At 36.6% G+C, this 57671-nt stretch carries 59 protein-coding genes (2 of these 59 only partly in view); 25 read left to right on the top strand and 34 right to left on the bottom strand.

Going from position 1 to position 57671, the window contains the following annotated elements; all coding sequences use genetic code 11:
• Nucleotides 1–294, bottom strand: partial view of a DUF1573 domain-containing protein gene (locus LB454_RS03480; RefSeq protein ID WP_224463172.1) — the 5' portion only. It extends 81 nt beyond the left edge of the window; 294 of the gene's 375 nt are visible here — the first part of the coding sequence; it begins with the start codon at nucleotides 292–294; the stop codon falls past the left edge of the window.
• A 137-nt stretch (nucleotides 295–431) separates the two neighbouring features.
• On the opposite strand from LB454_RS03480, the gene LB454_RS03475 reads away from it, so the two are divergent.
• On the top strand, nucleotides 432–3059 hold the full coding sequence (locus LB454_RS03475) for a valine--tRNA ligase (protein WP_224463171.1): 2628 nt from the start codon (nucleotides 432–434) through the stop codon (nucleotides 3057–3059).
• A gap of 59 nt (nucleotides 3060–3118) precedes the next feature.
• On the opposite strand, the gene LB454_RS03470 is transcribed toward LB454_RS03475, so the two are convergent.
• The 6 genes from LB454_RS03470 to rsfS form a co-directional block, all read right to left on the bottom strand.
• Complete coding sequence (locus LB454_RS03470) at nucleotides 3119–3424, bottom strand: acyl-CoA-binding protein (RefSeq protein ID WP_224463170.1); 306 nt, start codon at nucleotides 3422–3424, stop codon at nucleotides 3119–3121.
• A 2-nt stretch (nucleotides 3425–3426) separates the two neighbouring features.
• A complete protein-coding gene (locus LB454_RS03465; RefSeq protein ID WP_224463169.1) occupies nucleotides 3427–4080 on the bottom strand; it encodes a phosphatidylserine decarboxylase family protein in 654 nt (217 codons plus the stop codon).
• Nucleotides 4070–4870, bottom strand: a complete 801-nt coding sequence (locus LB454_RS03460; RefSeq protein WP_224463168.1) for a phosphatidate cytidylyltransferase — start codon at nucleotides 4868–4870, stop codon at nucleotides 4070–4072. Before LB454_RS03460 ends, LB454_RS03465 begins: the two co-directional genes overlap by 11 nt.
• Before the next feature lie 3 nt (nucleotides 4871–4873).
• Nucleotides 4874–5479, bottom strand: coding sequence for an LUD domain-containing protein (locus tag LB454_RS03455; RefSeq protein ID WP_224463167.1), 606 nt, complete (start codon nucleotides 5477–5479; stop codon nucleotides 4874–4876).
• A gap of 115 nt (nucleotides 5480–5594) precedes the next feature.
• Nucleotides 5595–7658 (bottom strand): ATP-dependent zinc metalloprotease FtsH, encoded by a 2064-nt coding sequence (gene ftsH / locus LB454_RS03450; RefSeq protein ID WP_224463166.1) that lies wholly within the window; start codon nucleotides 7656–7658, stop codon nucleotides 5595–5597.
• A gap of 17 nt (nucleotides 7659–7675) precedes the next feature.
• Entirely contained in the window at nucleotides 7676–8047 is a 372-nt protein-coding gene (gene rsfS, locus LB454_RS03445; RefSeq protein ID WP_224463164.1) for a ribosome silencing factor, read from the bottom strand.
• An 88-nt stretch (nucleotides 8048–8135) separates the two neighbouring features.
• On the opposite strand from rsfS, the gene LB454_RS03440 reads away from it, so the two are divergent.
• The gene (locus LB454_RS03440) at nucleotides 8136–8867 is read left to right on the top strand and encodes a biotin--[acetyl-CoA-carboxylase] ligase (RefSeq protein WP_224463161.1); all 732 of its coding nucleotides are present in this window, start codon (nucleotides 8136–8138) and stop codon (nucleotides 8865–8867) included.
• A gap of 42 nt (nucleotides 8868–8909) precedes the next feature.
• On the opposite strand, the gene LB454_RS03435 is transcribed toward LB454_RS03440, so the two are convergent.
• On the bottom strand, nucleotides 8910–10010 hold the full coding sequence (locus LB454_RS03435) for an acyloxyacyl hydrolase (RefSeq protein WP_224463159.1): 1101 nt from the start codon (nucleotides 10008–10010) through the stop codon (nucleotides 8910–8912).
• 235 nt (nucleotides 10011–10245) lie between these two features.
• Here LB454_RS03435 and rpsU point away from each other — a divergent pair, with 235 nt between their 5' ends.
• Nucleotides 10246–10440: a 30S ribosomal protein S21 gene (rpsU, locus tag LB454_RS03430; RefSeq protein WP_003436964.1), complete on the top strand. Its 195-nt coding sequence runs from the start codon at nucleotides 10246–10248 to the stop codon at nucleotides 10438–10440.
• A 57-nt stretch (nucleotides 10441–10497) separates the two neighbouring features.
• Here rpsU and LB454_RS03425 read toward each other — a convergent pair whose 3' ends face one another.
• Nucleotides 10498–11295 carry a DUF2797 domain-containing protein gene (locus tag LB454_RS03425; protein ID WP_224463157.1) on the bottom strand — a complete coding sequence of 266 codons (798 nt, stop codon included), beginning with the start codon at nucleotides 11293–11295 and terminating at the stop codon, nucleotides 10498–10500.
• A 70-nt stretch (nucleotides 11296–11365) separates the two neighbouring features.
• Here LB454_RS03425 and LB454_RS03420 point away from each other — a divergent pair, with 70 nt between their 5' ends.
• The 4 genes from LB454_RS03420 to LB454_RS03405 all read left to right on the top strand — a co-directional run bounded on the left by LB454_RS03420 (nucleotide 11366) and on the right by LB454_RS03405 (nucleotide 14670).
• Nucleotides 11366–12883: a GH3 auxin-responsive promoter family protein gene (locus LB454_RS03420; RefSeq protein ID WP_224463155.1), complete on the top strand. Its 1518-nt coding sequence runs from the start codon at nucleotides 11366–11368 to the stop codon at nucleotides 12881–12883.
• A gap of 31 nt (nucleotides 12884–12914) precedes the next feature.
• Entirely contained in the window at nucleotides 12915–13121 is a 207-nt protein-coding gene (locus LB454_RS03415; RefSeq protein WP_224463153.1) for a hypothetical protein, read from the top strand.
• Nucleotides 13111–13656, top strand: a complete 546-nt coding sequence (locus tag LB454_RS03410) for a Smr/MutS family protein (RefSeq protein ID WP_224463151.1) — start codon at nucleotides 13111–13113, stop codon at nucleotides 13654–13656. The genes LB454_RS03415 and LB454_RS03410 overlap by 11 nt, the downstream gene beginning before the upstream one ends.
• An 81-nt stretch (nucleotides 13657–13737) precedes the next feature.
• The gene (locus LB454_RS03405) at nucleotides 13738–14670 is read left to right on the top strand and encodes a peptidylprolyl isomerase (protein WP_224463149.1); all 933 of its coding nucleotides are present in this window, start codon (nucleotides 13738–13740) and stop codon (nucleotides 14668–14670) included.
• Between the two features lie 116 nt (nucleotides 14671–14786).
• On the opposite strand, the gene LB454_RS03400 is transcribed toward LB454_RS03405, so the two are convergent.
• A complete protein-coding gene (locus LB454_RS03400) occupies nucleotides 14787–16226 on the bottom strand; it encodes an L-serine ammonia-lyase (RefSeq protein WP_224463147.1) in 1440 nt (479 codons plus the stop codon).
• A 550-nt stretch (nucleotides 16227–16776) separates the two neighbouring features.
• Here LB454_RS03400 and dnaK point away from each other — a divergent pair.
• On the top strand, nucleotides 16777–18690 hold the full coding sequence (gene dnaK / locus LB454_RS03395) for a molecular chaperone DnaK (RefSeq protein ID WP_323670349.1): 1914 nt from the start codon (nucleotides 16777–16779) through the stop codon (nucleotides 18688–18690).
• 277 nt (nucleotides 18691–18967) lie between these two features.
• Here dnaK and LB454_RS03390 read toward each other — a convergent pair whose 3' ends face one another.
• The gene (locus tag LB454_RS03390; protein ID WP_224463143.1) at nucleotides 18968–20197 is read right to left on the bottom strand and encodes an Nramp family divalent metal transporter; all 1230 of its coding nucleotides are present in this window, start codon (nucleotides 20195–20197) and stop codon (nucleotides 18968–18970) included.
• Nucleotides 20198–20337: 140 nt separating this feature from the next.
• On the opposite strand from LB454_RS03390, the gene pyrR reads away from it, so the two are divergent.
• Genes pyrR through LB454_RS03350 form a run of 8 tightly spaced genes read left to right on the top strand, consistent with a single transcriptional unit; the run spans nucleotide 20338 to nucleotide 27224 of the window.
• A complete protein-coding gene (gene pyrR / locus LB454_RS03385) occupies nucleotides 20338–20877 on the top strand; it encodes a bifunctional pyr operon transcriptional regulator/uracil phosphoribosyltransferase PyrR (protein WP_224463140.1) in 540 nt (179 codons plus the stop codon).
• Nucleotides 20878–20886: 9 nt separating this feature from the next.
• Entirely contained in the window at nucleotides 20887–21825 is a 939-nt protein-coding gene (locus tag LB454_RS03380) for an aspartate carbamoyltransferase catalytic subunit (protein ID WP_224463138.1), read from the top strand.
• Nucleotides 21815–22147 carry a ribonuclease Z gene (locus LB454_RS03375; protein ID WP_224463135.1) on the top strand — a complete coding sequence of 111 codons (333 nt, stop codon included), beginning with the start codon at nucleotides 21815–21817 and terminating at the stop codon, nucleotides 22145–22147. The genes LB454_RS03380 and LB454_RS03375 overlap by 11 nt, the downstream gene beginning before the upstream one ends.
• Before the next feature lie 4 nt (nucleotides 22148–22151).
• On the top strand, nucleotides 22152–23060 hold the full coding sequence (locus tag LB454_RS03370) for a ribonuclease Z (protein WP_224463865.1): 909 nt from the start codon (nucleotides 22152–22154) through the stop codon (nucleotides 23058–23060).
• Nucleotides 23061–23117: 57 nt separating this feature from the next.
• On the top strand, nucleotides 23118–23768 hold the full coding sequence (gene pdxH, locus LB454_RS03365; protein ID WP_224463132.1) for a pyridoxamine 5'-phosphate oxidase: 651 nt from the start codon (nucleotides 23118–23120) through the stop codon (nucleotides 23766–23768).
• A 1-nt stretch (nucleotide 23769) separates the two neighbouring features.
• Nucleotides 23770–24255 carry a SixA phosphatase family protein gene (locus LB454_RS03360; RefSeq protein WP_224463129.1) on the top strand — a complete coding sequence of 162 codons (486 nt, stop codon included), beginning with the start codon at nucleotides 23770–23772 and terminating at the stop codon, nucleotides 24253–24255.
• Nucleotides 24255–26324, top strand: a complete 2070-nt coding sequence (ppk1, locus tag LB454_RS03355) for a polyphosphate kinase 1 (protein WP_224463127.1) — start codon at nucleotides 24255–24257, stop codon at nucleotides 26322–26324. Before LB454_RS03360 ends, ppk1 begins: the two co-directional genes overlap by 1 nt.
• Before the next feature lie 6 nt (nucleotides 26325–26330).
• Nucleotides 26331–27224, top strand: coding sequence for a Ppx/GppA phosphatase family protein (locus LB454_RS03350; protein WP_224463124.1), 894 nt, complete (start codon nucleotides 26331–26333; stop codon nucleotides 27222–27224).
• 37 nt (nucleotides 27225–27261) lie between these two features.
• On the opposite strand, the gene LB454_RS03345 is transcribed toward LB454_RS03350, so the two are convergent.
• The 3 genes from LB454_RS03345 to LB454_RS03335 are packed head-to-tail and all read right to left on the bottom strand — an operon-like array spanning nucleotide 27262 to nucleotide 29476.
• Nucleotides 27262–27774 (bottom strand): DUF4136 domain-containing protein, encoded by a 513-nt coding sequence (locus LB454_RS03345; protein ID WP_224463121.1) that lies wholly within the window; start codon nucleotides 27772–27774, stop codon nucleotides 27262–27264.
• Nucleotides 27775–27829: 55 nt separating this feature from the next.
• Nucleotides 27830–28309 carry a 5-(carboxyamino)imidazole ribonucleotide mutase gene (gene purE / locus LB454_RS03340; protein ID WP_224463119.1) on the bottom strand — a complete coding sequence of 160 codons (480 nt, stop codon included), beginning with the start codon at nucleotides 28307–28309 and terminating at the stop codon, nucleotides 27830–27832.
• A gap of 3 nt (nucleotides 28310–28312) precedes the next feature.
• Complete coding sequence (locus LB454_RS03335) at nucleotides 28313–29476, bottom strand: 5-(carboxyamino)imidazole ribonucleotide synthase (RefSeq protein WP_224463118.1); 1164 nt, start codon at nucleotides 29474–29476, stop codon at nucleotides 28313–28315.
• Nucleotides 29477–29593: 117 nt separating this feature from the next.
• Between LB454_RS03335 and LB454_RS03330 the strand changes: the two genes are divergently transcribed.
• Nucleotides 29594–30742, top strand: a complete 1149-nt coding sequence (locus LB454_RS03330; RefSeq protein WP_224463117.1) for a sensor histidine kinase — start codon at nucleotides 29594–29596, stop codon at nucleotides 30740–30742.
• Here the strand turns inward: LB454_RS03330 and obgE are convergent.
• The 4 genes from obgE to LB454_RS03310 all read right to left on the bottom strand — a co-directional run bounded on the left by obgE (nucleotide 30739) and on the right by LB454_RS03310 (nucleotide 34424).
• On the bottom strand, nucleotides 30739–31761 hold the full coding sequence (gene obgE / locus LB454_RS03325; protein ID WP_224463116.1) for a GTPase ObgE: 1023 nt from the start codon (nucleotides 31759–31761) through the stop codon (nucleotides 30739–30741). The two genes, LB454_RS03330 and obgE, sit on opposite strands and share 4 nt — an antisense overlap.
• A 22-nt stretch (nucleotides 31762–31783) precedes the next feature.
• Nucleotides 31784–32356 (bottom strand): adenylate kinase, encoded by a 573-nt coding sequence (locus LB454_RS03320; protein ID WP_224463115.1) that lies wholly within the window; start codon nucleotides 32354–32356, stop codon nucleotides 31784–31786.
• Nucleotides 32349–32888, bottom strand: a complete 540-nt coding sequence (gene hpt, locus LB454_RS03315) for a hypoxanthine phosphoribosyltransferase (RefSeq protein ID WP_224463864.1) — start codon at nucleotides 32886–32888, stop codon at nucleotides 32349–32351. Before hpt ends, LB454_RS03320 begins: the two co-directional genes overlap by 8 nt.
• Before the next feature lie 129 nt (nucleotides 32889–33017).
• Entirely contained in the window at nucleotides 33018–34424 is a 1407-nt protein-coding gene (locus tag LB454_RS03310) for a trypsin-like peptidase domain-containing protein (RefSeq protein ID WP_224463114.1), read from the bottom strand.
• 126 nt (nucleotides 34425–34550) lie between these two features.
• On the opposite strand from LB454_RS03310, the gene dapF reads away from it, so the two are divergent.
• From dapF to LB454_RS03290, 4 genes are all read left to right on the top strand, one after another.
• Nucleotides 34551–35342: a diaminopimelate epimerase gene (gene dapF / locus LB454_RS03305; protein ID WP_224463112.1), complete on the top strand. Its 792-nt coding sequence runs from the start codon at nucleotides 34551–34553 to the stop codon at nucleotides 35340–35342.
• Nucleotides 35329–35856 carry a GNAT family N-acetyltransferase gene (locus LB454_RS03300; protein ID WP_224463109.1) on the top strand — a complete coding sequence of 176 codons (528 nt, stop codon included), beginning with the start codon at nucleotides 35329–35331 and terminating at the stop codon, nucleotides 35854–35856. The genes dapF and LB454_RS03300 overlap by 14 nt, the downstream gene beginning before the upstream one ends.
• Complete coding sequence (mltG, locus tag LB454_RS03295; RefSeq protein WP_224463107.1) at nucleotides 35846–36889, top strand: endolytic transglycosylase MltG; 1044 nt, start codon at nucleotides 35846–35848, stop codon at nucleotides 36887–36889. The genes LB454_RS03300 and mltG overlap by 11 nt, the downstream gene beginning before the upstream one ends.
• Nucleotides 36890–37218: 329 nt before the next feature.
• Nucleotides 37219–37659 carry a hypothetical protein gene (locus tag LB454_RS03290; protein WP_224463105.1) on the top strand — a complete coding sequence of 147 codons (441 nt, stop codon included), beginning with the start codon at nucleotides 37219–37221 and terminating at the stop codon, nucleotides 37657–37659.
• A 209-nt stretch (nucleotides 37660–37868) separates the two neighbouring features.
• On the opposite strand, the gene LB454_RS03285 is transcribed toward LB454_RS03290, so the two are convergent.
• Nucleotides 37869–39500 carry an ABC-F family ATP-binding cassette domain-containing protein gene (locus LB454_RS03285; protein ID WP_224463102.1) on the bottom strand — a complete coding sequence of 544 codons (1632 nt, stop codon included), beginning with the start codon at nucleotides 39498–39500 and terminating at the stop codon, nucleotides 37869–37871.
• Nucleotides 39501–39634: 134 nt separating this feature from the next.
• Here LB454_RS03285 and LB454_RS03280 point away from each other — a divergent pair, with 134 nt between their 5' ends.
• Nucleotides 39635–41041 carry a hypothetical protein gene (locus LB454_RS03280; RefSeq protein WP_224463100.1) on the top strand — a complete coding sequence of 469 codons (1407 nt, stop codon included), beginning with the start codon at nucleotides 39635–39637 and terminating at the stop codon, nucleotides 41039–41041.
• 126 nt (nucleotides 41042–41167) lie between these two features.
• Nucleotides 41168–42964, top strand: a complete 1797-nt coding sequence (gene typA, locus LB454_RS03275) for a translational GTPase TypA (protein WP_224463098.1) — start codon at nucleotides 41168–41170, stop codon at nucleotides 42962–42964.
• 74 nt (nucleotides 42965–43038) lie between these two features.
• On the opposite strand, the gene LB454_RS03270 is transcribed toward typA, so the two are convergent.
• The 14 genes from LB454_RS03270 to LB454_RS03205 form a co-directional block, all read right to left on the bottom strand.
• The gene (locus LB454_RS03270) at nucleotides 43039–43668 is read right to left on the bottom strand and encodes a phosphoribosyl-AMP cyclohydrolase (RefSeq protein ID WP_224463096.1); all 630 of its coding nucleotides are present in this window, start codon (nucleotides 43666–43668) and stop codon (nucleotides 43039–43041) included.
• 13 nt (nucleotides 43669–43681) lie between these two features.
• Entirely contained in the window at nucleotides 43682–44371 is a 690-nt protein-coding gene (locus LB454_RS03265; protein ID WP_224463094.1) for a DUF2490 domain-containing protein, read from the bottom strand.
• A 32-nt stretch (nucleotides 44372–44403) separates the two neighbouring features.
• Complete coding sequence (locus LB454_RS03260; RefSeq protein ID WP_224463092.1) at nucleotides 44404–44667, bottom strand: hypothetical protein; 264 nt, start codon at nucleotides 44665–44667, stop codon at nucleotides 44404–44406.
• Nucleotides 44668–44788: 121 nt separating this feature from the next.
• A complete protein-coding gene (locus LB454_RS03255) occupies nucleotides 44789–45292 on the bottom strand; it encodes an NADPH-dependent FMN reductase (protein ID WP_224463090.1) in 504 nt (167 codons plus the stop codon).
• 42 nt (nucleotides 45293–45334) lie between these two features.
• Entirely contained in the window at nucleotides 45335–46084 is a 750-nt protein-coding gene (locus LB454_RS03250; RefSeq protein ID WP_224463088.1) for a LytR/AlgR family response regulator transcription factor, read from the bottom strand.
• Nucleotides 46081–47118: a sensor histidine kinase gene (locus LB454_RS03245; protein ID WP_224463085.1), complete on the bottom strand. Its 1038-nt coding sequence runs from the start codon at nucleotides 47116–47118 to the stop codon at nucleotides 46081–46083. Before LB454_RS03245 ends, LB454_RS03250 begins: the two co-directional genes overlap by 4 nt.
• A gap of 164 nt (nucleotides 47119–47282) precedes the next feature.
• A complete protein-coding gene (locus LB454_RS03240) occupies nucleotides 47283–47777 on the bottom strand; it encodes a hypothetical protein (protein WP_224463082.1) in 495 nt (164 codons plus the stop codon).
• A gap of 256 nt (nucleotides 47778–48033) precedes the next feature.
• Entirely contained in the window at nucleotides 48034–48366 is a 333-nt protein-coding gene (locus LB454_RS03235) for a hypothetical protein (RefSeq protein WP_224463080.1), read from the bottom strand.
• A gap of 243 nt (nucleotides 48367–48609) precedes the next feature.
• Nucleotides 48610–49221: a porin family protein gene (locus tag LB454_RS03230; RefSeq protein WP_224463078.1), complete on the bottom strand. Its 612-nt coding sequence runs from the start codon at nucleotides 49219–49221 to the stop codon at nucleotides 48610–48612.
• A gap of 67 nt (nucleotides 49222–49288) precedes the next feature.
• Complete coding sequence (locus LB454_RS03225) at nucleotides 49289–49597, bottom strand: hypothetical protein (protein WP_224463076.1); 309 nt, start codon at nucleotides 49595–49597, stop codon at nucleotides 49289–49291.
• A gap of 215 nt (nucleotides 49598–49812) precedes the next feature.
• Nucleotides 49813–50214 carry a nuclear transport factor 2 family protein gene (locus LB454_RS03220; RefSeq protein ID WP_224463074.1) on the bottom strand — a complete coding sequence of 134 codons (402 nt, stop codon included), beginning with the start codon at nucleotides 50212–50214 and terminating at the stop codon, nucleotides 49813–49815.
• Nucleotides 50215–50219: 5 nt separating this feature from the next.
• Entirely contained in the window at nucleotides 50220–50618 is a 399-nt protein-coding gene (locus LB454_RS03215; RefSeq protein WP_224463071.1) for a hypothetical protein, read from the bottom strand.
• Between the two features lie 219 nt (nucleotides 50619–50837).
• A complete protein-coding gene (locus LB454_RS03210; protein ID WP_224463069.1) occupies nucleotides 50838–52358 on the bottom strand; it encodes a M20/M25/M40 family metallo-hydrolase in 1521 nt (506 codons plus the stop codon).
• A gap of 357 nt (nucleotides 52359–52715) precedes the next feature.
• The gene (locus LB454_RS03205) at nucleotides 52716–54116 is read right to left on the bottom strand and encodes a glycosyltransferase (RefSeq protein WP_407692584.1); all 1401 of its coding nucleotides are present in this window, start codon (nucleotides 54114–54116) and stop codon (nucleotides 52716–52718) included.
• A gap of 244 nt (nucleotides 54117–54360) precedes the next feature.
• Here LB454_RS03205 and LB454_RS03200 point away from each other — a divergent pair, with 244 nt between their 5' ends.
• Nucleotides 54361–55425 carry a CNNM domain-containing protein gene (locus LB454_RS03200; RefSeq protein ID WP_224463066.1) on the top strand — a complete coding sequence of 355 codons (1065 nt, stop codon included), beginning with the start codon at nucleotides 54361–54363 and terminating at the stop codon, nucleotides 55423–55425.
• A 155-nt stretch (nucleotides 55426–55580) separates the two neighbouring features.
• On the opposite strand, the gene LB454_RS03195 is transcribed toward LB454_RS03200, so the two are convergent.
• Nucleotides 55581–57059, bottom strand: a complete 1479-nt coding sequence (locus LB454_RS03195) for a carboxypeptidase-like regulatory domain-containing protein (RefSeq protein WP_224463064.1) — start codon at nucleotides 57057–57059, stop codon at nucleotides 55581–55583.
• Between the two features lie 284 nt (nucleotides 57060–57343).
• Between LB454_RS03195 and LB454_RS03190 the strand changes: the two genes are divergently transcribed.
• On the top strand, nucleotides 57344–57671 hold the 5' end (the start) of the coding sequence (locus LB454_RS03190; RefSeq protein WP_224463062.1) for a SusC/RagA family TonB-linked outer membrane protein. It continues 2855 nt past the right edge of the window; only the first 328 of its 3183 coding nucleotides appear in the window; it begins with the start codon at nucleotides 57344–57346; its stop codon lies beyond the right edge, outside the window.

Raw genomic sequence — 57671 nt, 5'->3', positions numbered from 1 at the left:
AATAGGCCCTTTGCAATCAGTATCATATATGACAGTGATTATCCCTTTTTCATTGGGAGCATACATTTTAATGCTGGAGCTATCAATGTCAATGCAATGATTACCACCATGAATTTTTACAATTTCAATAGGCGTACCAGCTTCGTTGGAAAATAAAAAAGTTGCAACAGCTTCAGAATTTGAGGAAAGGTTTCCAAAGTCATAAATAGTAGATTCAAAGCTTAAACCTTCACTTTTTTGTCCAAAAAAAAGCAAGGGTAGGATTAAAAAAAATAGGAGTAAAAAGTTTTTCATAGTTGGCTAGATCAATTTCTCATTAAGTAAATATAATCAAGAATTTTTAAACATTAAATTCTGACTAGATTTCAAATCTTAATTTTTTTAGTTTACCGACTTATCAGTAATTTCGCCAATCTAAATTATTTCTAAGCATGTCGAGCAAACTAGAATACAATTCAAAAGAATCTGAACAAAAATGGTATTCGTACTGGGAGAAAAATAATTATTTTCATTCTGAAGTAGACGACCGAGAAGCCTATTCCATAGTAATTCCTCCGCCAAATGTCACAGGAGTTTTACACATGGGACATATGCTGAACAATACCATACAGGACGTGCTTGTAAGGCGTGCGAGATTGCTAGGTAAAAATGCATGTTGGGTTCCCGGAACCGATCATGCGTCTATTGCAACTGAAGCTAAAGTAGTAGCAAAACTAAAAGCTGAAGGCATTTCTAAGTCAGACTTGAGTCGCGAAGAATTTCTGTCTCATGCCTGGGAATGGACCAATGATTATGGAGGCAGAATTTTGAATCAACTCAAAAAACTCGGAGCTTCCTGCGACTGGCAGCGTACCAAATTCACCTTAGATAAAGATATGTATGAGTCTGTCATACAGTCTTTCATAGATTTGCATAACAAAGGCCTTATCTATCGAGGTTACAGAATGGTCAACTGGGATCCTGAAGCCCAAACCACTCTATCTGATGAAGAAGTGGTTTATGAAGAAAAGCAAGGTCAACTTTACTTTGTCTCCTATGCTATCGAAAATTCTGAGGATAAATTAACTATTGCGACAACAAGGCCTGAAACTATTTTCGGAGATTCTGCGATTTGTATAAACCCAAATGATGAGAGATTCCAGCATTTAAAAGGCAAGAAAGCAATTGTTCCTATTGTAGGGAGGAGTATTCCAATTATAGAAGATGACTATGTCGATATGGAGTTTGGAACAGGCTGCCTTAAGGTAACTCCAGCTCACGATGAAAATGATAAAATCCTGGGAGAAAAGCATGATCTTGAAGTTTTTGATATTTTTAATCCAGATGCTACCTTAAATAGTTTCGGTTTAAGCTATGAAGGTCAAGATCGATTTGAGGCCAGAAAAAATTTCGTCAAAGATCTTGATCAACAAGGATTTTTAATAAAAATTGAAAATTATACCAATAAAGTCGGGACTTCAGAACGGACAAAAGCAGTTATAGAACCAAGACTTTCAGATCAGTGGTTTTTAAAAATGAAAGACTTGGCTCAACCTGCTATCAAAGCTGTTTTGGAAAGTCATGACATTCAGTTGCATCCCAAAAAATTTGAGAATACCTATAAGCACTGGATGGAAAACATTAGAGATTGGAACATTTCTCGTCAGTTGTGGTGGGGGCATCAAATTCCGGCCTTCTATTTTGGAGATGGTGCAGAGGATTATGTAGTTGCGAAAACTAAAGAAGAGGCTTTAGCATTAGCTAAAGAAAAATCTGGAAAAGACTTATCCATTGCCGATCTGAAACAGGATGAAGATGTTCTGGACACCTGGTTTTCATCATGGTTGTGGCCTATGAGTGTATTTGATGGAATACGACATCCAGAAAATAAAGAATTTCAATATTATTACCCTACCAATGATTTGGTGACCGGGCCAGATATTTTGTTTTTTTGGGTGGCGCGTATGATTATGGCAGGATATGAATATACTGATAAGAAACCTTTTGAAAATGTTTATCTCACAGGTCTTGTGAGGGATAAGAAGAGACAAAAGATGTCTAAGTCTTTAGGGAATTCTCCAGATGCACTGGAACTTATAGATAATTACAGCGCAGATGGTGTGCGGGTAGGTCTGCTACTTAGTAATGCTGCAGGTAATGATCTTTTATTTGATGAATCTCTTTGCCAACAAGGAAAAGGCTTTAGTAATAAAATTTGGAATGCTTTTAAATTGATTACTTCCTGGGAGATAGACAGTAAAATAGAGCAACCAGAATCTTCAAAAAAAGCTATTGACTGGTATGGGTCTGTTTTCCAAGAGAAGTTGATAGAACTAGAAGATCATTACAGCAAGTATAGAATTTCAGATGCTTTGATGACCAGCTATAAATTGGTATGGGACGATTTCTGTTCTTGGTTTTTGGAAATTATAAAACCAGCATATGAACAACCAGTTGATAAATTAACTTTTGATGCAGCAATTTCATTTTTTGAAGATAATTTGAAAATACTGCATCCCTTCATGCCATTTATCACCGAAGAACTATGGCATCAGATCGCAGAGAGAACACCTAAAGAGGCTTTAACCATTTCGTCCTGGCCTGAGCAAAAGTCTTTTTCTAAAGAGTTGATAACTGATTTTACTTTTGCTTCAGAGGTTATTTCTGGAGTTAGAACCATCAGGAAAGGAAAGAATATTTCTTTCAAAAATCAAATTGATTTGGTCGTTATCAATAACGAAAACGCCTCAAAAGATCTGGATTCAGTTATTTTGAAATTAGGAAATATCAAGCAGCTCTCATATACGGACGAGGCTGTTGAAGGGAGTTTGACCTTTAGAGTAAAATCTAACGAATACTTTATTCCCGTAGAAGGCGCTATTGATATAGAGGCCGAAAAGGAAAAACTAAATGAAGAGCTCAAGTATTACCAGGGCTTTTTAACTTCTGTAGAGAAAAAGCTTTCAAATGAAAGGTTTGTGAATAACGCACCAGAAAAAGTTGTAAATATTGAAAAACAGAAAAAAGAAGATGCTTTAGCACAAATCCAGACCATTACTAAAAGTCTGGAAAATTTATAAACTACTTCTATGGATGATTAGTGCAACAAAAAGACCAATTCAATTGAATTGGTCTTTTTTTATTTTATCTGAAATTCATCACCCAGATGCTTTTTAGCAAGTTTGATGTATTTGATTTTTGATTCCCTTTCAGAAAATTTTTTAACTTGAAACATTGCATTTGCTTTAAATGCACTTACTAATTTTTCACCATCTATGGGGTTTTGAGTGACCCTTAAATCAGACTCATTCTTGGCGTGTTTGTAATAAGCATAAAAGTAGAGTAAAACATCTTGTGGAAACTTTTTTTGAGTTTCACTTACTTTGGTATAGGCAGTTTCGAAGAGTTCATTTAAAACTTCTTCAGAATAAGTATTCAAATCCATTTTTAAGCCATTTTTGAAATGATGGATTGACCTCCCTTCACCTTATCATTTATTTCAACAGAAATATTTGCATCAATTGGTAAAAATATATCTACTCTTGATCCGAATTTTATAAAACCAGAATCTTCACCCTGTACAGCTTTATCCGTATCTTTTGCATAGTTTACAATTCTTCTGGCTACTGCACCTGCAATTTGCCTGTAAAGAACAGTTCCAAAATTATTGGTTTCGATAACAACAGTCGTTCTTTCGTTTTCTTCACTAGACTTTGGGTGCCAGGCTACCAAAAACTTACCTGGATGGTATTTACTATAAAGTATTTTTCCTCCTATGGGATAGCGGGTAACGTGAACGTTTAATGGAGACATGAAAATTGAGACTTGCAGACGTTCTTCATTTACAAATTCTGGTTCAAAAACCTTTTCAATAGCTACAACTTTTCCGTCTACAGGAGCTAATATGTGGTTATCGTCTTTCTTAATTTTACGTTTTGGGTTTCTAAAAAATTGCGCTACCAGAATAAACATGATAAAAGTAGCCGCGAAAATCAAGGTGATAATCCACTGTTTTTCAATGAGTAAATTTGAGATGAGATTAATGATTATTAAACCAATTAAACTCGAAACAAGAATTTTATAACCTTCTTTATGAAACATAATCTATGAGTAAAATAAAAATAAAAACAAATGTACTAGAAAAAAGCATACTATCCATTCTGTCAAAGATTCCGCCGTGTCCGGGCATAATCTTACCGCTGTCCTTTACGTCTGCTTTCCTTTTGAATTTGGACTGGACAAGGTCTCCAAGTGTGCCAAAAACACTCACAATGATAGCTAAAATCACCCATGCCCACCAGGATAGTAAATCGATGTATACAAAAATCAGATAACTTACAGCAACTGCAGCTACCGCACCTCCGATAAAACCTTCTATGGTTTTCTTGGGCGAAATCCTTTCAAACAATTTATGCTTTCCAAAATTTTTACCTACCAGATATGCAAATGAATCATTTGTCCATATTAAGACGAATGTACCAACGAGAACGTACTCATAATCTTCTTTGAATACAGGAATCATGGTTAAAAAGATGATAGAAGGGACGATATAAAAAAGAGTGAGTAAATGTTTTCTCCCGTCAAAAATGGGAATATCATTAAGTGTATATAAATCTTTTAGTAAAAATATCTTGACGACTAATGTCATTGCTAAATAGGTGATGAGCAGCGGGAGATACACTTCAGTAAAGTTAAAATAGTACAACAGAACTACTAAAGACACATAAGAAATGATGTTTCGAAATTTTAAGAGGTTTTGAAATTCTTTTAAGCAGATAAAACCAACGATTGCAAAAAATAGGAGGAGAAGGTAATGACTTAAAAAAGCTGTAGATACTATTATAATGATATATAAAGCACCAGTAATGCTCCTCTTAAGAATTTCAGACATTTGCTATAAATCTTCTAATAGGAGCAAATATAAATTTTTTGGGGTACTTCCATAGCTCATGAAATCAGAATCTTTATTTTCTTCAAAAGTTTTGATGGTTGTGATATTTGTTGGAAGATTTCTATCCTGACGTCTATTGATTTGTTGCAAACCTTCACCTATAGTTTTGATGAGCTGACTTGTTTTAGCAATTATTATGAAGTTAAAAGGTAAGTCAGCTAGTTTTTTATCACCCATTTGGCATGAACTCACAAGTATAGCGCCGGTGTTCGATATCAAAAATTCACAATCTGATATAAATAAACACGCATCCAAATTTTTATTAAAATGCAATTTAGTATGGTTGAAACTTTCACAAATGCTTGGTTTGCTACAATAAGCATCGCAATCTGACCAATTGTTTTCTTTTAAAATTTCAGAGAAATTAAGTCTTAGCTCGTTCTCGTTCTCACAATATAAAAACTTTCCGCCATTTTTCTTGAAATTGATCATGAACTCCTCGTCTATAGGTACCTCTGGCTTAGGCATAAATTTGCCAAGCTCATTACCGTACTCGTCGGTTTCTTGGTGATCAGTTTCAATGCCTAACAGGCGTTTTATAAAGTTCATAAAAATTGCATGAATTTTATCCAAATATACATTAGTTTCAAATATAAAAAAAACCCGAGGTTGATTAAATCAAAATCAGGTTTTTAAAATTTAATTAATACATAAGGACTCTATTTTAAGAATCACTTTCTACTTTATCATCTTTTTTACTATCCTCCTTATTTTTAGGTTCTTCATTGGTAGGAGTAGATTCTTTTTCAGCTTTTTTTGATTTGTCGTATTTAGACTTTATCATTTCTGGCTTTTTAAAAGGACGCTCTCCAAAGACTTCAACTAAATTGTCTTTAAAAATTACTTCTTTTTCCAAAAGTAATTCTGCTAATTGTGTCAATTTATCTTTGTGTTCCTCGAGGATAGAAATAGCTCTTTGGTATTGTTCTTCAATGATTTTAGAAATTTCTTCATCAATTAGTTCCGAAGTTTTATCACTATAAGGTTTTGTAAAATTGTATTCAGATTGACCTGAGGAATCATAATAAGTAAGGTTTCCTATCTTCTCGTTCAATCCATATATTGTAACAATAGCTTTAGCTTGTTTTGTTACTTTTTCTAAATCGCTTAAAGCTCCAGTTGAGATTTTACCGAAGATAACTTTCTCTGCGGCACGCCCACCCATAGTAGCACACATCTCATCAAGAATTTGCTCTGTTCTTACAATTTGCCTTTCTTCTGGCAAGTACCATGCAGCTCCAAGGGATTGTCCACGAGGCACAATAGTAACTTTTACAAGTGGGGCAGCATATTCCAGCATCCAACTCACTGTAGCATGTCCTGCTTCGTGAAAGGCTATCGCCTTTTTCTCCTCTACAGACATGATTTTATTTTTCTTTTCCAAGCCACCAACTATTCTGTCTACAGCGTCTAGAAAGTCTTGTTTACCAACAGCTTTGCTATTATTTCTGGCAGCTATCAGTGCAGCTTCGTTACATAAATTAGCTATATCTGCTCCAGAAAAACCTGGGGTTTGCTTAGCTAAAAATTCAGTATCTAGCTCATCAGCAACTTTTTTAAGCGGTTTTAAATGAACTTCAAAAATTTCTTCACGTTCTCTTACATCTGGTAAGTCTACATAAATTTGTCTGTCAAATCGACCTGCTCTCATTAATGCCTTGTCAAGAACATCTGCACGGTTGGTTGCAGCTATTACAATGACATTGGTATTGGTTCCAAAACCATCCATTTCTGTGAGGAGTTGATTTAAGGTGTTTTCACGTTCATCGTTAGAGCCAGACATATTGCCTTTACCTCTAGATCTTCCTATGGCATCAATTTCATCTATGAAGATAATGGAAGGTGATTTTTCTTTAGCTTGCTTAAATAGGTCTCTTACACGAGAAGCTCCTACACCCACAAACATTTCAACAAAATCAGATCCTGATAAAGAGAAAAACGGTACTCCAGCTTCGCCTGCAACAGCTTTGGCCAGCAAAGTTTTACCAGTTCCCGGAGGTCCTACCAGTAAGGCACCTTTAGGAATCTTACCTCCTAAATCTGTGTATTTTGAAGGATGCTTCAAGAAGTCTACAATTTCCTGTACTTCATCTTTAGCACCTTCCAGACCCGCAACATCTTTAAAAGAAGTTTTGATGTCTTTTTTCTCGTCAAATAACTTCGCTTTAGATTTTCCAATATTGAATAATTGTCCGCCCGGGCCACCGCCACCGCCTTTACTCATTCTTCTCATAATGAATATCCAGATACCAACAATCAAAATGATAGGAAGTAAACCAATCAATATTTCACTGAAATAATTGGATCTGGTTTCGTAGTAAACACTGGTGTTGAGATTTTGCTCTTCTTTGACTTTTTCTATAGTATTTTCAAAATTCTGCAAATCACCAAATTCGAAAGAATAGTCTGGACTGCCAGAAGATGCAAAGACCTGATCTTTGTCAGCGCCTTTATGTTCTGGTTTGGCCTTAGCTTCAGTAGTTAAAAAAATTTCTGCTACTCTAGAATTTTTAATGATATTGACCTTATCTACGTCACCATTACGAAGAAATTTTTCAAATTGTGCTGGACTTGTCTTTTCGGGATCACTAAAGCCACTTCCACCAAATAACTGGACACCAAGGAAAATTACAATGATTCCAATATATATCCAATAGGAATTGAATTTAGGCTTTTTAGGATCTTTATTTACATTTTTTTTCTGCTTCTGCGTTGCTTTGTTAGCCATTATCTCTTTCTCTTAATTTAATAATTTGACTCAATAGATGTTATCTTGGCATCTCCCCACAAACTCTCTATGTCGTAATATTCGCGAATATGTTTCTGGAAAATATGTACAACAACATCTACATAATCCATAAGAACCCACTCCGAATTTTCAAGCCCTTCTACATGCCAAGGCTTATCTTGTAGGGCTTTACTCACCACTTTTCTTACTGAACTTTCTATAGCGTCTACTTGAGTATTTGAGTTCCCTGAGCATACAATGAAGTAGTCACACACTGTATTTTCAATTTCACGTAAATCTATAATCTCAATTTGATTTCCTTTTACATCTTCTATACCTTGAATTATATGCGTAATCAATTGGTCTATTTGCTCTTTTTTTGTACTCATTAAAATTTTAAATTTTAACGCAAAAATAGGTTTTTAATCCCTTTTTTTGCGCCAGTTAACAAAAGATTATTCGATATCTAACCCATTTATGAAAGTAGTCAAAGTTGATGCCACAAGTTCCACCAACAGCTTCTTAAAAGAGTATGTAAAGTCTCGTTCTGAAAAAAAAAGTTACTGTGTTGTGGCTTACCATCAGATAGAAGGCAGAGGACAACGAGGAACAGTATGGAAGACTGAAGCTGGGAAAAACCTTACTTTTAGTGTGTATTTGCCCGGTTTAAAGGCTATTCATAAAGATACTTTTAAACTTAGTGCCCTGGTTGCTCTGGCCTTAAAAAAAGTCTTAACCACTTATGACACCCCAAAGCTTTCCATCAAATGGCCAAACGACATCCTGTCACGTCATTTCAAAATAGGAGGGATTCTTATTGAAAATCTGATTACACAAAATCGCGAAGGAGCTAGCGTTGTTGGAATTGGACTTAATGTGAATCAGGTTTCTTTTCCTGATCTTCCCAAAGCTTCTTCTATGAGACTTATGACCGATACTTTTTATGATCTTAGCTCTATATTAGATGATATTTTATTTGAATTTGAAAAAATACCTACATTATTTAATACGCTAAATTATAATCAGGTCATCTCAGATTATTATGCTTCACTTTTTAAATACAATAAAGTTACTATGCTGCAATTTCCTGATGGAAGCTTGGCTCAGGGTCTTATAAGAGGAGTTGATAACAACGGAAAATTGATTGTTGAATTTGAAGAAGATAGGCTGGAATCATTTGATATCAAGGAAATACAAATTAAATATTGAAAATTGATTCAGCTTTATTGAAACTCAACAATAAATACTTTTCTAGAACGTGTAACCTATTCTCAAGTCAAAAAAATCTGCTACATGCCGATGGGCTTTCAAATTGAAACCACCGTAAATTTGTTTTGAAAAATTGTAAGAAAGTCCGTAACGTTGATAAACATCATCATTTATTCTGTAGTCATTGAAGTAGTAGACCCCTATCTGTTGACTGAAAGTTACTTTTCCAAGCCAAAATTCATGGCCAACTAAAGCCGCAGCCTGCACAAAATTGTTGTTCTGTTCATTAAGGCGAATTTGCTCTCTTCTTGAATAATCAAAAATTAATTCCGTTCCGGCGGAGATAGCACTTCGTTTTCCAATCCATTTGCTGTATTGTCCAGCAACTCCAAATACATAAAACTTATCGCGGTCTCCCACAGTTGCATTACTCCATCCAGAAAAATGTGTCAATGAAATTCTAGATAACTTATCTGGAGGTTTTCTGTTTTCAACTTTTTGAAAATCTGGAAAAACAATGGGTTCTAGGCTTTTATTGATTCTGAAACTAAGAGACGGAAAATTAATTCCCTTATTTGGAGCTTTAATTCCTCCATTGGAAGTATGGTTATATTTTGCGAGAAGTCCAATATTCCACTCATCTGTTAAGCGATAATTGATGCCAGCTCCTACCGTTATGGCAAAACTCAAATCCGTGCTGTAAGATAAGTTTTGAGGATTTTGTTCCACATCAAATGGATTGGAAAGGTAGGCTCCTCCTAAGCCTGCTCTGAAAAATAGATTAATACTTTTATGTGTTCTGAAATAAGGTTCTACAAAGCCCATAGCAAGCAAGCCGTCCCCGAGGATATCCGGATTATCCCAACTCCAGTAAGCCATCTCAACACCAACTCGAGGCAAGCAGTTGCAAAATTCCCATGCTTTTCTGGTAAGTAGCATCTTGCTCAATTCCAGACCAATCCCAACTGGAAATGCATCATCCAGTTCTCTTAAGTTTTCAGAATGTTTTAGAATGTAAGCATAGTCAAAACTCATACCTACAAGTGTTGATGTCTGGTCAATTTCCGTGTCTTGCATTTGTGACCAAAGTATCGGATTGAAGTTTGTAAAGGATAATAAGGCTACGCACAATAGCTTTTTCATTTAATTGAATAATTTTATATCCTGGTTCAATTTTCAATATTTAATAATCAACCAGTTTCTTCAATTTCCTAATTGATATTAACTGATGAAAAATTGAAATTCTAAATGTTCTAACTTTTTAAAATTAATTAAAAATAAAATCTATAAAAAAATAAAGTTGTTGGTTTATTTATAATTGAATTATCTATATTTGCAATTCGAAAATTTTAAGCAACTGTAAATAATTAATCATTATATGTTAGTAGTTAAAGTAAAAGATGGTGAAAAGATTGAAAGAGCTCTTAAGCGTTTAAAACGTAAGTTTAGAGACACTAAAGTTCTTCAAACCCTTCGTGACAAAAAGCAATTCACGAAAAAATCTGTTGAAAAAAGACAAAATCTTAAGAAAGCTCAGTACATTCAGTCTTTGAGAGAGAAGGATAACATGTAATAGCTTTTCTAGATATTATATTAACCCTGTGATAGCAATATCACAGGGTATTTTTGTTTACGCTAATATTTCAAAATCTACCACATAGCCTTCGCTATTTCTTATGTTGAAAACTATATCATTTTCAAAAATAAGGTATTGCCCTTTTATGCCTTTCAGCTTTCCTTTGAAGGTGTTGTTCTTTTCTAGATTAAGGCTTTTTAATTTTTTTGGATAATCTATCACAGGAAAATTAATGTTGAATTCCTGACTGTTCGATAAATAGTACTCCTTAGCTTCATCTGGAATAAATTCTTTTAATTTCTCGCGTTCTTCTACTAGATTCTTGTCCTCAATTTCATTTTTTAGCATAGTCCGCCAGTTGGTCTTGTCAGCTACATGTTTTTTTAGAGCCACTTCTGTAATTCCTGCCAAATATCTATTTGGCGTTTCCAAAATAGCAATGGCTTCATGCGCTCCCTGGTCAATCCATCGTGTCGGAATTTGACTTTTGCGGGTCACACCAACTTTTATATTACTGGAATTGGCTAAGTAAACAATATGAGGCTGCAATTGAACTTTCTTTTCATATTCCAAATCCCTGTCTTCTTCATCCAGATGGGCCTTGCTTAACTCTGGATGCATAATCCACTCACCTGCATTGGGAATATCCTGAAAACAATCGTAACAAAATCCCTGTCTAAATATTTTTTTGTTTTTACCACAGTTTAAACATTGGTATTCTACAAAGTAAAACGCTATCTCTTTGTCTAAAAGTTGATTAAGATGAACTACATCATCATCAAATTCCAGAAAATAATCTACCTCTTCATTATTATCAGTTTTCATTTTTCTTAAGACTCCTCTATATTGCATTTTTTATTATGTTTGATGTATTCTTGATTACATTTTTTATTGAGAATTCAGACTTAAACTTTGCTCATCTATGCCAATACCAATTGTAAATTCTATTGCTTCCTGGATTCTGAAGAAACGTATTCACCACATGGAATTGTTCAAAAAGCATCCTAATGAAGTTCAAAACGAATTACTTTTAGATTTAATTTATAAAGCCCAAAATACGGAAATTGGCCAGACCTATGGCTTCAACGAGATAAAAAATTACGATATCTTCAAAGAAAGAGTTCCTGTCCAAACTTATGAAGACCTTGAATCTACCTTCGAAAGGTGCAGACAAGGAGAAGGAAATATCATTTGGCCAACACCTATTACCATGTTTGCTAAATCCAGCGGAACCACTGGTGCAAAAAGTAAATTCATTCCAGTGAGTCAGGAATCATTGGAGGATTGTCATTATGCTGCTAGTAAAGATTTACTTTGTATGTATTTGAATAATAATCCAGATTCCAAATTGTTTACAGGTAAAAGCCTTAGACTGGGAGGTAGCAAGGAAATCTATCAAGATAAAGGGACATCTTACGGAGATTTATCTGCTCTACTCATTTACAATATGCCGTTTTGGGCGAGCTATAGCAGCACTCCTGGGAATGAAGTTTCGCTTATGAACGACTGGGAAACCAAGATGCAAGCTATCGTAGATGAGACAATTAAGGAGCGGGTCACAAGTTTGGCAGGAGTTCCCTCATGGATGCTTGTGCTTTTAAATGATGTCTTAAAGACTACAGGGAAATCTTCCATTAATGAAATATGGCCAGACCTGGAAGTCTACTTCCATGGAGGCGTAAGCTTTGAGCCTTATAAGAATCAATATGAGCATATCATTACTAGTTCTAGAATGCGTTATTACGAAATTTATAACGCTTCAGAAGGTTTTTTTGCTGCTCAAGATCAAAATGACTCCAAGGATTTACTATTGATGCTCGATTATGGTATTTTCTTTGAATTTATACCTATGGCTACTTATGGAACACCTCAAGAAAGAGTGATCAGGCTTTGCGATGTTGAAATAGGTGAAAATTATGCGATTGTTATAACGACCAATTCCGGTTTGTGGCGATATAAAATAGGAGATACCGTAAGATTTACTTCCTTAAATCCTCATAGAATTAGGGTGACAGGAAGAACCAAACACCACATCAACGCCTTTGGTGAAGAACTTATCATTGAAAATGCTGAAGCAGCTATCAAGAAAACAGCTTGCGAACTCAATTGTGAAGTGATGGAGTATACAGCGGCTCCCGTTTTTATGGATGGGAATAAAAAAGGAGCGCATGAATGGATTTTAGAATTTAAAACTCCACCAGAAAGCCTATCCGATTTCCAACTTCTTCTGGATAAAAACTTACAAGAAATCAACAGTGATTATGAGGCTAAGCGCTTTAATAATATGACACTAGATATATTAAAAATACATCAAGCTAAGCCAAAACTTTTTCAAAATTGGTTAAAACAGCATAACAAACTTGGAGGGCAGCATAAGATACCTAGGTTATCGAATAATCGAGAACACTTGGAAGAATTGTTAGCGCTAAACCGAAATTGACCCTATCTTTGCCAGTTCAAAACGCTTTTGAATGATCAATACCAAAAAACAAATCATATTCACGGCCTTCATTATCATAGGAGCTATCATGCTTATTTTTGACCTTACAGGTATGAACGATAGTGTCTATCTTAAGATTGGTGGACTACTTATTCTTATGATTGGCCTTTATAATTCTACCAAGCAGTGGGCAAAAGACAACCCAAAAGACGATAATACTACAGAAGATGAAAAATAAAAACTTTCAAGTTGGTGACAAAGTTGAACTTATCGATGATAATGTGTCTGGAATTGTCACTAAAGTTGAAAGTGATGAAGTCAGTTTTGAAACTTCTGATGGTTTTGAAATGAAAGTGCCATTTTCGCTTGTCGTAAAGACTGGTGGTCAACTCGACATCGATCTTCAGGACGATAACTTGCTTCAAAAACTAAAGTCTGATTTGAATCCAAAGCGAAAAGGACCTTCGCAAAAACCAATGCGACAGCAACCTGCTATGGAAGTTGATCTGCACATCCACAATTTGGTTGATAAAACGTCGCATTTATCCAATTTTGAAATGCTCAACACTCAACTGGAGCATAGCCGAAGAAAAATTGAATTTGCCATAGAAAAACGAATTAAGCGCGTCGTTTTTATTCACGGCGTAGGCCAGGGTGTTTTGAAAGCTGAATTACACACTCTCTTTAGACGGTATGATCAAATTGAATTTTACGATGCGGATTATCAAAAATACGGTCTTGGCGCTACCGAAATTTACATCTACGATCAGTAATTCCTACCTTTTCTTTTTTTAAACTGAATTTGACTCGACGTAAATTAGATTTAATCTTAAATTTGCATAAAAATTAAATTCATGGACAACGGATTATACGCACATTTCAATACGGCTAAAGGTAAAATCACTGTAAAATTGACTCACGATAAAACCCCAGGAACAGTTGGGAATTTTGTTGGCTTAGCTGAAGGAAAAATTGAAAATTCAGCAAAAGATTTAGGAAAACCTTATTACGATGGTTTAGTCTTTCACCGAGTGATCGACAACTTCATGGTGCAAGGAGGTGATCCTAAAGGAAACGGGACTGGAGGTCCTGGATATCAATTTGAAGATGAAATTCATCCGGACTTGAAGCACAATCGATCTGGTGTTTTATCTATGGCCAATGCTGGTCCTGGTACTAACGGCAGTCAGTTTTTTATCACCCATGAACCAACCCCATGGTTGGATGGAAAACATACTGTTTTTGGCTATGTAGTGGAAGGTCAGGATGTTGTAGATAGTATCGAAATGAAAGATAGTTTGGATTCAGTTGAAATCGAACGTGTTGGTGAAGAAGCTCAAGCCTTTGATGCAGTAAAAAGTTTTGAAAAATTCAATGCTTCCAAAGCCGAAAGAGAAGCTCAACAAAAAGCGGAAGCGGCTAAAAAACTGGATGAAGTTTCCAAAGGGTTTAAAGCAACAGAAAGTGGTTTGCGTTACCAAATCATCAATGAAGGTTCTGGGGCCAAGCCAACTAAAGGACAGAATGTGAGCGTTCACTACAAAGGGAGCTTGGTGGATGGAACTGTGTTTGACTCTTCTTACAAAAGAAAACAGCCTATCGAATTTCCAGTTGGCGCAGGCCATGTGATCGAAGGCTGGGATGAAGGACTTTTGCTGCTGAATCAAGGTACCAAAGCACAATTTGTAATTCCTCCACACTTAGCCTACGGTGATAGAGAAGTGGGTGGAGTGATTCCAGCTAATTCTATTTTGGTATTCGATTTGGAGTTGGTAGATATAAAGTAGGACTTCATATGTTTAGAATCTAAGATAAGTTAGATTCAATTTGAAAACAATAATCCTCACAGGTTTTCAAAACCTGTGAGGATTATTGTTTTTTATAGACTTGTTGCAATTATGTGTTAACAGTCACTCATATTCACTTTAATCGCAAGGCCTCCTTCAGAAGTTTCTTTGTATTTGGACGTCATGTCCTGAGCGGTATCCCACATAGTGGCGATGACTTTGTCAAGAGGAACCTTGGCTTTGGTCGCGTCGGATTCCATGGCAATTTCTGCAGCGTTGATGGCTTTGATGGCTCCCATGGCATTTCGCTCTATGCATGGTATTTGGACCAATCCAGCAATAGGATCGCAGGTCATGCCCAGGTGATGTTCCATGGCAATTTCACTTGCCATCAACACTTGTTCTGGCGTACCTCCCATGAGTTCGGTCAGAGCGCCTGCAGCCATAGCTGAAGAAACCCCGATTTCTGCCTGACAACCACCCATAGCAGCAGAAATGGTTGCTCCTTTTTTGAATAAACTGCCTATTTCACCAGCAACCAGCATAAACCGCTTCAGATCTTCAAATGTTGCATTGTGATTTTCGATCACCATATAATACATCATTACCGCGGGTAACGTGCCCGAACTTCCATTGGTAGGAGCTGTGACTACACGGCCTAATGAAGCATTGACTTCATTTACAGAAATAGCAAAACAGCTCACCCATTGCAGAATTTGTCGGAATTTAACCTCCTTGGTTCTAATGGTTTCCAGCCATTCTTGTGGATTAGCATAAGTTTCAAATCTATGTTCAAGCAGGTTTTTATTCATTTTGGCTGCTCTCCTGTTGACATTGAGGCCTCCAGGAAGCGTACCTTCAGTATGGCATCCAATATACATGGACTCCAGCATGACTTCCCAGATTTTCTCAAGTCCAGAATGGATTTCGAGTTCATTCCTAAGAGATTTTTCATTTTCTAAAACAATTTCAGAAATGATTTTTTGTTCGTTTTTACAATGCTCAATCAGTTCTAAGGCTGAATTGATTTGAAACGGAAAGCTTTTGAAATCTTCCTGTTTTTGTTTGGCGTTCTCTCGATCTTCTTTCACAACGAACCCACCACCTATGGAGTAAAAAGTCGATTCTACAGACTTTCCATTGTTCAAGAAACCAACGTAAGTGATGCCGTTGGGGTGAAATTCTTTAAAATCTTTTTTAAACACAACGTCTTTGTGAAAATCGAAATCAATAAAACGGGAATTATCAAAATTGAGTCGACCTTCGTTCTTGACCCGGTCAATTTCTGTATCGATATGTGAGATGTCCATAGTCACTGGATCGTGACCGCAGAGTCCCAAAATAGCTGCAATATCTGTAGCATGACCTTTGCCCGTCAATGATAAAGAGCCGTAAAGGTGAATTTCAATTCGTTTTACTTCATCCAAAAGCTTATCTTCTCTCAGTTCTTCAATCCAGCGCTGAGATGCGCGCCATGGTCCGAGGGTATGAGAACTTGACGGTCCTACTCCGATCTTCAACATATCAAAAACACTGATGCATTCAATTTTCTTCATTCGTTTTAAGCTTTGTTTATGGATTTACAAATATTCAAGTTTTTTTCGAGACTAAATTCATAATCTTTCAAAATACTTGGATAGCGGTTAGTTAATTATATTCTATGCGTTGTGTTCGACTAGCCAATGAGACAGCTTCGCTTTTAGAATGTAGAAAGCAGAGAGCAGAGAAAAAAGAGAATAGAACATAGAGAAAAGAGCAGAAAGAAAATGCTCAACGGAAAATACTAAACAAAAATAACAATGATCTGAATTGATCAATTTATCGCAAAGTCTTCAGTTGGGCCTTTCCATTTCAGGCGGATATTGAAAATGAACTAAAAGGTTTAGGCTTATTTGTTCGGCACTCTTGAGCTTTCGAAACCCAAAATCAGAAGAAACAATTGACAAGAACATAAATATAGCCTTTCAGCTTTTGAATTGATTAAAACAAAGTGCAACAAGCATAAATGGTTAAGTCATATTATGTGACAGTCTGTCATATGCATTTTGATGGCACAAAGATTGACTTTTGTGTTACGAATACAATAATAAGAACGCAAAATCAACAATTATGAGTAAGATTATAGGTATAGATTTAGGTACAACCAACTCTTGTGTCTCCGTAATGGAAGGTAATGAGCCAACGGTTATACCTAATGCCGAAGGAAAAAGAACTACACCATCTGTTATTGCCTTTGTAGAAGGTGGTGAAATAAAAGTAGGTGATCCTGCAAAACGTCAGGCAGTAACCAACCCAGAAAAAACTATTTCCTCTATCAAAAGATTTATGGGGAATAAATATTCTGAGTCAACAAAAGAAGTAGATAGAGTGCCTTACAAAGTGGTGAAGGGTGAAAACGATACGGCTAGAGTTGACATCGATGGAAGAATGTACACGCCTCAGGAACTTTCTGCTATGATTCTTCAGAAAATGAAGAAAACTGCTGAAGACTACTTAGGTCAGGAAGTCACTGAAGCTGTGATTACAGTTCCAGCTTACTTTAACGACTCTCAAAGACAAGCGACTAAAGAAGCTGGTGAAATCGCAGGCTTGAAAGTAAGTAGAATTATCAATGAGCCTACTGCAGCTGCTTTAGCTTATGGTTTAGATAAAAAAGATAAAGATCAAAAAATTGCAGTATTCGATTTTGGTGGTGGTACACATGATGTATCTATCTTAGAATTAGGTGATGGTGTATTTGAAGTATTAGCAACTGATGGTGATACTCACCTTGGTGGTGATGATGTGGATGAAGTGATTATCGACTGGTTAGCTGAAGAATTCATTAAAGATGAAGATATCGATCTTAGAAAAGATGCCATGGCACTTCAAAGATTGAAAGAAGCTGCTGAAAAAGCAAAAATTGAATTATCGTCTTCAAATTCAACTGAAATCAACTTGCCTTATGTTACTGCAACGCAAAGCGGACCTAAGCACTTGGTAAGAACATTTTCAAGGTCAAAATTTGAGCAACTGATTTCAAGTCTTGTCAAAAGAACAATCACTCCATGTGAAAAAGCATTGAAAGCTGCAGGATTGAGCACTAGCGATATCGACGAAGTTATTTTGGTTGGTGGATCTACTCGTATTCCAGCTGTACAAAAAGCCGTGGAAGATTTCTTCGGAAAGAAACCAAGTAAAGGTGTGAACCCTGATGAAGTTGTTGCGATTGGTGCAGGAATTCAAGGTGGTGTATTAACTGGTGATGTAAAAGATGTTTTGTTACTTGATGTGACTCCACTTTCTCTTGGTATTGAAACCATGGGCGGTGTCATGACCAAATTAATTGAGTCGAATACTACGATTCCTTCTAAAAAGTCTCAGGTATTCTCAACCGCTCAAGACAATCAGCCAAGTGTGGAGATTCATGTCTTACAAGGTGAGCGTCCAATGGCACAAGACAACAAAACTATTGGTAGATTCCACTTAGACGGTATTCCACCAGCAAAACGAGGTGTTCCTCAAATTGAAGTGACCTTTGATATTGATGCCAATGGTATCATCAAAGTAAGCGCCACTGACAAAGCAACTGGTAAGTCTCAAGACATCAGAATTGAAGCATCTTCTGGATTAACTGAGGAGGAAATCAAGAAAATGAAGCAAGAAGCTGAAGCAAATGCAGAAGCTGATAAAAAGGCTAAGGAAAAAGTAGATAAGCTCAATGAAGCGGATGCTATGATTTTCCAAACTGAAAGTCAGATGAAAGAATTTGGAGATAAAATCTCTGATGACAAGAAGAAGCCTATCGAAGATGCTTTAGAAGAATTGAAAGCGGCTTACGAAACCAAAGAGCTTGAAAAAATAACTCCAGCTTTAGACAAATTGAACGAAGCTTGGAAAACAGTTTCAGAAGAAATGTATAAAGCACAAGCCGAAGCTCAAGGAGGTGGAGGTGCACAACAGCCTGGTCCAGACGCTGAAGGTAACAGCGGAAAGGATGATGGTGACGTCGAAGACGTAGACTTCGAAGAAGTCAAGTAGCCTGTGCTGAGCGAAGTCGAAGTATAGACTTCGAAGAAGTCAAGTAAGCTTTTAAATAAGTTTAACTATCAAAAAGCTGTTCACGAAAGTGAGCAGCTTTTTTTTTGCTTATCGGAAACTGAATACTGAAAATAGAACACATAACACATAACACAGTACAAAGAACATCGAATGTAGAATGTTGAATACTGAATATAGAAGTTATTTTTTAATTTCGACTCACGACTCACGACTCACGACTCACGACTCACGACTCACGACTCCCGACTCCCGTTATTTAATTAATGATTTCATAAACTAAATACCCCAGGCCAAAACAAATCAAAAAGAACAAGCAAATTTTGGAAAACACTAGATAAGCTGGACTCAAGTGGATGGGATTGGATTTTAAAGTCATTAACTTCAGATTGAACCAGCCTAAAATAGGGGAGGCCAAAAAGGATAAACCAGCAGCAAAGTCAACTAAGACGGTGAATGAACTCTTCAGAAAAAACAGGATGCCAAGTGCAACTGCAGGAATGAGAATTAAAAATAAATGGTAGGTAGGTGTTTCTTTTTTGCTGATGCTTGTGTTTTGCAGCAATTTGGACATCACTCTAGGAAAAGCATCAGTAACCGTTAAGGTGGTGCTGAACATGGTCACAAAAGCGATAAATGCAATTAAAACCCGACTCCATTCGCCTAAAGTTTGAGTGTACATTTCAATCAGTTGTTTTGAAAAAGCTACACTGCCAGAAGCAAAACTTATGTTGCTGCCATTCATAAGAAAGAGTCCCATTGCAAAAAATAGAATACCCAGCAAGGTGGCAGAGAGGTACCCCAAGTTAAAATCAAAATAGGAGTGTTTGGAACTGGGTTGTTGAAGAGATTGTTTGGTTTTTTCCTGCGTCCAGATGGAGTGCCAAACCGATGCATCAATAGGAATGGGCATCCATCCCATTAAGGCGATGATGAATCCAATACCGCCAAGCGTCCATAATTCAGTGGATTTGTTGAAGCTTATCGCTGTAAAATCTGTTTGAAATGCCGCAATAATAACTGAAAAAAGCGTCGAAACAGTCAAAAGGCTGATCACAATTTTCATCAAGAGGTCAAGCTTTTTATACTTTCCAATGCGCAAAATCAGAACACAAAAAATCAATAAAACCAGACTCCAGGTAAAATTTGACCATCCAAATCCAAATAAATATTCGGCTAAACCAGCAGAAACTATAGTGACAGCCGCCTGGATGATAAACATAGTAGAAATGGTAATCAATCCAAAAACTATGACGTACCACTGCCCTAAACTCCTATACCCGTCGATTAAATTCTTTCCGGTTGCGGCAGCGTACCTCGACCCAAATTCCATAAAGGGGTACTTGGTGAGGCAAGCTATCAAAATTGCAAAAATTAATACCACACCATAATCTGCACCAGCTCTTGTAGCCTGAACTAAATGCGAAACGCCAATAGCAGCGCCAGCTAGCAGAAATCCAGGACCGACGTGTTTGAGTAAACTTTTCAAAAGCGATGTTTTGTAACACAATCTTATCACAATTTTTTTAAAACCCCCAAGTTTTTTTAAAACTAAACACACAAAGTGAAACTACTCTCTGCCATTAAAGCTTATTTTAATTACTTTTGTGAACCAAACGATTACGACCGATGAGCCAAAAATTGCTTCTTAGCGCGAAAGAAATCAATATTATTCTTCAACGTTTAGCTTGTCAACTGGTTGAAAACCACAAAAACTTCGAGAATTCTGCAATTATAGGTATTCAGCCGCGAGGCAGTTTTCTAGCCAATAGACTTCATGACATTTTAAAAACTGATTATGGATTGACCTCACTGGCATATGGCAAGCTCGACATTACGTTTTATCGGGATGATTTCAGACGTGGCGATAAAGTCTTGAAGGCTAATGAAACTGATATCAATTTTATTGTTGAAAATAAGCATGTTGTTTTAGTGGATGATGTTTTATTTACGGGGAGAAGTATTCGATCTGCCCTAACTGCATTGCAATCCTTTGGCAGGCCTTCCAAAATCGAATTATTGACATTAATCGATAGGCGATTCAGCAGGCATTTACCCATACAGCCAGATTATAATGGCAGAAAAGTAGACGCCATCAACAATGAACACGTGAAAGTTTGTTGGAAAGAAAATGACGGAGAAGACGCTATTTATTTATTGAAAAACTAGTAACAACCTATGAAAGAACTTAGTGTTTCAAACTTATTAGGGATCAAATACCTCACTCCAGAAGATTTACATCTCATTTTTGAAACTGCAGATCAGTTTAAAGAAGTTATCAACAGACCTATCAAAAAAGTCCCAAGTTTAAGGGATATAACCATTGCTAATCTTTTTTTTGAAAACAGTACGCGTACACGTTTGTCTTTTGAACTGGCAGAAAAGCGTCTCAGCGCCGATGTCATCAATTTTTCAGCAGCATCATCGTCTGTAACGAAGGGCGAAACTCTTGTTGACACTGTTAACAACATACTAGCCATGAAAGTGGATATGGTGGTGATGCGTCACCCAAATCCCGGCGCAGGAGTTTTTCTTTCTAAACATGTGAAGGCGAGCATCGTGAACGCTGGAGATGGTGCTCATGAGCATCCTACTCAAGCACTTTTGGATGCCTTTTCAATACGTGAAAAGTACGGAGATGTTTCTGGGAAGAAAATAGTTATTGTAGGTGATATTATGCATTCCAGAGTTGCGTTAAGCAACATATTCGCCCTTAAGAAGCTGGGAGCTGAAGTTAAAGTTTGCGGTCCTAATTCGCTTATCCCTAAGCATGTTGAAAGTCTGGGAGTGAAAGTTGAACACAATTTGATTAAAGCTTTAGAATGGTGCGATATTGCAAATATGCTGCGGGTTCAAAATGAAAGAATGGATCATTCTTATTTTCCAAGCACCAGAGAATACGTCCAGCAGTACGGGATTAATAAAACCTTGCTCGATACATTGAGTAAGCCCATCACCATTATGCATCCAGGTCCGATCAACAGAGGAGTTGAAATTACCAGTGATGTTGCAGATTCCGAGCACTCTATTATCTTGAATCAGGTAGAAAATGGAGTAGCTATACGCATGGCTGTGATTTATTTATTGGCCTCCAAAATTAAAAGTTATGAAAACTGAACATAAAGACAATTACATTATCCTACGCGATGAAAAAGAAGATGTGGAGGATTTTGCTAGCTACCTTACCAGGACTCAGGATCAATTCAAAGATCAAAATGTAGTCATTGATATTCAAAAGTATGGAGAACTCACTTTAGATCAACTTTTGAAGTTTTTGAAGCTTTCGTTCACTCACAGAAAAGGAAAAAAGTCTTTAGTGGTTGTGAATGATACTATCAACATCGATGCTGTGCCGGAGGAGATTCACGTGGTGCCTACCTTACAGGAAGCAGAAGATTTAATAGGTCTGGAAGAAATCGAAAGAGATTTGGGCTTTTAGTATGATGCAACTCACCATTTTAGGTTGTCATTCTGCCACCCCTAGAGCAAATGCACATCCCACCGCTCAGGTTCTGGATATGAACGGTGAATTGATATTGATCGATTGTGGGGAGGGAACCCAGGTGCGATTGAGAAAACACAGAGTGAAATTTTCACGCATCAAACATATTTTTATTTCTCACCTTCATGGTGATCATTATTTTGGGTTGATTGGTTTATTATCAACATTTAGTTTACTTAGCAGAACAGCAGAACTTCACATCCATGCCCCACAAGGTCTTGAGGAAATCATTAAACTTCAGCTTAAAATTAGTCACGCTTTCACTTCGTATCCACTAATTTTTCACCAGTTGGATTCCTATAAGCCACAGCTTATTTTAGAAAATGAAAAACTAACTGTGGAGACCATTCCGTTAACCCATAGAGTCTACACCAATGGATTTTTGTTTAAGGCTAAACCAGGTGATCGGAAATTGCTGATTGATAAAGTACAAAATTTAGACATTGACAAGGCATACTACAAAAGCATTGTGAAAGGTAAAGATGTTGAAACTAAAAATGGGACATTGATTAAAAATGAAGAACTGACAGAAGATCCAAAGCCAGCTCCAAGCTATGCCTTCTGTAGCGATACCGTTTTTAAGCCGGAGATTGTGCCGCAAATTTCAGGAACAACTTTACTGTATCACGAATCCACATTTTTGGAAGACCAGGAACATTTGTGTGATAAGACCAAACATTCTACCGCTAAACAAGCCGGAATCATCGCTCAAAAAGCTGGTGTCCATAAGTTGGTTTTAGGTCATTTCTCTGCACGATATAAAGATTTATCTCTTTTTGAAAAAGAGGCCAAAATCGTTTTTGAAAATGTGGAAGTTGCGGAAACCGGTAAGATTTTTAGGTACGAATAGTCTCAATCTTTTATAAATTACATTGCTTCTCAATGTATATTTTTCTAATTTGCTAACATGGAAAATAAACTACATGATTACAGAAAATCTTACGAAAAAGCTAGTCTGATTCGTGAAAATCTCAATGAAAATCCATTTCAGCAATTTAGAGAATGGTTTTATGATGTTGAGAAATCTGGTGGAGTTGATGAGGCCAATGCAATGAGTGTTTCTACTGTTGGAAAAGATGGTTTTCCTAAAAGTCGCATTGTGCTATTAAAATCCTATGATGAAAATGGCTTTGTCTTTTATACCAATTACGAAAGTGAAAAAGGAGAGGCCTTGTTGAATCACCCTAAAACCTGTTTGACATTTTTTTGGCCAAATATAGAGCGTCAGGTGATTATCAAAGGAGTAGCAGAAAAAGTACCTGAACAGGTTTCTGACAATTATTTTTCTTCCAGACCAAAAGGGAGTCAATTAGGAGCCTTGGTTTCCAACCAAAGCAGCGTCATCGAAAACAGAAAAGTACTAGAAGACGAACTGAAGTCTTTGGAAGAAAAGTATGCTGGTAAAGATATTCAAAGGCCAGATAACTGGGGAGGATTTTTAGTTCGCCCTGTATCTATTGAATTTTGGCAAGGTCGCCCAAATAGGCTTCACGATAGATTTTTATTTACGAAAACCGAAAATGATCTGGATTGGAAGATAGAACGCTTAGCCCCTTGATATGAAACGATTGATATTTGTAAGACATGGTAAATCTTCATGGGATAAACCGCTGAGTGATATCGAAAGGCCTCTTAAAGAAAGAGCTTATGATGATGCTGAACATGTGATTTCAGCTTTCAAAGCTCACCTTGACTTTCCTGTTGAGGTGTTTTCAAGTCCTGCTCAAAGAGCGAAGACTACAGCAGAATTATTCAAAACTGAGCTTAAGATTCAAGATCAAAATTTTCATATAGACCCAAGGCTCTATACCTTCAATGCTAAAGAAGTTCTGGATTTTATTCGTGAAATCAATGATGACTATGAAAATGTAATGTTATTTGGCCACAATCCAGCTTACACAGAAATGGTTAACAGACTTGGTAGTTTATCCATTGACAACTTACCAACCACAGGACTTGTAAGCATTCTTTTTGAAATTGAGTCCTGGAAACAAATCAGAAAAGGAGAAACTCAATTATACTTATTTCCCAAACACCTTCGCTAATGCGCAATAATAAATACGATAATAGAGAATTAAGTTGGTTAAAGTTCAATCAGCGGGTGCTGCAGGAAGCTGCAGACCCAAGTGTCCCTTTAATTGAAAGACTTAGATTTTTAGGGATTTTTTCTAATAATCTGGACGAATTCTTTAAAGTACGCTACGCTACAGTAAAGCGAATTGATCTTGCTGGAAAAGCTGGTAAAAAGGTTTTAGGAGGATTCAATGCAAGTCGATTATTAAAAGAAATCACTCAGATTGTGATCAAGAAGCAGGCAGAAAGTCTTGAGATTTTAGCTTCTATTCAGCAACAATTGAAAGAGCACGACATCTTTGTAATCGATGAAAATGAGGTGACTTCAGACCAGGCGAAATTTTTAAAAGAATTTTTCCTTCAGAAAGTGAGTCCAGCCCTGGTCACGATCATGTTAAATGACATAGACAAGGTGCCCAATCTTAAAGATTCCAAAGCATATTTAGCGGTAAAAATGATTCAGTTTGAGAAAGATCGACTTTCTAACCGCTACATTTTGATTGAAATACCATCCAGCGTAGAGCGTTTTGTAGAAATTCCTTCAGAAGATGGAAAAAAATACATTATCCTTCTGGATGATTTGATTCGATTTAATCTCAATGTGATTTTCAACATTTTTGATTATACCAGCATTTCTGCACATATGGTTAAAATCACAAGAGATGCAGAATTGGATCTGGAAGGGGATTTGAGTAAAAGTTACATCGAAAAGCTGATGGACAGTGTAAAGGATAGAATTGAAGGTGATCCGGTAAGATTTGTTTATGACAAAGAAATAGAACAGGATACGCTTGATTTTTTACTTAAGAAAATGCAGATTGATTCTACAGATAGTTTGATTCCCGGCGGTAAATACCACAACCGCAGGGACTATATGAATTTTCCAGACCTTGGGGCTAAGCATCTCCTATACGACAAGATTGAACCTCTTCCAATTCCTGGTTTAGAAATACAGGGGAGCTTGCTGGATCAAATCTCCAAAAAAGATTTTCTTCAGCATGTGCCTTATCAAACCTTCTCTTATACTGTAAAATTTCTTAGAGAAGCAGCTTTGGATCCCAAGGTTAAATCTATAAAGATTACGATTTATCGCTTAGCTGCAGTTTCTCACATAGCAAGTTCTTTGATTAATGCAGCCAAAAATGGCAAGCGTGTAACAGTCTCCATAGAATTACAAGCGCGTTTTGATGAAGCCAATAACATCAAGTATGCTGAAAAGATGGAACGCGAAGGGGTAAAGCTCATTTTTGGGGTTACAGGATTAAAAGTGCATTGCAAAACCTGTATCATAGAGCGACTTGAAAATCAAAAAATAAAATACTACGGTTTTATAAGTACAGGAAATTTCAATGAAAATACAGCTAAAATCTATACAGATTATACCTTATTTACTGCTCATCAAGGTATATTGAAAGATATCAATAAGGTTTTCGATTTCTTTGAAGTGAATTATAAAATCAAAAGGTATAAACACCTTATCGTATCGCCGCATTATACCAGATCAAAATTTTCAGATCTTATTGATCAGGAGATTCTGAATCAAAAAGAAGGCAAAAAGTCCGGCATTTACATAAAGATGAATAGCTTATCCGACTATGGAATGATTGATAAGCTCTATGAAGCAAGTAGGGCCGGAGTTAAAATCAAACTGATTGTTAGAGGAATCAATTGTTTGATACCACAAGTTAAAGGCATGAGCGATAATATTGAATCTATAAGTATTGTGGATAAATTTCTTGAGCATCCCAGACTTTATGTGTTCCAGAACGAAGATCATCCTAAAGTTTTTATTTCATCGGCAGATTGGATGACAAGAAATATCGATCATCGGGTGGAAGTGACCTGTCCTATCTACGACGAACATATTAAACAGGAATTAATAGAAACCTTTGACATTTGCTGGAATGATAATGTGAAAGCGAGAGATTTTTCCTTAACCCAGGAAAATGCATATAGGAAAAAGTCTGGACCAGACTTTAGAAGTCAATTTGAAACCTACACTTACTACAAAGATAAACTTAAGGCAACAGTAAAAAACTAACACTTTATGCTATCTATCAAAAAATATGCTGCCATAGATATTGGCTCAAATGCTGTTCGTCTTCTTATTTCCACAATAACAGAACCAGATCATAAACCTGTAACTTTTAAGAAGACTTCATTAGTGAGAGTACCTATAAGGCTTGGCCAGGATGTATTTACCAAGTCTTATATTTCTGATGAAAATACAGAACGGATGATTGATACCATGAAAGCATTTAGTCTGCTCATGAAATCACACCGGATAGAGGCTTACAGAGCCTGCGCAACTTCTGCCATGAGAGATGCTAAAAATGGTGTAGCTATCGCCGATAAAATTGCAAAGGAGTGCAAAATTGACATTGACATTATAGACGGGTCTGATGAAGCTGCTATGATAGCTGCTACAGATCTGCATACCCTGGTAGATAACAACAAGACTTACTTGTACGTAGACGTAGGTGGCGGAAGTACAGAATTTACTTTATTTTCTGAGGGGAAAACCATTGCATCTAAATCTTTTAAGCTGGGAACGGTAAGAATTTTGAATCATACTATTTCTGAGGAAGAATGGTTGGATGCAGAAAAATGGATAAAAGCAGTGACGAAACCTTATTCTAGAATTGAAATGGTAGGCTCTGGCGGTAACATTAATAACATTTTTAAATCGAGTAATAAGAAAATGGGTAAGCCACTGTCTTACTTTTACTTGAGCTCCTATTATCAATTATTAAACTCTTTGACTTACGAAGAGCGTATTTCTGAATTGAGTCTAAATGAAGATAGAGCAGATGTTATCATTCCCGCCACAAAAATCTATTTATCTGCTATGAAGTGGAGTCGATCCAAATCGGTTCACGTACCCAAAATTGGACTGGTAGATGGAATTATTAAATCCTTATATCAGAATTCTAAATCGTAACTGCTTATTGAAGCTATCTAAAAATCTTTTATAAATACTATTTCTCTGGTGGGTATTTTTCCAAAACTTTACCTACAAGAACTTTAAAGAATTCTTCGCGTTCTTTGCCTTTCAGGTTTTCATTGAAACGCGCTTCTACAACGCCTTGCCAAAATAGATTATTGGTTAAACCGTCAGCAAATTCAATGGTCAAGGCGATGGTGCGCTTGCTGTTCTGTGGTGAGATGCTTCCGCCTATACCACCATTGTAGCCTCCTACACCTATGCCGAAGTTGCTATTTGAAATTTGATCAAAAACCTCCGCATAAAAATTGACTTTAAAGTCTGGAATTAACTTTTCTTCAAAACCTTTAGCACTTAGCGTATCCTGTAAAGTTTCATAAATACGATCTTCATCAAGCCTGGCTAAACCAGAATTTTCTATAGAATAAAAAGCAAAACTTTCATATTTATCAAACTCTACATCAGATGCATAGTCTGTAAACACTTTAGGCGAGCTACAAGAAAAAAGAATTACCGAAATAAAAAGTACACAAAGACTAGCTTTCATTTTTATTTGAAAATTAGAAATTAGATTTAACAAACAAATCCTTTTTAGCTAAATATTAAAGGTCTTGCCTCATTTTTTCAACTTTCTTTTTGAGATCGTCCATGTACCTCAGGATACGATCTTGTATAGTTTTATCCTTGACGCCTAAAATTTGAGCAGCTAAAATCCCCGCATTTTTTGCTCCGTTTAAAGCAACGGTTGCGACAGGAACACCACCAGGCATTTGTAAAATTGAGAGAATAGAATCCCATCCGTCTATAGAATTACTTGATTTTACTGGAACTCCTATAACTGGTAGTGGTGTGATAGAAGACACCATTCCAGGTAAATGTGCGGCTCCTCCAGCACCAGCAATAATGACATCTACTCCTCGAGAGTGTGCGTTTTTACCAAAATCCATCATATATTCTGGTGTGCGGTGAGCAGATACTATATCAACTTCAGTTTCAATGTTGAACTCCTTTAGGATATCTATAGCTTCTTGCATGACAGGAAGGTCACTTTTACTTCCCATGATAATGGCAACTTTATTCATAGCTTATGATGTTTTGGAAATGACTTTAATTTTAGATTTTACTGTTTCAGCTATTGCTCTAGCCTGGTGGAGTTCGGAATGTATAATATTGACATGTCCCATTTTTCTAAACGGACGTGTCTCGCGTTTTCCATAAATATGTGGAGTTACTCCAGGCATTCCTAAAATCTCTTCAATACCTTTATACACCACTTCACCTGTATGATTTTCACCCCCAACTAAATTCACCATTACCGAGTTTGACTTGCTTTCTGTACTGCCAAGCGGTAAGTCCAGAATAGCTCTCAAATGCTGTTCAAATTGATTGGTGAAACTTCCCTCGATGCTGAAATGACCACTATTGTGGGGTCTAGGAGCAACTTCGTTAACCAAAACTTCATCAGATTTGGTGACAAACATTTCTATAGCCAAAAGGCCTACATGTTCAAATTTACTCGATACCAAATGAGCCAACTTTCTAGCTTTATTAGCGATGCTATTGCTAACCCTAGCCGGGCACAGCACATATTCCACTTGATTGGCTTCTGGATGAAATTCCATTTCTACAACAGGGTAGGTTTTGATTTCTCCAGAAACACTTCTGGAAACAATTACTGCAATTTCAGTAGCAAAATCTACAAGGCTTTCAGCGATGCATTCAACGTTTGGAAGCAGATCGAGTTGATCTACAGACTTGATAACACTCACTCCTTTTCCATCATAACCACCAGTGCTGCTTTTCCAGACAAACGGGAAGTTTATTTTTTTTTCTGAAACGGTCTCTCTCAAACTTTTTACATCTGAAAAGATCTTAAAGTCTGCTGTTGGAATATGATGCCTCTCGTAAAATGCCTTCTGAACTGCTTTATTCTGAATTTTTTGCAAGGTAGCCGCTGAGGGGTATACTTTTTTACCTAAAGCCTCCAGGTCTTCTAAAGCGTTAAGGTTGACGGATTCAATTTCAAAAGTAAGCACATCGACCTTTTTGCCAAAGGCCATCACTTTATCATAATCCATAAGGTCTCCAACCTCAAAATGATTGCTCGCAATTTTTGATGGAGCCTCTGGATTCGGATCCATGACATAGGTTTGAATATCAAATTTGCGGGTGTCGTAAAGCAGCATTTTGCCCAATTGACCACCGCCTAAAATCCCAAGTTTAAAGTCTGAAGAAAAATATTGTGTCATGACACAAAAATAATAGATTTACTTACCGTTAATCAGTATTTCTAAAATAATTTCAATTTTGAACGGTTTATAGTAGAGCACATTCGTTTTCAGTATTATTGTATAAACTTATCCTTCATGAAATTTTTTGAAAATACAGCTAATGTTAGGTTTTTTATTCTTTTCACTTCGATTATTGTCATCGGAATTGTAGTGTGGAATATTTCAGTATTTTATGAAGGTGTGAAGGACGAAGAGCGAGAAAAGATGAGAATCTGGTCTTCTGCCCAGGCTTCAATAAGCAAAGCAGGAGAGGAGCAGGACCTCAATTTGGAATTGGAGATCTTGAATACCATAGATGATATTCCAATGTTTATTGTGAATGAATCTAATGGTTTTCAAGAAGTAAATAACATTCCAGAGCCTGTAGCCAAAGACTCCACAAAACTAAGACAGTATTTTGAGTCTATACAAGATCAAAATAAGCCCATAGTTATTGACCTAGGAGACGCTGGTAAACAGTTCTTGTATTATGGAGATTCTTCTATTTTAACCAAGATCAAGTATTATCCATTTATTCTTTTATTGATAATATTTCTCTTGATTGGCCTTATTTACCTGTATTACATCACTGCCAAAAACAGTGAAAAAAATAAACTCTGGGCAGGAATGGCTAAGGAAACTGCTCATCAAATTGGGACACCATTATCATCTCTGGTAGGCTGGATGGAAATTTTGAGATCCGAAAATGTTAATGCCGAATATATTTTAGAGATAGAAAAAGATATTGAGAGGCTCAAGACAATCACTGAACGATTTTCTAAAGTGGGTTCTAAACTTGCTTTGGAAGTTTCCAGCCTCAATGATGCTGTCGAAACGTCCTTCAACTATTTAAAACACCGAAGTTCAAAACTTATCAAATTCTCTATTGATTTACCAGAGCAGGAACTTCATTGCAAATTGAATCCAACGCTATTGAGCTGGACGATAGAAAATCTCACTAAAAACGCCATCGATGCCATGAAGGGTAGAGGAGAACTAAAAATTTCACTTTTTGAAGATAAACATCACTATAAGATTCATGTAAGTGACTCTGGTAAAGGTATTCCTTCCTCCAAATTTAAGACCATATTTCAGCCTGGTTATTCTACCAAAGAACGTGGCTGGGGACTTGGACTTTCATTATCCAAACGCATAATCGAGGACTATCATTTTGGAAGAATCCGAGTACTTTCAAGCTCTGCAGATACAGGAACTGTTTTCGAAATTAAATTACCTAAAATCTAGCTGGTCACTTTGTCTTTATCTTCATTCAAGGTTTTCCAGAGCAGATCTTTAAGTGGGAGCAGACCTTGCTGTGCTATTGAGGAAATAAATACATGCGGAATATGGTCAAAAGCGTGTTCGATTTCTTCAGCCAATTCTGTTTTGAGCTCATCATCTAGTAAATCTGCTTTTGAAATGGCAATTACCCGGGATTTATCAAGCAATTCTGGATTATATCGACGCAATTCATCCAAGAGTATTTCATATTGTTCTTTTACACTTGGCGCATCCGCAGGAATCAAAAATAATAAAGTTGAATTTCTTTCAATATGCCTCAAAAAACGATAACCCAGTCCTTTGCCTTCCGCTGCCCCTTCAATAATCCCAGGAATATCAGCAACCACAAATGTTTTATAATCCCGATACTCTACAATACCTAGATTAGGCTTAAGCGTTGTAAACTCATAATTTGCAATCTTAGGCTTAGCCGCTGTAATCACCGACAATAAAGTGGACTTCCCTGCATTAGGAAAGCCTACCAGGCCTACATCTGCAAGAAGTTTCAATTCAAGGGTGATGTCCAATTCCTGGCCTGGTATACCTGGCTGGGCGAATCGCGGGGTTTGATTTGTCGAACTTTTAAAATGTGCATTTCCTTTACCACCCATGCCACCTTCTACAACAATATATTCTTCATCATGCTCAGTCATTTCTTTGATGACCTCGTTGGTATTGGTATCACGAATGACCGTGCCTAAAGGGACTTCGATATATTGGTCTTCTCCATCTGCGCCTGTACTGGTTTGCTTGCTTCCATGCTCACCATGAGTGGCCTTGATGTGTCTTTTGAATTTAAGATGAAAAAGTGTCCAGAGGTCTTTGTTAGCCTTGAAAATAATATGACCGCCACGACCACCATCTCCACCATCTGGCCCCCCTTTAGGAATATATTTTTCCCTTCTCAGGTGTGCAGAACCTTTTCCGCCATTTCCAGATTTTAAATGGAGTTTGATGTAATCTACAAAGTTTCCTTCAGTCATAATCTATAGCTAAACGCTTGTTTTATAAAGAATCAACAACTTTACTAATACGATTTGTAATTTCTGAAATAGACCCTACACCATCAACACCGTAATATTTATCTTCTTTTTTGTAAAATTCTTTGAGAACTTCTGTCTCGTTGTAATATACTTTTATTCTATTTCTGATGACTTCTTCATTAGCGTCATCTTTTCTTCCAGAGGTTTTTCCTCGCTCCAAAAGACGTTCTACCAAGACTTCGTCCGGCACTTCCAAAGCCACCATTGCATTGATTTGTGAGTCTTTAGACTCCATCAATTCATTTAAGGATTGGGCCTGAGCTTTAGTTCTCGGGAATCCATCAAAAATAAAGCCTTTGCTGTCCAGGTGTTCTTCAACTTTGGCATTCAGCATTTTTATAGTTACTTCATCTGGAACTAAAGCGCCTTTATCCATGTAGGATTTGGCGAGTTTTCCAAGTTCAGTTTCGTTTTTGATATTATATCTAAACAAATCTCCGGTAGAAATGTGTTTTAGACTGTATTTCTCTTTAAGATGTTCTGCTTGAGTTCCTTTTCCAGCTCCAGGAGGGCCAAATAGCACGATATTAATCATTGAGATTTGATTTTAGTTGATATATTTCTGAGATATTTCTTCCTAATCCATTATAGTCTAAGCCATAACCTACTATAAATTTATTCGGTATTTCCAATCCAACATAATCCAGCGAGAGCGATTTTTTGTAAGCTTCTGGTTTTAAAAATAAAGTAGCAATTTTATATGAGGCCACTCCTTCTTTTTTCAAGACACCTACAATATGTTCCAAAGTATTACCAGTGTCAACGATATCTTCTACAACGATAACATCTTTACCTTTCAAATTTCCAGCACCTAACAAAGTTGTGACTTCACCTGTGGAGGAGGTCCCTTCGTAGGAAGCTAACTTGGTGAAGCTTATTTCACAGTCACCTTCATACTGTTTCATCAAATCTGACAAAAACATAAATGCACCGTTCAAAATTCCAAGAAAAACGGGTGTTTTGGACTCGTAATCTTTTGATATACGTTCAGCTAGTTGCTTTACTGATTTTTGAAGTGTCTGTTGATCAAGATAAGGCTCAAATTCCAAATCGTGAAGCTTAACCATCATTATAATTTTAATAAGCTGCAAATATAAGGATTCAAAACCTATTAAGTCGATTCCAGAAAACTAAATAAAAAACTCCCTGTTTTCAAGAAAGAAATCAGGGAGTTTAAAATTGAGTTCTCAAATGTATTATCTAAACACGTAAGTCTTTTCCTTACCATTTGGACTCAGGAATGTGACCAACATGGGTTCGTTTGGATTTTTAGAATTAACGATGGACTTCACTTCCTCTATAGAGTTGACTTCCTTTTCATTGATTTTGGTAATCAGCAATCCTCTGAGGTCACTTTTAGTAAAACTATTTGGCAAAGTTTTATGGATAATAACTCCAGAATCTACTCCATATTTTTTGAGGTCAGATTTAGAAATTTCAGCCACTTCTACCCCTATTTCTTCAATTTGAAAAACTTTGAAAATATCTAGAGTCACATCAGTTTGACGCTCCTTATTCTTTCTAAGAAAAGTAACTGAAACAGTTTCACCGGGATTCTTTGAATTCAAATATCCAGTCATGTCAGAAAACTTTCTGATTTTGATATTATCAATAGATTTAATAATGTCACCTTCACTTAGTCCAGCTTTTGCCGCACCGCTTTCCGCGTCTACGCTTCCAACATAAAAACCCTGCGAACTTTCAATTTCCAGTTCTTTGGCTGTGGAACTATTCAGTTCTATTCCTCTCACACCCAAAATAGCTTTTCTTACACTTCCAAATTCAATTAGATTCTCGACTATTTTTCTGGCGTTATTACTTGGTATAGCAAATGAATAGCCTATAAAAGATCCGGTTTGAGATGTGATTGCAGTATTGATGCCAATAAGTTCACCTCTGGTATTCACTAAAGCACCACCGCTATTTCCAGGATTAACAGCTGCATCTGTTTGAATAAAAGATTGGAACTGATTATCCCCGCTTTCAAGATCTCTAGCCTTTGCGCTTACAATGCCTGCTGTGACCGTAGAGGTAAGATTGAATGGATTACCTACAGCCAATACCCATTCGCCAAGCTGAAGGTTATTGGAATCTCCAAATGTGAGGTAGTCCAAATCTGAAGCCTCTATTTTTAGTAAAGCAATATCGTTGTCTGAGGCGGTGCCCAGAACTTCAGCAACATAAGTTTTGTTATCATTTAATGTCACTTGGACTTCAGAAGCGCCTTTGATGACGTGGTTATTGGTGACAATCAATCCATCCGGACTTAGAATCACACCAGATCCGGCGCCTCTTATGGCTTTTTGAGGTTCACCACTTCCATAAAAATATTCAAAGGCACTTCTCGCTTGTCGAGTTGTAGTTACATTCTTGACGTGAACAACGGCATTTACCGTCTTTTCTGCAGCTTTAGTAAAATCTAAATCTGAATTTTCTTCAGCATACGAAGCTAACTGGGTGGAAACCCCTTTATTTACTTGCTGCCACGGAATTTCATATTCCTGAGTTACTGAATTTTCTTCTTCCAAAAAGAACTTATAACCGCCAATACTCAAGATGCTGGCGATGAATGCAATTGAAACTAATTGAACACTTTTTTTCATTTTTATATGATTATTTTACAATTAAAATTACTTTCAAGTTTTCTATACCAAACTGGATTTAACCGATTTTTAACCCCCTTAACTCCTTTAATATTTACCTATATTTGCAAATAATAAACCCGAGTGATGGATTTACATTTCTATAAATACCAAGGCACAGGTAACGATTTTGTTTTAATTGATAACAGGACTTCAAATTTCAAAAACGATACCAAAATTATTAAAAAGCTTTGCGACAGACGTTTTGGAGTTGGTGCAGATGGGTTAATCCTTTTGGAAAATTCCTCTTTGGACTTGTCTGACTTCAAGATGGTTTACTTCAATGCAGATGGAAACGAAAGCACAATGTGTGGCAATGGTGGCCGTTGTATTGTCGCTTTTGCCAAAAAACTTGGCGTGATAGAATCTGAAACAACTTTTGAAGCCATAGACGGATTACATTCAGCGACCATCAAGGATGGTTTTGTCAACCTCAAAATGGTAGATGTCCCTACCGTCAATCTTAGCAAAGAAGCATCTTTTCTGGATACTGGCTCTCCTCATCATGTTGCTTTTGTAGATGATGTATATGATTTTGATGTATTTACGCAGGGAAGACGCATTCGTAATCTACCGAATTATGAAGCTATAAAAGGCACCAATGTAAATTTTATACAAATTAAAGAAGGTGTTGTGCATGTAAGAACTTACGAGAGGGGAGTGGAAGACGAAACGCTTTCGTGTGGAACCGGTGTGACTGCTGCTGCCATTACTGCCAAAATGTCAAATAAAATTGAAGACCTTCCGGTGAAGGTCATTACAAAAGGAGGTACTCTTGAAGTAGATTTTGAAGTTGAAGGTCCCAACGCTGTGAAAAATATTTGGCTGAAAGGCCCGGCAACTTTTGTTTTTGAAGGTGACTACGATGATAAAACTTAAAAGTTCACATATTTTACTGAGAGCTCTCACTCCAGAAGATCTCGATTTCCTTGAGCTTGTGGAAAATGATGAGCATTTATGGTATCTAAGCGATACGCTTCAGCCTTTTTCCAGAACAGTTTTGAAAGAATACCTGGATCATTCTCATAAAGATATCTATGAGGTTAAACAAATGCGTCTGGTTATTGCACTTCACAATAAACAGCCTATCGGATTTATAGATTTGTATGACTTTGATCCCAAAAACAAACGTGCAGGCTTAGGAGTGCTCATTCTCGAGGATTACCAGTCCAAAGGTTATGGAACAGAAGCTTTGGAACTCATGCTGGATTATGCCTTTGATGTGCTGGATTTACATCAACTATTTGCATCTATCATCGAAGAAAATACCAGAAGTCTAAAACTCTTCAAAAGGTTTGGTTTTGAGGTGGTTGGTCTTAAAAAAGACTGGAGATTCAACTCAGGACGTTTTCAAAGCGAATACTTATTACAAAAAATAAAACATGTACATTAAAAAAATACTGGTTGCTGCTTCTGTTGTAGGATTAATTATTTTGGGAGGGGTAAGTATCTATATCTATAACACAATTTTTTCACCTAATACGTCTTTTGACACAAAGACAAAATCTGTTTACATCTCAACCGGGAGTTCATTACAGGAAGTTGTCAATCAATTACATCCTCACTTAAAGGATACGGAGAATTTTATTACGGTAGCCAAGAAAAAAGGGTATGGGAATAATATAAAACCTGGGCACTTTGTGTTAAAGCAAGACATGAATAACAATGAAATTGTCAATACACTGAGGTCCAGAAATATTCCAATCAAAGTGAGTTTCAATAATCAACATCGATTAGAGGATTTGGCAGGTCGCGTGGGAGAACAGATAGAAGCAGATAGTCTGGAAATCTTAACAGCAATGGTCTCCAAATCTTTCTTAGATTCAATGGAGGTGAGTCCTTTGGCAAGTATGAAGTATTATATTCCAAATACTTATGAATTGTATTGGAATACTTCTGGGGAGCAATTTCGCGATAGAATGGTCAAATACTTCAATGAATTTTGGAATAAACAACGGATGAACAAAGCCGAAAAGCTTAAGTTAACTCCACAGGAGGTGATGTCACTTGCAGCCATTGTACACAAAGAAACAGCAAAAGTTGTAGAACGCCCAAAAGTAGCTGGAGTCTATTTGAATAGACTAAGACGTGGCATGAAACTGCAGGCTGACCCTACGGTTATTTTTGCTATTCAAAATCAGAATAAGGACTTCGATACCCCTATAAAAAGAGTGCTTTACAAAGACCTTGAGCTGGATTCTCCTTACAACACCTATAAATACGCTGGCCTGCCGCCCGGACTTATCGCCATGCCAGATATTTCTTCCATAGATGCTGTCCTCAACGCTGAGTCTCACGATTACCTATATTTTGCCGCAGACACAGAAAAGCCTGGCTATCACAAATTCGCTAAAACTCTGGCTCAGCACAACCGAAATGCAAGAGCATACCAGAATTGGGTGAATAAGCAAAAGATATACAGGTAATCGAAAATTTGCACCAAAGCAGAGAGCTGCCATGTAATTTTTCTCTTTTGACTTAGTCTGTTCTAGCTTAAATAATGAAAGTGAATTAGCCTCAACGACTTCATTCACCCTAACTTTTTGGCCTCACTTAAAACTTCAACTGAAGTGTAAGTGGTTCGCTTATAAAACAGACTTGCAAAAGTCTTTAATCCTTCAGGATACTCAACTATTCTTAAGGTGTTAAATTATTTTATTAGATTTAGTCTTAATAATTTCATTTACTATCTATGATGAGAAAGCTCATTTTATTACCAATAGTTTTTATCTGTTTTTCCTTGTACTCTCAGCAAATGGATAATAGATCAACGTTTTGGGAAAATGTACGCTGGGGAGGGACAGCAGGGGCAAACTTTTCCAACACATTTACGACACTAAGCGTTTCACCTCAGGCAGTATATCCATTAAATGAATACTTTTCCACAGGTGTAGGGCTTCAGTATAGTTATTTCGAAAGGAACAACCGGTTCACTTCTCATCTTTATGGAGGTAGCCTTGTGAATTTTTTTCATCCTGTACCAAATCTTCAGATTTCAGCAGAACTGGAACAGCTGAGGGTCAACAACAGGTTCTTTGATGGGGCACGAGATGATTTCTGGAATACAGCTTTGTTTTTAGGATTAGGCTATCGACAAAGCAATATAATTGTAGGGATAAGATATAACGTGCTTTTTGATGAAAATAGAAATGTCTATCCAGAAGCCTGGCTACCTTTCGTGAGAGTGTTTTTTTAATTCTAAAAACATAAAATCTTTTTTACGATTTCAGTCAAATCTCTGCTGTAAAGCTGCATATTGAAGCGAACTCAGGCTTTGAAGCTGATTTATTCTTGAGTTTTATTGATGCGATACCCAAAATCAAAAAAAAATGCCTGCTCTGGGGCAATAAAAAAGGCCTGAGGAATGCTCTTCAGGCCTTTGATACTTATTTTATAAGAACAGGTCTAAGCTTCTACAGCATACATCTTCTCGCGTTGTTCTTTAATTTTAGGGTCTGACATATACTCATCGAAAGTGGAGAATTTGTCGATGACTCCGTTTGGCGTCAGCTCAATCACTCGATTACCAACGGTTTGCGCAAATTGATGATCGTGTGTGGTAAGTAAAATATTGCCCTTGAAGTTGTTCAGGGAATTGTTGAAAGCCGTAATGGTTTCTAAGTCCAGGTGATTGGTAGGCTCGTCTAAAATAAGCACATTGGCTCTGGTCATCATCATCCTGCTTACCATACATCTCACTTTTTCCCCTCCCGAAAGTACATCACAAGTTTTTAGAGCTTCATCTCCGCTGAATAGCATCTTTCCTAAAAAACCACGGATGTGAACTTCCTCGCGTTCTTCTTCAGTTTTGGCCCATTGCCTTAGCCAGTCTACGAGTGAAAGCTTGCTCTCAAAGTATTCGCTATTGTCATTTGGTAAATAGGACTGATTTGTGGTTACACCCCATTTGTAAGTTCCTGTATCTGCTTCAGCTTTACCATTAATAATCTCGTAAAAAGCACTCGTAGCTCTGGAGTCTTTGGAGTAAATTACCACTTTATCTCCTTTGTTGAGGTTAACGTGCACATTGGAGAAAATCTTTTCACCATCAATGCTGGCGGATAAGTTTTCAACATGAAGAATTTGATCTCCAGCTTCTCTTTCTTTTTCAAAAATAATTGCAGGATATCTTCTGTTGGAAGGTTTTATATTTTGAAAATCCAACTTATCAAGCATTTTCTTTCTAGAGGTAGCTTGTTTGGATTTGGCCACGTTGGCACTGAAGCGTTCAATGAATTGTTGCAATTCTTTTTTCTTTTCTTCAGCCTTTTTATTTTGCTGAGCTCTTTGCTTGGCTGCTAGTTGAGAAGATTCATACCAGAAAGTGTAGTTGCCACTATAATGAGTGATTTTTCCAAAATCAATATCAGAAATGTGTGTACATACCGCATCCAGGAAGTGACGGTCGTGAGAGACTACAATAACTGTGTTATCAAAATTGGCTAAAAAGTTTTCTAACCAGGAGATGGTTTCATAATCCAAATCGTTGGTAGGCTCATCCATGATAAGCACATCGGGGTTACCAAAAATAGCTTTGGCCAAAAGCACTCTTACTTTTTGTTGACCGTCAAGATCTTTCACCAGGGTGTAATGGTGTTCTGATCCTATACCAAGATTGGAAAGTAAAGCAGCTGCATTGCTTTCTGCATTCCATCCGTCCATTTCTTCAAACTCAACCTGCAACACACCAACGCGCTCTCCGTCTGCATCACTAAAATCTTCTTTGGCGTAAATTTCATCCATCTCTTTTTTAATTTTAAAGAGTGGTTCATTTCCCATCATAACGGTTTCAAGTACATTAAAGTCATCGTACATCGAGTGATCTTGCTCAAGAACAGACATCCGTTTGCCTGGCTCTAAGTGAACATGTCCAGAAGTTGGATCTATTTTTCCCGAAATGATATTTAAAAAAGTAGATTTACCAGCACCGTTGGCGCCAATAATACCATAACAATTGCCAGAGGTAAAACTGGTATTGACTTCATCAAAAAGAATACGTTTACCAAATTGAACAGAAAGGTTTGAAACTGATAGCATAATAAAGCTGAATTTTTTGCAAAAGTACTCATTTTATTACAATGCATAAAGGATTTATTATCACGCTTTTTTTAACGGTGACTTAACATGCTTTAAGAATTGGTAAAGCTAGTTTTGTAACGTTATCAACACTTATGAAGTATTACCACCTTTGTGTTATATTGATTTGCCTCGGATGCTCAAAAGAGCAAAAAAGAGATCTTACTTTTATTGGTGGGCGTATAGTAAACCCGAACTCGAGTTACGTTACCTTGGAGCATAATGATAGTGTTATAGACACAATTTCACTGGACGCTAACAACAATTTTCATTATGAATTTTCTCAGGATAAGGAATCTATATATAGTTTCAAACATTATCCTGAAAGTCAGACGCTGTATTTAAAACCTGGAGACAGTACTGTGTTGAGAGTCAATACGCTGGAGTTTGATGAATCCCTTACTTTTGGGGGGAGTTCATCAGTAGAAAACAATTTTCTGATAAACATGTTCCTTCTCAATGAACATGATAATGATTTGATTTTATCTTATTATAAAATTACCCCTCAGCGATTTGTAGAGAAAACAGATTCTATCATGGATTTGCGTTTGAAAGGTCTTGATAAACTCAAATCTGAGTCAACTTTCACGCCTTATTTCGAAAAAATTGCAGAAAGCACCATCAAATATGAACATTACGATATGAGAGAACGTTATGCATTTCTCATGAAAAAGTATGTTCCCAGCAAATTTGATGAATTCCCAGAGGATTATTTTGATTACAGGAGTGATGTGGATTTCAATGATTCAAATTTGGTATCCAACTTCAGTTATATGAGGTTTTTGGATAATTATCTCAGAAATAAATCTATTGAAGTTTGTGAAACAGAGAATAGAGATTGTTTTGATTTAAACGATCACCAAAATCTCAAACGCAGACTGAATCTGGTGCATAAGTTATTCGAAAATGACTATTTGAAATCCAATTTTTTTAATCGTTTCATAAGACGTGAAATTGTTTTTTCACAGACTGAAAAACAACTGGAGGAGACCTTATCCATGATCAAAAAATTTGATCTTACTGCTTTGGATGAAGATGAATTACATCAGTTAACAACAATACAGAGTAATTACCTTGTGGGTAAAAACATGAAGAATTTGAATTTAAAAACAACAGATTTTGATACCATTCAGCTTCATGAGATTACAGGGGATAAACCTACTGTGATGCACACCTGGTCTGCCTTATCTTTTGAAGGCAAAAAAAACAATTTGAAAAAAATTGAAGAATTAAGAGAGAAATATCCGGAACTTATTTTTTTGAGCATCAATCTTGATTTTCAAAACCCGAACTTGTGGAAAAATGCATTGTCTCAACTGGAACATAACGGTTCAACCGAATTTCAGGTTGTGTCTGTTGTCCCGGAGAACACCTATGGATTTTTCAAAAATTATTTAAACAGGGTTTACATTATCGACAAATCTTATACACTTACCAGCAATTCTTTAAGTTTGTTTGACCCAAAACTGGAAAGTCAAATTTTGGAAGTTTTAAATCGGTAATTGCTTTCAAAAGATTGATTAACAGAATTTTATTCAAAATTTTGTTCTCAATATTTTCATTTTAAGATTTCAGGCTTTTATACATAAAATAAGCCTACCTTTGCCGACTTAAAATTACGCCTTTTTATGAATATCAAGAACATCGCGATTATCGCTCACGTTGACCACGGCAAGACAACCTTGGTGGACAAAATTATGCATTACTGTAAATTGTTTCGTGACAACGAATCTACTGGAGATCTTATTTTGGACAATAATGACCTCGAGAGAGAAAGAGGGATTACAATAGTATCCAAAAACGTCTCTGTAGTTTACAAAGACACAAAAATTAATATCATTGATACTCCTGGTCACGCCGATTTTGGTGGAGAAGTAGAGCGAGTGTTGAATATGGCCGATGGGGTTTTGCTACTTGTGGATGCCTTTGAAGGACCTATGCCACAAACGCGGTTTGTATTGCAGAAAGCTCTGGACCTAGGTCTGAAGCCTTGTGTAGTTATCAACAAAGTAGATAAACCAAACTGTACTCCAGAGGAAGTGCACGAGAAAGTTTTTGACTTGATGTTCGAACTTGGTGCCGAAGAATGGCAATTGGATTTCCCAGCCGTTTACGGTTCGGCTCTAAATAACTGGATGAGTGAAAGTCCAGACGAAAAGACAGAAAATATCGAGCCTTTGCTGGATATGGTTATAGAACATATTGACTCTCCTGAAGTAAAAGAAGGAAATACGCAAATGTTGATTACTTCTTTAGACTTTTCTTCCTATACAGGAAGAATCGCTATCGGTCGTTTGCACAGAGGAGTTCTGAAAGAAAACATGCCAGTTTCTTTGGTGAAACGCGATGGCTCTGTTACCAAAACTCGTATTAAAGAACTTCACACCTTTGAAGGTGTTGGAAGACGCAGAGTTGAAGAGATTCAGGCAGGAGACATTTGCGCTATTGTTGGCCTTGAAGGTTTCGAAATTGGTGACACGGTTGCCGATATTGAAAATCCTGAAGGTTTAAAGTCTATTGCAATAGATGAACCAACCATGAGTATGTTGTTCACCATCAACGATTCTCCATTTTTTGGAAAAGACGGAAAATTTGTGACTTCAAGACACATCAAAGATCGTTTGACTAAAGAACTTGAGAAAAACTTAGCCTTAAGAGTAGAAGACACAGATTCTGCTGATAAGTTCAATGTTTTTGGACGTGGAGTTATGCACTTGTCGGTTCTCATTGAAACCATGAGAAGAGAAGGTTATGAACTTCAAATTGGACAGCCACAGGTCATCATCAAAGAAGTGGATGGTGTGAAGTGTGAACCTATTGAAGAATTGACTATCGATTTGCCTGAGCATATTTCTGGAAAATCTGTAGAAATGGTTACCATGCGTAAAGGTGAAATGTTAAGTATGGAAGGAAAAGGGGAAAGGATGACTATCCAGTTTTTAATTCCTTCTCGAGGTATCATCGGTTTAAGAAACCAATTGATGACAGCAACAGCTGGTGAAGCAATTATGGCTCACCGTTTTAAAGAATTTCAACCCCTAAAAGGTGATATTCCACAACGCCAGAACGGTTCTTTGGTCTCTATGGAAAAAGGAAAAGCAATTCCTTATTCTATTGATAAGCTTCAGGATAGAGGTAAGTTTTTTGTTGATCCAGGTGAAGAAATTTACGAAGGTCAGGTGATTGGCGAAAACTCAAGGTCGGATGATATGACTGTGAACATCACTAAAACTAAAAAGCTTTCTAACGTAAGATCTTCTGGAGCAGATGATAAAGCTAAAATTGTTCCAGCCAAGAAATTCTCTTTGGAAGAAGCTTTGGAATATATCCAAAAGGATGAGTACGTAGAAGTCACTCCAAACCACTTGAGGATACGTAAAATCTATTTGAAAGAAGTAGACCGTAAACGTTTTAAAATCATTTAAACCAGAGTTGGTTATATAAATTATAAAAGCCTGTTCAAAAGTTTTGAACAGGCTTTTATTATCAAAAAATGCAATTACTTTTTTGGTGGAACATATGGCAAAGAGGACTGGTGCGAAGCAATTCTTATTTTTCCTGTTTTATCCTTCACATAAGCAAAGGTGTATTCAACCTTTACGTCGCCGCTTCCGTCTTTTGGAGTAAAGTAATAATTACCCATAGCAATCGCCATTCTGCAATTATTATTGATGATTCCTACATTGTCCCATTTTACATTGGTGTATGGTTTTATCGCAAAACCTTCATCTTCCGGGTAAGCATCATTTCCACCCACAAAGTAAGATTTTGCTGAATCAAAACTGTTTCGGAATTGAGATACAGAAGCTAAAGTAGGCTTGAAGAGCACACTTCCAAGATCGTAGCCATACATTTCTTGTATGAATTCTGCCGCTTCAGTTTTATAGTCTCCTCCTTCAGTGTAAACTTCCCCTATCCTTACAATGCCATCTGCCCATTCCCGTTGAGCTTTTACGACTTCGTATTCTGTTATACATTCTTTAGAATATAATAGAACATCTTCGTTTAGATCTAGGGTTTTAGCTTCTTGTTCGGATTCATTTTTTGTCTTTGTTGAATTGGTGTTGCAACTTGTTATTAAGAAAATAGTTGCCAATAGGACTAGCAGGGTATTAATTTTAAGTCTCATGATATTATATTTTTTAAAAATTTAAATTTTGGTGTAAACTAAATTGTAATTGATTTTTGGTGAACGTCTCAGTTTCCTGTCTCATCCAGCCAAGTTGAAGTCGGGTACTTTCTGTTAAGACATAGCCCAACCCAAAATAGGTTCGGTTTCTGTCAAACAGTTCTACCTCAGAGGTCCCCGTATCGCGTTCTCCATTAATGAAAAGTTCATTATAAAAAGAAGCGTAAAAAGTCCTGGGAACAAGTTCTTTGGAGTTCAATCCTATATTGACAAACAGATTGTACCTGAAACGTGTTCTAAAATCCTGATCCTCCACCCACCGCTGTTCGTATCTGAATCTATGCAGAAGGTGTACTCTTTGTAGGATTTTTTGGTTAATAAGTGCTTCTTGATAAACCCTGTTTTCATTAAAGGTTGAAGAACTCTCTCCTGGGGTGCCAGTAGTGATATTTGCAAAACCTAAAGTAAATAGGATTGGTGCCTCATCTGGTCTATAAGTGACACCAGACCTTAAAAGCAATTGTTCCAAATCACCTATAGTATTCCAGTTTCTGTATTGAAAATCACCCTGAACACCAAAGTTAGATTCCTCAAAGTTGACATTATAAAAGTACATGTACCAACTTCCGAGCTTAGACTCTTCTACTTGTGCAAAAGAGTGTAGAGATAAGACTAGGCTTATCCCCAATAAAAAATTTCTCATTGAATTTATTTTAAGTTAAGTAAAGAATTCTACTAACTTAAAACGTCGGGCGGATCTATTTCCAGGTCAAGATGAACCTGATGATTGAAAAGTAAATAGGCCTTTAAGACTTTTTTTGGTGAAAAAATAGTAGCCTGATTTTCTTTAGAAGCTTTATTAGAAACGGTATATTCTTCAACTACCGAGTTATTTTCTTCAGCTTCAATAGTCATAGTATTACCAACCCAATCCATATCGTAATAATCGACCTGGCTGGACAATAATAGTAAACTAAAGGCTAAAAAAACGTACTTCATCAGTTAAGTTTATGAGGCAATATTACTATTTCATTTCAATTGATTTATATCGTATAAATTATATTTAACTAATGATTAAATATAATTAATAATCTAAAGTATTTTTTTTAAAAAGTTCTCATTACTCCAGAACATTGCTTAACATTATCTTAATGTCCTCTGGTAAAATGATAAGTTCGTCTACAAAGTTAACGTCGGTTTTGTAAAAATTAGCTTCAGAAATGATTGTGGCTTTTTGTGCTTTGAGGCTCATCTGTAGTGATTTCAGTGCATATTTACCACGAGGTTCTTTGGGCGTAAAAGTGAGTGGGAGTACTTTTTTAGCAAAAAACTCACCAGAATCTGTTAGCCATTCCAGCATATTTTTGAGCACTGCTGGAATGTTGTGATTATATTCAGGAGTTGAAATAATAACAAGGTCGGCATTTGTAATGCGGTCCCTTAATAAATTGATGGATTCAGGAATACCTTGATTGAGTCTTTCTGGCGTAAACAAAGGGAAATTGTAAAGACCTTCATAAACCTCCACAGCATGATTTATAGATAATTGCTCAGCAATGGCCTGGAGGAATTTCACATTACTGCTATTTTTTGAGGCAGAACCAGAGATACATAGAATATTCATTTTTTTGTTTAAATATAAGCATCTTCAGAGCTTAAATTGGGTTTATCCAATCCAATTTTTAAAGTCTTTTACACGATCCCTACTCACTATCGTAGACTGATCTAAACCTTTTAAATTGATTTTTATCCTACTTGAAGAATAATTGACCATATCTTGTATGGCCTGGTAATGAATAATATGACTCCTATTCACTCTAAAAAAATCTTTGGGAGAAAGCTGAGGCTCCAGCTGGTTTAAAGAGTCATCGATAACATAGTGTTTACCTTCAACGGTGACCAGGGAAGTGGCTTTGTCCGAACTTTCAAAGCAAAGAATATCATCTGTAGAAAAGGTCTTGAGCCGTTCCCCAACTTTTATTGAAAATCGGGTTTTGTAGGTTGGATTTTCCTTTGGCTGAAATAGTAAGTTCTTGAGCAATTCTGCATCGATGGTTTTTGCAGATTTTCGCTTTTCAAATTTATGGAGTGCTACAGCCAATTCACTCCGATCTATTGGCTTTAGAAGGTAGTCGATACTATTTAGTTTAAAAGCTTTCAGCGCATATTCATCGTAGGCCGTGGTGAAAATTAAATCGGCTTCTATGTGCACATCTTCAAAAATTTCAAAAGACAAGCCATCACTTAGTTGAATGTCAAGAAAAATTAAATCTATCTGAGAATTGTCTTTAAACCATTCTACCGCTTCTTCCACAGAGTGTAATTTTTTAAACACTTTATAATCAAGGTCGATAAGTAGGCGTTCAAGTCTTCTGGCTGCAGGCTTTTCATCCTCTACAATTACTATTTTACTCATGCGTATTGATTTTTGATAAGCGGAAGTTTTACTCTGAATTTTGTTGCGTCCTTTTCAATTTGAATTGGGATTTCTGTAAATGCCTCAAATCTGTTTTTGATGTTTTTGAGTCCAATGCCATTTCGATTGGATTCCTGAGCTTTCGGATTGACGTTATTTTGAACAACCAAAAAGCTTTCAGTTTTAAAAATCTCAATATGAAGTGGCTGCCTCTCAGTAACCTTATTATGTTTCACCGCATTTTCAATGAGAAGCTGAAGTGAAAGCGGAATAGTAAATGCGGTTTCGTCTGTTACATTTATGCTATAGCTTAAGCTATCTTCAAAGCGCATGGCTAGGAGGTTTAAATAGACTTTTGCAAAATCCAGTTCAGAGGATAAACTCACCACATCTTCCTGTCGCTGGTCTAAAACATAGCGGTAAACTTTAGAGAGGCTAGTGGTAAATTCTGTAGCTCTTTTGGGATCTTCTTCGATGAGCGAAGCCAAAACGCTAAGACTATTGAACAGAAAGTGTGGGTCGAGTTGATCTTGAAGAGCTTTATGTTTGGCTTTAGTATGTTCTACGATTTCCTTTTGTGCTTTCAATTCTGCATCAGCACCAAATTTATAAAAGTAATAAGCATGAAAGGCTAAACTGACAATGATGGCAATTAGAACAGCAAAGATATAACTGGTTAAGCTTTCATTATTTAAAAAATATTGAAATGTATAGCCATATATCCAAAGGCTATGAACGATTCTCGCAATAAAAAAACCTAAAACTGAAACGATGACTGTGCCAAGAATTCCCAAAACAATAAGAGTTTTTGGTTCTTCACGCCATGAAAATTTACTCTGAATAAGAGTAATAAATGTGATATTAAATATCCCGATGATAAAGGCATAAGAAAAATTAACGAGCAAATATTTATAATTGGTGAGGTAGTTTACTGTCAAACCGCTTCCCATATAATTGATCAAGTGAATGAAAACAGCAATTACAGCTGATATCCAAACGAATCTAATAAACTGTTGAAGGGGAGGTGTTTTCATGTTTTTGATTTTGAGTCAAAAGTAACTGCAAAGGAGTTTTTTGAAATCATGTTTTCGATGAACTGTCAATTTCAGCTAATAAGTCGTAAATATAAAACATCACTTCACAAAAAAGCCTCGAATTCAATCCGAGGCTTTTCAATAAATATATAGTTCTGTGAGGGTTAAAACTGGTAGCGTAACGCCAAAGCAATATCAAAATCCAGATCATTATTATAATTGCCAGACCCGATTTCCGGACGGAAATCTAAAGCAATAAGTAAAGGGATATCAAAATTATATTCGATGCCAACATTTCCAGCACCAAAAAGGAATACTTCATTGCTTCCGTCATAGTCGCCATTTCTATAGCGGTCATCGTAATTCACACTTCCCAATCCACCACCTAACCCGGCAAACCAGTTGAATCCTCCTTCAATGTTCCAAACCCATTGGTACAAACCTGTAAGTTTAAACGCATCAAAATTGTCATTATTTCTCCAACCAAGATCGACCTCAAGGCGATTGTTGTCTCCTAGTGCCCGTTGGTAGGACACTTCTGCTCCATACCCATTATTACCGCCAAACCTTAAGCCTAAAGCGTGTTCGGAAATAGATTGTGCTTCAGATTGAAAACTGAAGGCTACGATTAGACATGCTGCAATAACTAACTTTTTCATAAACTAATCTTTTATTGTTGAGATGTAAATCTAGGTGTATTCTGCTCCAACTTTACAAGGGTAAAGCTAATGTTAAGCCAATCTTCTCCTGCTGTAACCCACATCACTTAAAGTCATTATACAATGAAAATAAATCTCAGTTTTCCATACCTTTTAAGATCCTATGAATTCAATACCCTTGGTTTTTGTGTGTACGCAAAAAAAAGATCCCGAATTTTTACTTCGGGATCTCAGAACAAACTTAAACTTTAGGATATTAAACGTTTTTCATCTGGCCGTTGGGTTTAATTCGTAGGGTTCTTATTTTTTCATTTTGCAAAATGGAGATGGCATACAAAGTTTTTTCTTTTGTTTCTGATATTTTAATCGTCTCAATCATTTTTGGGTCAATGTTGAGTTCATGAAGTTTATTCTTGATGGCTCCAGGTAACTGGTTAAAAGAAATAATCGTCACATTTTCATTTTCTGAAGAAAGCATGTCCTCCACATTCAGGCTGCTATTTGTTTTCTCTTCCTTTTCCCCGTTCTTTTCTTGACTGCTTACCTGTGTGCATAGTAGTAGTAAAAAAGCAATTGCTAATGTTTTCATGTTAAGTTTTTTTGGATTCACTATAAGGTACTCCAATACTTGTCCAAACCTTTCACAATTAACATAACAAATTGACAGTCAATAAAATAACTATAATCTTTAAACTTGTTTTTATTTGATTGTGTGGTATTACTATACATACTTTGTATAATTATCTACACTTTTAACTTCTATAAAGGCATAGCATAAAAAAAGCGCACCCTTTAAGGTGCGCTTCATGTAGCAATTGATTAGGCTGGTTAATTAAAATTCAAAAGCTACATAGGCTTGAAAAGTTGAATTTCTTGCTTCTATACCAGAAAACTGTGCAAAATCATTATCAACTATGTCTTGCAATCCGTAATAATAACGAACGCCAACAACCAAGGGTCTTAAATTCACATTAGCTCCAACTGCAAGTCCGTAGTCAAAATCTTTAAAATTGCTAGTGCTAATTTCTTCTGAAAAAGAAGATCCACCACTAGATTCCCCAGAGATATTTGCGTCCAATAAATAAGATGCATATGCACCACCCTCTACATAAAATAGATCAGCTATTCCTACAGATGCAAGTATTGGAAGTTCTAAATAACCTAAGCCAATCTCTGCTTCTCCAAGGCTACCTTCAATCTTAGCACCTTTGCCAGAATATCCTAATTCTGTTTGTAGATAAAGGACTTCTGGAATTAGTGCACTTCTAGAATATACTCCAAAGTTGAGTCCTGTTCTTAGGTTTTCATCATCTACATTTTCTGTGAAAAAATTGGATAAATTTAATCCTCCTTTTACTCCAAAAACACTTTCCTGTGCTTGAGTTGTAAAAGTCATTAAGCCTAAAATTGCGGCAAAAGTAATCTGTTTCAATCTTTTGTTCATCTTGAATTAATTTTGGTTGGTTTAAATAAAAATGTGTTGAAGCCAGAGGCTTCGAGAAAAAATGGAACTATGAGTTAGTTTCACCTACGAGGGTACCATCTTTGTCAAATTTTAAGATGTCCATATCGTCATTGGTACTGAAATAACAGTTGAAGAAATATTGATCGCGAAAGCTTATCTTTTGAATTTTAGCAAAATTCTCAGGAAATTCTGAGTAAAGTCGACCGAGGTCAGAATGTTCATAATCTGAATCTAGTTCAGATAAATTTTCAACTTCGACTTGTTCTATTCCTTCGGGAGTATTAACAGATAACTGTGATGTTCCAGCACTAGTAAAATTTGCCGCGTCGTTTATTAAATCAAATGTCTCTTTCATAGTCCGAATTTTACATATTAACGACAAATTTAGTTCCCTTCGTCTATCAGAAAATTTGATTTAATTGAAATTTAAGATGAAAACACCATGTTTCTTAATTAAACTATAATAAATAGCAACTTTGGTTAACAATGTGTCAATCATAAGGCGCTTCAAGGATTTCTAAGGTTTAGATTATGGAGAATATTTCAACATACTGTTGAAATCCTGCACCTTTACTCCCTTATAAAATCACACCGAATTATTTTTCCTTTTTCTACTACATAGATGGCTATCAACAAAAGGGGTTGATCATTTCCTTCTCTTCCTGTGATGTATTCATAATCCACTACGGTGTTTCCTATTACCTGACGAGAAATAACTTCGCTATGGAGTTGTGGAGAAGAGGAGAATAGCCTTCCATAGGTTTCTTTAAAGTTTGTTTTGCCATCGATAAAAGGTTCTGCTTCTCCATAATTATAAGCTACAGCCTCTTCTGCAAATACATCCAAAAAGGCTTTCAAATCTTTTGCATTATAAGCATCTAGTTGATTTTGAACGACCTCACGTGGACTTTGAGCAAAACAAGTAAAGCATATAAGGAGCACAATGCTAGTAAAAACAGTTGTGTATTTCATAAGTTTTAATTTACGGTTATATCAACAGTTATAAATTCAGTTGGGCCAGATTTGAAGTTCAATTTATAATCCCCAGGATTTTCTGGAGTGAATCTATAAGTTGTTGACAGTGTAAGCACAGGAAGCGTACAAATACAGCCTTCAGATTTGGTTTCAATTTCAACAGTAATGACGTTATCTTCCTGGGTTTCAATAAAATTTTCAAACACTGTACAGCCGTTAAACACTTCAAAATCTACCTCAATCGGGGTTACTTCAGAAACTGTTCCTGTCTCTGGTGCATCTACCGCAGTCACAAATGCAGTTGAAAAATTGATGCAACTATCGTCGTCGTCATCTTTACAACTTAAATTTATGAGAAGCATTAAGATAGAGAGGTAGAAAAGTAAAGTTTTATTTCTCATGATGTTTTTTATAAGATGACTTCTTATTTGAAAGTTGCGTCTTTATTGAATATATATCATTGTTCTTTTCAATTCTCTCAATTATAATGTCTTAACTCCAGTTTGGATTTCAAGATGCTACCTAACTTTGTTTGAACATTTGAACAAATAATGATGGTGATAGGTGAACGGCATTATATCGGCCTTTGTTCCTTGAGAGGCAGGTTTAGAATAAAAATATCACTTTTTATACTCCTGAGTAAGTATGGCCATAAGGCTGAGGATTCCGTCTCGGTAATGTCCGAGTCTTAAATTTTCATCCGGACTGTGCTGATTGTTATCGTTATTGACCAGGGGGACTGTAACGGCAGGAACACCTAATGCGCTTACAAATGGCGAGATGGGAATGGAGCCTCCAGATGTGGGTATAAGGATGGGGGAGGTATCAAAAACACCCTCCAAAGCCCTGGTAAGCCAAACTCCAACCGGCGAATCAATATCTGTTTTGAAGGCATCGTAGGAAAACGTGTGGTTCATTTGAACGACCTTTTTCAGATTTTGTCGCTGTTCATCTGTTGGTGCTTTGTCTAAAACAGTGTAGCCCTGGTTTTCAATATGCGTTTTTACAAGTTGTATAAGGGTTGCTGGCTGAGAAGATTTAACCAGTCTGATATCGAGTTCTGCCGTTGCCATTTCTGGAACAATGGTTCTGGCCTCGTCGCCAACCCATCCAGAACGCATTCCTCTTATGTTTAGTGACGGATACTGTATAGAAGCTTTTAAAAAACTAGCGACACTGTCCTGGGTAATAAACCCTAAATCTTTCTTGAGTTGAACTTCATCATCCGGGACAGCCTTGAGCGCTTGCATTTCGGAATCTGAAATCGAAACCCCATCGTAATAACCTGGAATAGCTACACGACCGTCTTCTGTATAAAAACTAGCTAGAAGCTGAGATAACTGTCTGGCAGGATTGGTAATGTAGTTGCCATAATGACCGCTGTGTTGAGACCCTTTGGCTCCAAAAGTTGTAAGTGTGAGCGTTTGTATGCCTCTGGCTCCAAACGATAAGGTGGGCTGATTGGAAGCATGTTGAGGTCCGTCGATGATAACAAGCATATCGGCAGTGAGCTCTTTTTTATATTTTTTGACAGCATCAGGCAGATTTGGAGAGCCAAGTTCTTCTTCAAAATCAATGATGACTTTTAAATTGACTTTGGTATCTAGTTTCGATTCATCAAGTATGTCCAGAGCCGACCATAGCATCGCGATAGGTCCTTTGTCATCTGAACTAGACCTGCCATAAACGCGCCAGTCGGGATTAAAAGAGTCCTCCAAATTTGACCATGGAATGATCTCCCAGTCTCCAGACTCATTTTTCTTTTTTAATACAGGTTCGTATGGGTTAGGTTGGTTCCAACGCTCTGGCTCTACCGCTTGTCCATCGGCATGAGCATAGAGGAGGAGGGTGGGTAATTTCTTTTGGGTTGGACGCTCAGCTAGAAGCAGAGGTGTCGCATCGGTTGTTAGAATTTTGGTACCAAATCTGCGACTTTCAAACGCTTCTTTAGCGTAGTCAAGGTTATGCTGCACATGCTCTTCCTTCAATCCATTATTTGGTAAGCTTAGCCAATCCTTTAGAAGTTCAATGCTGGTGTTGAGGTGATTGTCGGTAAGCTTTTCAAGTTGAGCTTTATTTGACGATTGAGCAAAACTAAGTGTTGTGAACAGAATACTTAAAGACAGTAGACATGGTTTCATATTATCATTTTTTGTTGAACTAAAGATAAGTGTTTTAGTCAAAAGTAGAATGATCAGGTTTGGCAGGGTGGATTTTACACCAAATGCAGCCAAGAAACAAAAAACAGGACAAGAGACTTACGGCCCAAAAATCACGAGTCAAGAGCGAAGACCTTAAAAAAAAGGACTAAAAGAGCCAGAAAACTGAATGCAAGACAAATGATAAATAAATTAAGAGTCAAAATCTTAACTGTCACTTTCAGTCATAACAAAAATGCCAGGACGGGACACTTAAGTTAGACCATTGTTGAAGCTTACTGTCGATATTGCTTAAAACACTCTCTAGATAAATTCAGAAATAAATAAAAACTTAACTCCTTAAGAATTCTTTGGAAGCCCTCGAGTTAACCAGCCGCGTCGACTTGCTGTTGCGATGGCATATGGCGTGATCCAGAACAGACTAAAGGTGTAAAATAAACTATAGCAATAGATCCACAGGGACTCTCCTACATTATAAGATTTGGCATAAAATAAGGCAGGAATGCTCGAAAATACAAGAATACTCACAAGTGTAGTACTGAGGAACATCAGCGGATACATAACAATGAAAGCGAGCATCAATAATACAAACGGATAGGCGAAAATCACTTTGATCCACTGGTTGATGAGTAGAATTCTAGGGCCTATTTTGCAGCCTTCTCTATAATTTGAAAAAGCAAACTGGCTCATTTTGATGTTTTCTCTCACATTGCTTCGCTCCCAGCGTATGAACATCTTGTAAAGGTTTTTATAGCATTCCGGAATATTGGTTAAGACGACTGCATTGCTTTGGAAACGCACATTTTTACCCTGTTTTAAGATCATATTGGTCATGGCTCTGTCTTCTCCAATATCTGTTTTGGTTCCCAAAAAGGTTTGATTCATCCAATCTTCCAAACAATTAGATACCGCATCGCGTCTGTAGGCGGCCAGGGCGCCAGGTGTGCATAACACAGACCCTAGTACACTTTGAGCCGAGCGTATAAATTCGAAGCTAAAAGCAAAACTTACGTTCAACATACGGGGTATGATTGCTTTTTGATTGTTTAGGACTTTCACATTACCAGCAACTGCACCACAATTTCTATCGGTGATGAAAGGTGACACCAAATTTCTTAAGGTTTCAGTTTTTACAATAGAGTCGCTATCTACAGTAACGTAAATTTCTCCAGCTCCCATTTTGAAACCTCTGTAGAGCGCGTGGCGTTTCCCCATATTTTTGGGTTGCTGGAAAATACTAAGCTTTTCTCCAATTTCCTGTTTTGCTTTTTGCATCCAGGACCAGGTGTCATCTTTGCTGCCATCATCTATAGAAATGATTTGCAACTTATGACTTGGATAATGGCTTCCTGCCAGGCTATGCAGGGTTTTCCAAACCAATTTCCCTTCGTTGTAAGCCGGTACAATCACGGTAAGCACTGGCAGTTTTTCGTTGGAAACTGAAGCCACCGCTTTGTATCTGAGCCGAAGGAAAAAAATAAACCCTAAAAAAGCGATCTTAAAAGCCAATAGACCTATGGATACATAAATAAGGAGTTGTCCCCAAAAGGTGTTGATACGCTCAAAATGCAATTGCTCAAATGCAGGTTGTAGTTTGATGAGCATGAGTAAGGCACCCGCAAGAAGTAAAAAGGTAATTCCAAAAATACCCATGTCTCTTGTGGACAATGTTTTTAAGGAAAATAATTTTGAAAAGGTTGGAGGTCTTTTGGTTGTGGTGAGGTTGATATTAGTTTGCATGGCTTTTTTAAGTATTAGTAACCAATTCATGTACCGTTCCCGTTTTGCTGATACTACAGGTTATTTAAGGAGTTTGACTCCACAAACTCGTGGATTTTATCCTCACTGTGTAGAAGAGTGTAGTCTGTTTAGCCTTTTGTTGACATGAGTTTAACTCTCCCTTACAAAAAGCCATTTTTTATTTATAAGGATAATTTTGGGAAAATGGCTTTTTACAAAACGTATATTTGAAAAAACCTTTGAGATGTTTTTATTATTTGCCTATTTATTTTTAGCCCTTTTTGTTTCTTTTTTGTGTTCAATTATGGAATCTGTCCTTTTGTCTACCAACCGTTCATTTTTGATTGTAAAGAAAGAAAATGGTCACAAATGGGCCGATTCCTTCTTAAGATACAAGACAGAAATCGATAAGCCTTTATCTGCAATTCTATCACTGAACACTGTCGCCCATACCATAGGAGCTGCTGGTGTTGGAGCGCAGGCGGTTAAAGTTTTTGGTGAAGCTTATTTTGGTGTAGTCTCAGCTGTTTTGACTCTTTTGATTTTAGTGGTAACCGAAATTATTCCTAAAACTTTGGGCGCCAGGTATTGGAAGAGGCTCACTAAAATTTCATACCATATTCTTAGGATTATGATTTTCCTGACTTACCCACTAGTGGTAATGTCTTCTGTAATAACCAATATGCTATCCAGTAATAAAGACGAAAAATCAACGAGTAGGGAGGAAATTGCTGCTTTGGCTACTATAGGCAATAAAGAAGGCTTGTTTACTGAAAAGGAAAACAAGATGATTCAAAATATTTTAAGGCTTAAAAATATTACTGTTGAAAAAATAATGACGCCTAGAGTGGTCGTTATAACAGAAGATGAAAACACCACTTTGCAGGAGTTTTTAAAGAGTAAACAGTACAATAGATTTTCTAGAATACCAATTTATTCTGAAAGTGAGGATAATATTACTGGCTGTGTATTTAGACATGAGTTACTTGAAAAGCTAGCCGAAGATCAACACCACTTAAAACTTAAGGAGCTTAAACGTGAAATTACCGCTGTATCTGGAAAAACCCCACTTTTTACGCTATGGGAAACCTTATTGGAAAATAGAGAACAGATTGCACTCATCTTAGATGAATATGGAGGTATGGATGGAATTGTGACTATGGAAGACATTATAGAAACCATACTTGGACTCGAAATCGTAGACGAAAAAGACACTGTCACCGATATGCAGAAATACGCCAAAGAGCTTTGGAAGAAAAAAAGACTTGGTAAAAAAAATCCAGAAAGCGGAGATAATGCTAAAGCTTAGTGACTTCCTCTATTTATAACTCTTTATGATTACCTAAATTCTTTATAGCTGAATTTGTCATCGGTTACTTAGATGCTTTGCAAGATTTAAGACTTGATATCCAAAGCCATCTTCTAAAGTCTACTATCTAGCATATTTAGTCCAGTATCTAAGACCTATTCATACCTCTTTATCGCTTCTGTCGCCTCTATAATGTTATAATTTTTCCAGTAATTGGCATCGTATGTTTCAACCTCGTCTATCAAGGTATATTCTTTTGTACTTAATGAATCAATAAGGTCTGGAGTAATACTTTCGTACTGCACACCGACGTATTCACTGGTTTCTAGTAAGTTATATTCCAGTTCAAACACGAGTTTCAGTTGTTTACGCTCTTTTCGTTTTTGGTTATTTTCTTTAAAAGACAAACTTCGGTTAACGTAAGCATAACTTCCATCGGTTTGTTTGATATATTTTGGGTAATATGCTTTCTCATCAGTTCTTGAAAAAATCAAAAACCCACTGTCTACAAAAGTGTTGGCTTTGATGCCCAGCACAAATTTTAAGTTCACATTCATGGCCTTTTTACCTTCCTCTAAATCGTATTTGTAGCTTATTATCCCAAAATCCTGAGTATGGATATATAGATCTCCAACATATTTTCCTTTCCTGCGATCTGGCTTAAATTTGATATGATAACAAGGTTCTCCGTAAGCTTTAGTAACGCCTACCAATTCATAAGTGTAGTATTTTGGAGAGGTAAAAAAATCATTTTCAAATCGAGTAGCCTTTCTTTTGTAACCTTTGCTGGTCCAGGTGTTTTTATTGAAAATAGTGTCTGGAATCTTGAACTTTTCATTTTCCATATCTTCAATAACATCGTTGAGAGATAAATCTCTGTCCAGAGGAATAATTCCGGTTTTTACTTTAAAAGAATTTGGAGATTTCAAACTTTTTAAAAGTTCGTAAAACACCTGATCTTGAATGTCGTCTGTGTTGAAGGTTTTTTCCCTGTTGATCAAGTCCAGTGCTTTTTGATATTCATTGACTAAAGTATCTTCAAAAGCATAAATATCGATTAAACGCTCTCGGTAAGATTTAGATGGGTTTTCTTGAATTTTCTCACCTAAATCTTCCATGTTTTTATTCATTTCTTTTCGCTCAGACCTGCTAAGAAAAGACGCTTTTTTAACATCAATCCCAAAGGTTTCAGCTTTATATTCGTCATTATATCTGGCAAACACCTGGACTTTAGAATTCTCTAGCTGGTGGTTTTCTTTTTTATTGGCATTAAATTTTTCTAAAACTTCTTCAGCTGTAAGCGCTTTATCAAACAACAGGACTTCATCAAGCTCATAGGTAGCCGGACTTAATTCAATGACCTGATTGTTTTCAAAATCTCCTAAGGGAATTTCTATAGATTCAAATCCCATAGACGAAAATATGAGAGGAGTTTCCTCATCTGTTGCTCGACGCTGAAGAATAAAATAACCTTCATCATTAGAAATAACGCCATAATTGGTGCCAAGTTGAACAGTCACAAAAGGGATGCCTTCCTGAGTTTTGGCCTCAACCACACGACCTTGAAGGCTTTGCGCAGAAAGCTGGTAATTTCCAAAAAGAGTAAGGATAATAAGTGTAAAGCTGAATTTCATAAGATTAGTTTTTGGTAAGACGCTGGCTATCAGAGAATGTTACATAGTTTTTAATTTTTACTTCTAAAATGGTTATCAGTATCATTTAAACACGCTTTTTAACTTTTGTGCAATCAAAGTAATACTTGATTATAAGTATTTTAGAAACAAAAATTTATCTTAAAAGTCATTAATTTATATTGCATTCATTTGATAGTGAATTATTTAAAAGCCTTAAACTGAGATAAAATTTTAAATTTTTTTAAGATACTAAGGCTTTTACGAGTCTTTTCAAAATACACTAGATGAACATTGCAAACTATTCCTTCCCTCAATTAATTTTCAAAGTTATGCTTGTTGCAGTTTTGCTTTTCGCATGTGAAAGCATGTTCGCTCAAGCAGGAACTTCTCGACAGACAACTCAACAGCAAACGCTACCAGACTCAGCTTTTCCACTAAGCATTCGAGGGGTGGTTACAGATAAGTTATCGGAGCAACCTTTGCTGGGGGTTTCAATAGTAACTCTGGAAACTTCCAAAGGGACAACGACCAACTACGATGGTGAATTCGAAATTTACCTGGAACAGCCTACCTCAGGATTTGAAATTTCATACATGGGTTTCAAAACTGAAC

Origin of the sequence: Psychroflexus montanilacus, assembly GCF_020164535.1 — a bacterium.
Lineage (GTDB): Bacteria > Bacteroidota > Bacteroidia > Flavobacteriales > Flavobacteriaceae > Psychroflexus > Psychroflexus montanilacus.
This window is presented reverse-complemented; position numbering and strand designations above follow the sequence as displayed.

Bases quoted from the DNA above. Each gene is read 5' to 3' on its own strand.
- LB454_RS03370 (WP_224463865.1), top strand. From the start codon at position 22,152: ATGCAACTCACCATTTTAGGTTGTCATTCTGCCACCCCTAGAGCAAAT.
- LB454_RS03345 (WP_224463121.1), bottom strand. From the start codon at position 27,774: ATGAAAGCTAGTCTTTGTGTACTTTTTATTTCGGTAATTCTTTTTTCT.
- LB454_RS03280 (WP_224463100.1), top strand. From the start codon at position 39,635: ATGAAGTATTACCACCTTTGTGTTATATTGATTTGCCTCGGATGCTCA.
- LB454_RS03210 (WP_224463069.1), bottom strand. From the start codon at position 52,358: ATGAAACCATGTCTACTGTCTTTAAGTATTCTGTTCACAACACTTAGT.
- LB454_RS03240 (WP_224463082.1), bottom strand. From the start codon at position 47,777: ATGAAAAAGTTAGTTATTGCAGCATGTCTAATCGTAGCCTTCAGTTTT.
- LB454_RS03255 (WP_224463090.1), bottom strand. From the start codon at position 45,292: ATGAATATTCTATGTATCTCTGGTTCTGCCTCAAAAAATAGCAGTAAT.
- LB454_RS03250 (WP_224463088.1), bottom strand. From the start codon at position 46,084: ATGAGTAAAATAGTAATTGTAGAGGATGAAAAGCCTGCAGCCAGAAGA.
- rpsU (WP_003436964.1), top strand. From the start codon at position 10,246: ATGTTAGTAGTTAAAGTAAAAGATGGTGAAAAGATTGAAAGAGCTCTT.
- rsfS (WP_224463164.1), bottom strand. From the start codon at position 8,047: ATGAGTACAAAAAAAGAGCAAATAGACCAATTGATTACGCATATAATT.
- pdxH (WP_224463132.1), top strand. From the start codon at position 23,118: ATGGAAAATAAACTACATGATTACAGAAAATCTTACGAAAAAGCTAGT.
- LB454_RS03260 (WP_224463092.1), bottom strand. From the start codon at position 44,667: ATGAAGTACGTTTTTTTAGCCTTTAGTTTACTATTATTGTCCAGCCAG.
- LB454_RS03245 (WP_224463085.1), bottom strand. From the start codon at position 47,118: ATGAAAACACCTCCCCTTCAACAGTTTATTAGATTCGTTTGGATATCA.
- typA (WP_224463098.1), top strand. From the start codon at position 41,168: ATGAATATCAAGAACATCGCGATTATCGCTCACGTTGACCACGGCAAG.
- LB454_RS03205 (WP_407692584.1), bottom strand. From the start codon at position 54,116: ATGCAAACTAATATCAACCTCACCACAACCAAAAGACCTCCAACCTTT.
- LB454_RS03225 (WP_224463076.1), bottom strand. From the start codon at position 49,597: ATGAAAGAGACATTTGATTTAATAAACGACGCGGCAAATTTTACTAGT.
- LB454_RS03235 (WP_224463080.1), bottom strand. From the start codon at position 48,366: ATGAAAACATTAGCAATTGCTTTTTTACTACTACTATGCACACAGGTA.
- LB454_RS03460 (WP_224463168.1), bottom strand. From the start codon at position 4,870: ATGTCTGAAATTCTTAAGAGGAGCATTACTGGTGCTTTATATATCATT.
- LB454_RS03435 (WP_224463159.1), bottom strand. From the start codon at position 10,010: ATGAAAAAGCTATTGTGCGTAGCCTTATTATCCTTTACAAACTTCAAT.
- LB454_RS03310 (WP_224463114.1), bottom strand. From the start codon at position 34,424: ATGAAAAAAAGTGTTCAATTAGTTTCAATTGCATTCATCGCCAGCATC.
- LB454_RS03465 (WP_224463169.1), bottom strand. From the start codon at position 4,080: ATGTTTCATAAAGAAGGTTATAAAATTCTTGTTTCGAGTTTAATTGGT.
- LB454_RS03265 (WP_224463094.1), bottom strand. From the start codon at position 44,371: ATGAGAAATTTTTTATTGGGGATAAGCCTAGTCTTATCTCTACACTCT.
- ftsH (WP_224463166.1), bottom strand. From the start codon at position 7,658: ATGGCTAACAAAGCAACGCAGAAGCAGAAAAAAAATGTAAATAAAGAT.
- LB454_RS03350 (WP_224463124.1), top strand. From the start codon at position 26,331: ATGCTATCTATCAAAAAATATGCTGCCATAGATATTGGCTCAAATGCT.
- LB454_RS03455 (WP_224463167.1), bottom strand. From the start codon at position 5,479: ATGAACTTTATAAAACGCCTGTTAGGCATTGAAACTGATCACCAAGAA.
- LB454_RS03420 (WP_224463155.1), top strand. From the start codon at position 11,366: ATGCCAATACCAATTGTAAATTCTATTGCTTCCTGGATTCTGAAGAAA.
- LB454_RS03270 (WP_224463096.1), bottom strand. From the start codon at position 43,668: ATGAGACTTAAAATTAATACCCTGCTAGTCCTATTGGCAACTATTTTC.
- LB454_RS03380 (WP_224463138.1), top strand. From the start codon at position 20,887: ATGAAAGAACTTAGTGTTTCAAACTTATTAGGGATCAAATACCTCACT.
- mltG (WP_224463107.1), top strand. From the start codon at position 35,846: ATGTACATTAAAAAAATACTGGTTGCTGCTTCTGTTGTAGGATTAATT.
- LB454_RS03360 (WP_224463129.1), top strand. From the start codon at position 23,770: ATGAAACGATTGATATTTGTAAGACATGGTAAATCTTCATGGGATAAA.
- LB454_RS03410 (WP_224463151.1), top strand. From the start codon at position 13,111: ATGAAAAATAAAAACTTTCAAGTTGGTGACAAAGTTGAACTTATCGAT.
- LB454_RS03475 (WP_224463171.1), top strand. From the start codon at position 432: ATGTCGAGCAAACTAGAATACAATTCAAAAGAATCTGAACAAAAATGG.
- obgE (WP_224463116.1), bottom strand. From the start codon at position 31,761: ATGACTGAAGGAAACTTTGTAGATTACATCAAACTCCATTTAAAATCT.
- LB454_RS03375 (WP_224463135.1), top strand. From the start codon at position 21,815: ATGAAAACTGAACATAAAGACAATTACATTATCCTACGCGATGAAAAA.
- LB454_RS03335 (WP_224463118.1), bottom strand. From the start codon at position 29,476: ATGACACAATATTTTTCTTCAGACTTTAAACTTGGGATTTTAGGCGGT.
- LB454_RS03330 (WP_224463117.1), top strand. From the start codon at position 29,594: ATGAAATTTTTTGAAAATACAGCTAATGTTAGGTTTTTTATTCTTTTC.
- dapF (WP_224463112.1), top strand. From the start codon at position 34,551: ATGGATTTACATTTCTATAAATACCAAGGCACAGGTAACGATTTTGTT.
- LB454_RS03440 (WP_224463161.1), top strand. From the start codon at position 8,136: ATGAAAGTAGTCAAAGTTGATGCCACAAGTTCCACCAACAGCTTCTTA.
- LB454_RS03425 (WP_224463157.1), bottom strand. From the start codon at position 11,295: ATGCAATATAGAGGAGTCTTAAGAAAAATGAAAACTGATAATAATGAA.
- LB454_RS03220 (WP_224463074.1), bottom strand. From the start codon at position 50,214: ATGAAATACACAACTGTTTTTACTAGCATTGTGCTCCTTATATGCTTT.
- LB454_RS03320 (WP_224463115.1), bottom strand. From the start codon at position 32,356: ATGATTAATATCGTGCTATTTGGCCCTCCTGGAGCTGGAAAAGGAACT.
- LB454_RS03300 (WP_224463109.1), top strand. From the start codon at position 35,329: ATGATAAAACTTAAAAGTTCACATATTTTACTGAGAGCTCTCACTCCA.
- LB454_RS03470 (WP_224463170.1), bottom strand. From the start codon at position 3,424: ATGGATTTGAATACTTATTCTGAAGAAGTTTTAAATGAACTCTTCGAA.
- purE (WP_224463119.1), bottom strand. From the start codon at position 28,309: ATGAATAAAGTTGCCATTATCATGGGAAGTAAAAGTGACCTTCCTGTC.
- LB454_RS03290 (WP_224463105.1), top strand. From the start codon at position 37,219: ATGGATAATAGATCAACGTTTTGGGAAAATGTACGCTGGGGAGGGACA.
- LB454_RS03195 (WP_224463064.1), bottom strand. From the start codon at position 57,059: ATGAAATTCAGCTTTACACTTATTATCCTTACTCTTTTTGGAAATTAC.
- LB454_RS03415 (WP_224463153.1), top strand. From the start codon at position 12,915: ATGATCAATACCAAAAAACAAATCATATTCACGGCCTTCATTATCATA.
- LB454_RS03400 (WP_224463147.1), bottom strand. From the start codon at position 16,226: ATGAAGAAAATTGAATGCATCAGTGTTTTTGATATGTTGAAGATCGGA.
- LB454_RS03405 (WP_224463149.1), top strand. From the start codon at position 13,738: ATGGACAACGGATTATACGCACATTTCAATACGGCTAAAGGTAAAATC.
- hpt (WP_224463864.1), bottom strand. From the start codon at position 32,888: ATGGTTAAGCTTCACGATTTGGAATTTGAGCCTTATCTTGATCAACAG.
- LB454_RS03230 (WP_224463078.1), bottom strand. From the start codon at position 49,221: ATGAACAAAAGATTGAAACAGATTACTTTTGCCGCAATTTTAGGCTTA.
- LB454_RS03215 (WP_224463071.1), bottom strand. From the start codon at position 50,618: ATGAGAAATAAAACTTTACTTTTCTACCTCTCTATCTTAATGCTTCTC.
- LB454_RS03200 (WP_224463066.1), top strand. From the start codon at position 54,361: ATGTTTTTATTATTTGCCTATTTATTTTTAGCCCTTTTTGTTTCTTTT.
- ppk1 (WP_224463127.1), top strand. From the start codon at position 24,255: ATGCGCAATAATAAATACGATAATAGAGAATTAAGTTGGTTAAAGTTC.
- LB454_RS03285 (WP_224463102.1), bottom strand. From the start codon at position 39,500: ATGCTATCAGTTTCAAACCTTTCTGTTCAATTTGGTAAACGTATTCTT.
- pyrR (WP_224463140.1), top strand. From the start codon at position 20,338: ATGAGCCAAAAATTGCTTCTTAGCGCGAAAGAAATCAATATTATTCTT.